Genomic DNA, 57,671 nt, shown 5'->3' with positions numbered 1-57,671 from the left:
TTATAATATGTGTGGTATTGCAGGTATTTTTGGAAATAAATCTAGTCGAGAAAGTCTAGAAATGATGTTGAAGACTCAAAAGCACCGGGGACCCGATAATACAGGTTTATGGATTAATGAAAATATTGCCATTGGACATAATCGTTTGTCAATTATTGATTTATCTTCAGATGCTGACCAGCCATTTCTTGATAACAGTAATCGATATGTACTATCATATAATGGAGAAATTTATAATTATGTTGAACTAAGAGAACAATTAGAATCTTTTTATGATTTTAAAACTAATTCTGATTCAGAAGTATTACTTGCCGCATTTATTAAATGGGGTAAAGAGTGTTTGTCCAAGCTGAATGGAATGTTTTCTTTTGTTATTTATGATTGTATATCGAAAAAAATTTTTGCTGCTAGAGATAGGTTTGGAGTAAAACCATTTTATTATTGTAGAGATGAGAATAATTTTTATTTTGCGTCTGAAATTAAAACTTTACATTCAGTAGGTATTGAGAAAACACCTAATGATAAGGTTTGGGCTAACTATATGGTTTATGGCAGTTATGGTATGCCAAACGAAACCTTTTGGAAAAATATTGAGCAATTGCCTGGTGGACACTATTTGGAATTAGATAATAAAAGTTTTTCAATTAAAAAATGGTATTCTTTTGAGGAAGAAATAAAAAAGTATAAAATAACTTCTTACGTAGAAACCAAAAAAGAATATACCAGACTTTTAAAGGATAGCATTAAATTAAGATTTCGTGCTGATGTAAACGTTGGATTTAATGTGAGTGGTGGATTAGATAGTTCGGTGTTATTGGCTTTTGTTAATTTAAATGAAGGGAAAAGCAATATTAATGCATTTACCTTCTATACTGGTAATACTGACTATGATGAGTTGCCTTGGGTAGAAGAAATGATTTCTATTACAAACAATCCGTTGAAAAAAGTTTTATTATCAACTGAAGGAATCGAAAATAAAATTGATGAAATATCTAATTTTCAAGATGAACCTTACGGTGGAATACCAACCATTGCATATGCACAATTATTTAAAGAAGCTAGAGATAATAATGTAAAAGTTTTACTGGATGGTCAAGGAATGGATGAACAGTGGGCAGGTTATGACTACTATACAAAAAAAAATGATTCATTAATTCAAGGAGTTAGCAAAAGTCCTTTTCGACCAAATGTATTAAGTAAGAATTTTTTAAAATTATCAAAAAAACCAGTTTATCGACAACCTTTCGATGATGATTTATTAAATTTACAATATAGAGATTTATTCTTTACTAAAATTCCAAGAGCTTTAAGATTTAATGATAGAGTATCAATGGCAGCTAGTACAGAACTTAGAGAACCATTTTTAGATTATAGATTAGTCGAGTTTGCTTTTGCACAACCCATCAATTATAAAATAAATAATAATGTGCAGAAATTCATGTTACGTGAAATTGTTTCGGACTATTTAAGTGATAACATTACATATGCCCCAAAAAGACCATTGCAAACACCACAGAGAGAATGGTTAGGAAATGAACTTTCGTCTTATGTAGACAAAAACCTAAGTAAGCTAATTTATAGCAAATATGCCAAATGGTTTGATATTAATGATTTGAAAGAAGAATGGAGCAAATATAAAGATGGAGATAATGAATCCAGTTTTCATATTTGGCAATGGATTAGTTTATCAAATCTACTAATAGATTAATTATGAAAAAAGTTGCAATTTGGTGTGAACATAGTTTTCAGATTTATTCAGCACTTCCAGTAATTCAAAAGTATTTAAAAAATAATGAAGTAATTCTCTTCACGAAACAAGAAAATGTCAAGGTTGTAAATGCAATAATAAAGAATGATAATTTTTTCGTTGAAAGCTTAAACAACTACATCTATAAACCAGCTTCGATTTTTAAAGAAATTTTTGAAATTTTATTTGTTTCTGAAAACTTCTCTTTTGTTTATAAAAATGAGTTTGTTAAAAAAGAGTCTTTAAACAGAAGACTATTAAGAAAGATATTTTTTTTAAAAATACCAGCAAGAAAAATTAATAGCACTTTTATGGTGCTTAATCGTTTTTTTTTCAAAAAGAAATCAATAGATAATTATTTTAATCTTGATTTATTAATAACTTTCACAAAAGTTTATTATACTCATCTGATTCCTAGTAAGTCTAATTTAACTCATATTAGTATAATGGAAAGTTGGGATCATCCCATGAAATTTCCATATTATATTTTTCCTGATTATTGTTTAACTTGGAATAAAGAATTAGCAGAAGACACAAAAAGAATTCAGCATTTATTTAAAGTTGGGCAAATCTCACCATTAAAGTTTAAATATATTTATGATTATAAAAATTATAAAGATGAAGATTTGTATAATAAAATAATAAAAACAGAATATTTTAAGGAATTAGATAAATTAAAAAATAAGAAAATAATTTTATACCCGACAACCACTTCATCTTCGGGAATAATGCATGAAGGAGAAATGAAATTAATTGATCTACTTTGTAAAGTATTTAATGGTAGTAATTTTTATTTATATATTAAGCCGAAACCTAATGCTCCAAGTGGAGATTATGACCAGTTTAAAAATTATAAAAATGTTATAGTTGGAGTTTATTCTAATAATAGTAGTGGAAGTGATATGCTCGATAATAATTACCATATTTTTAGATATCTTTTATTAAAAGAATCCTATCACGTAATAAATGCGGGTACTACATTTGCATTGGAAGCTGCTTTAATGGACAAAAGCATCACTCAACTAAATATGAATATTGGTGATTTTTTAGGTTTTGACAAGTTTTGTAAAACGTATCATTTAAATAAATATATTTTATCACTTCCAGGTGTTTTTAAAATTAGTAATCATAATTATCTTGACCTTTTAGATGAAGTGAAAAAGGGTGAGAATATCTTCTCATTAAAACTGAAAAGTTGGATAACTAATTGGTAGTTATAAATAGTTCAAAAGAAATGAAAGTATTATTACAGGGTTATATTGGATATCAAAATTTTGGCGATGATTTGCTATTTGAAATAGCAATTGACAAAATTAAAAAGATTCCAAATGTTGAAATTTCAATATCAATTACAGATGAGAGTTTAACACCTGATTATCTAAAATCCTATTATTCTAGTTTAAAAATTTTTAGATTTGAAGGGAAATTACCTTTTTTATTTTTCAATAATTTTGATAAAATATATTATATCGGTGGAGGAGTGTTCTTTGACTACAAAAAGGAAATAAATAATTCTACTTATCTAAAAAGCTATGTCAGTAATTTCATTAGATATAAAATCCCTAAGTTATTAGGTACTAAGTTCGGAGGGATCGGTTTAGGAATTGGTCCTTATTATCATAAAAAAACCATGAAATTGCATAGGCAAATTTTGAAATCTTTTAGTGTTTTAGGAGTAAGAGATCATAATTCTTATGAAATTGCAAAATCAATGAAGATTAAAAATCTTTACCAATCAAATGATTTAAGCATTGGTTACGATAAATTACCTTTAGAAAATGCAAATGCTGATTCAAGTGAAATAATTATCTGTCCAAGGTCATATCACCATAAACCAGAATTTGAAAAGCATATTGACGAATTAATTAAACTTGCTGGATTTTTAGAAGAAAATGGATACATTACACATTGGATTTTTTTACAACATGACAGTGAAGAGCTGATGTTTAAATTAAGAGGAAAATTTAAAATTACCATTTGGAATCCATTTAAATTGAGTATTTCTAGTTTTATTGAATTATTCAAAAATGTTCATGTTGTATTTTCAAGTAGAATGCATAGTTTGTTTATTGCGGGTTTAGTTAATACGCCATTTGTAGCTATTGAATTACATCCCAAGTTAAAATATGCTAGTGAATTATTTTATGATAATCCTGAGATTATTTTTCCTTTAGATAATTTATTAAAATATAAACAAGCATTAGAAAATTTAGAAACGAAGAATTTTAATAAAACAAAATTAATTCATGATAAAAATAATTTAAAGCAGCTTAATATTAAATTTTTTGAATGGTTGAAAAAATAATTATTATAAATGAAAATATTATTAAAATTATTCTCATTAAAATTAATTTCATCATTGTTAGGTCTGATTTATTCGATTATACAAGTACAGTATTTCGGAGCCTCACGTACTATAGAAATTTATTTTGCCGCACAAAGTTTGGTGTATTTAGTAACTTCCTTAACCCAAAGCGGTCAATTGGCGGAAATCTTTTTGCCAGAATACCATAGATTAAATAATATTAATAGTGGCTTAGGTTATAAAGGGCTTAATATTGTCATTAATAGAATGGTGTTTTTTGGCACTATTTTAATGATTTTGATATTTGTTTTGGCTCATTATGTTGTAGAATTAATGGTGCCGGGGTTTTCACAAGAAGAGAAAGACTTTGCTGTTTTAATTTTTAGAATATTATTGCCTGTTCTCTATTTGGCTTTAATTAATTCATTTTACATCACAGTTTTAAATGCTGAGGAACGCTTTGGTAGAGCAGAGCTATTAGGGCTTACGAATACCATTGTTAATATTTTAGTTTTGGTGATTCTATATCCATTTATAGAATTATGGGCATTGGTAATTTCTTTTATCCTTGGTAAGGTTATTGAGTTTGTATTTTATGTTTGGCAATTATATAAAAATGGGTATCGATTTCATTGGGTATTGTCTATGCCAGAATTTGATCATATTTCATTTTTTAAAACCATGCAGAGTACTTTTTTATATGTAGGAGCTACTCAATTTTATAGTATAGTATTAACAGCAAGTATTTCCTTTTTACCCGAAGGGGTTTATGCCATTTTTAAATATGTTCAAAATCTTTCTAATAAAATAAAAGGTTTGTTTATTCAACCTTTTATGACAATTTTTTTTACAAAATACTCACTATTGTTGCAAAAGTCACAATCGGTATTTAAAGAATTCAATAAAAACATGATTAGCATCATAAATGTAAATGCAATTGTAATTATAGGTACAATACTATTGGGAGACTATATTCTTAATTTGATTTGGGGCGGTAAAAAATTCACAATGAATAATGTGCAATTAGCATATCTTTTTATACTATTTAATATTTTTGCTGTTTTGTTAAGTAGTTTGGGTACAATTTATCGCAAAATGGCTGTAGCACATGGATTGGCTAAAAAATTATATTTATATTGGGTAATAGCTCAATTAATGTCTGGCGTGTTTTCATATGTATTAATTAAGTATTTTAAAATAAATGGGTTATTATTTATTATACCCATTAATGTTTTTCTATTGGGCGTAACTAGCTATATTGTATACTTAACAACAAATAACCCAATTAAGTTTAAACTGTTTTCGCTAAATAATTTCATAGCAATTACATTAGTTGGTATCGCTATACTTATTAAATACTGGTTTAGAGACGCCATATTAGAGGAGAACAAGATTCCTATGATTTTCTTTTTCTTATTATGCGTAATACTGTTATCTTTACAACCTATTGTTAATACTTATAAAGTATTGAAATAATTATAAGTATAAATATGAAAGAGAAAGTTAAAATATTGTTTCCGTTAATGAGAGATTTTAAAACAATCCCTCCTACAATAGCAATAATTAATTATTTAGCTGTTCTTGGTTATAAAATTGAAATTTTCACATATCACACTGAAGTACGATTCAAGCAGAAAAACGTTAAAGTAATAACTTGTAGTAAGAACCAATATCCAGTTGGTTCAATTCTAAAAAGATTAATAGCTAAATTATTTTTTCATTTTAAATTTTATTCTTATTTTTTTAAAAATAATAGTAGATTAAAGTTCATATGGTTAGGAGCTTGGGATGTCTTTGGATTAAATATTTTTAAAGGCAATTCAAAAATTATTTATCATTATCATGAATTAGAAGAGTCAAAATATAAAAACTGTAGAAAAGCTGATTATTTAGTTGTACCAGAAGAAAATCGAGGATGGATAACCTATTTTCAAGCCAATTTAAAACGATTACCATTTATTTTACCAAACATACCCTATTATGATGATTATCAGGTTGTAATAGACACTGAAGTTCAAGAATTAAAGAAGGATAACCAGGTCATAATTATGTATTCTGGATTGTTGGATATTAAGAAAAGGAACTTAAAAGAACTAGTTTCTTCCTTGAACTTTCTACCTCAGAAGTTTGTTTTAGTAGTAATACCATCGTTTAATGTTAATTCAACAGATGAAGAAGAGTTGAAAAATCATATTGAACAATTGAATTTAAAGGAAAGGGTTTATTTTCTAAAATCACGGGTTCCTCCTCAACATTTAAATTCAATGTCCACTGCTGATATTGGTGTTGGGTTTTACAGTCCTACATCACTAAATAACGTTTACGCAGCACCAAATAGATTATATGAATTTGTAAATAATGAGACCCCAGTTATTTTACCTAACTTTCCATCATTCAAGTCTTTGTCAAAAGAATATCCATTTGCAGTTAATGTTGCAGATCCCAGTTCTCCAAAGGACATTTCTGATGTTATTATGTCAATAAGTAAAAATAATGATTTCATGGAATTATCAATTTGTAAATTTAAAAAAGAACAAGGGAATTATCAATATTTTGCTAATCAAATCGTAGAAAAAATAATTGAATCATGAAAAAAATACTTACTGTTTTTGGTACGCGTCCAGAGGCTATAAAAATGGCGGTTTTGGCCTTAGAGCTAAATAATACATCAAACATTGAGCATAAAATTTGTGTTACAGCCCAGCATAGAGAGATGTTAGATCAAGTATTAGAACTGTTTGATTTAAAACCTGATTTTGATTTAGATGTCATGCAACATGGGCAAGACTTAACAGATGTTAGTGTTAAAGTACTCTCAGGTATGAGAGATCTATTCAGAAATCAATGGAAACCAGATTTGGTGTTGGTTCATGGTGATACATCCACGTGTTTTAATACTGCATTAGCAGCATTTTATGCAAGTATAGAAGTTGGGCATGTAGAGGCAGGTTTACGTACAGGTAATATGCAATCTCCTTTTCCAGAAGAAGCCAATAGAGTATTGGTAAGTAAATTGGCAAACATTCATTTTGCACCTACGGAAACGAACAAAAATAATTTATTAAAAGAAGGAATAGCTGAAGATAAAATTGTCGTTACAGGTAATACAGTTATTGATTCCTTATTGTATATCTCCAATCAACTTTCAGATTTTAGTAAAAATGTGAAGGATACCGTTTTACCATTGTTGGTAGAACAACATAAAAAATACATATTAATTACAGGGCATCGTAGAGAAAATTTTGGAGATGGCTTTATTCAAATCTGTGAAGCTATTAAAGAATTAGCATTAGCAAATACTGATTTTCATTTTGTATATCCTGTTCATTTAAACCCCAATGTTCAAAAACCTGTAAAACAAATCTTAGGTGCATTAAATAATGTACATTTAATTGCTCCTTTAGAATATCCAGACTTTGTTTATGCCATGAAGCATTGTTATTTATTATTGACAGATTCTGGTGGTGTGCAAGAAGAAGCTCCAAGCTTAGGTAAACCAGTATTGGTTATGAGAAATACAACGGAAAGGCCAGAAGCGGTTACCGCAGGTACGGTGCAATTGGTAGGTGCTAATAAAGAGAATATTGTGAATGGTGTCCAACAGCTAATTGATGATAAGCCATTGTATAAAAATATGACGAGGCTACATAATCCTTATGGAGATGGTAATGCGGTGGGAAAAATTATTGATTTTTTAAAGTTGTAACATGGAATTTTCTGTAGTCATACCTTTATACAAATGTAGTCAATCGTTATTAGAGTTAACGAAAAGACTCAATAATGCACTTACTAAAATTACCAACGATTTTGAAATTATATATGTTAATGATGACAGTCCAGAAAATGATTGGGATGTCATGTATGATTTGGGACAAAGGCATTCTTTCGTCAAAGGAATTAATTTGTCTCGGAATTTTGGACAGCACTATGCAATAACTGCGGGATTATCTTATGCAAAGGGAGATTGGATAATTGTTATGGATGGAGATTTGCAAGACCAACCTGAGGAAATAATAAAACTATATAATAAGACTAAGGAAGGTTATGACATTGTTTTTGCTCAAAGGAAAGTTAGGAAAGATAGTTTTTTAAAAAAAATGAGCTCAACGGTATTTTATAAATTGTTCAGCTACCTAACCGACACTAAGCAAGACGCCACTATTGGAAATTTTGGTATTTATCATAGAAAAGTAATTGATGCAGTCTTAAGAATGAAAGATAATATTAGATATTTTCCTACAATGACACAATGGGTTGGTTTCAATAAAACAGCAGTAGAGGTTGATCACGCAATACGTGAGGAAGGCAAATCCGCTTATAGTTTTAAAAGTTTATTAGCATTAGCCTTTAACAATATGATTGCATTTTCAGAAAAACCATTAAGGCTTGTTGTTAAATTTGGCTTTTTGATGTCTTTTGTCACAACGCTAATGGCAGTATTTTATTTATTTAAATATTTTTCAAAATCCATTACAGAAATAGGCTATACAAGTATTATTTTATCCATCTGGTTTTTATCTGGTGTCATTATAACCATATTGGGAATTGTAGGTATATATGTGGGTAAAACTTTTGAAAAAGTAAAAGAAAGACCTTTATTTATTGTAAAAGATCAAATAAATCTCTAACATATTATTGATGAACGAATATGAACATTTATCATGGGATTCCGATTTTTTTGGATTTAAAATTGCAAAAATTAAAATTGATAGAGACTTTAATCAATTGCAAGATTTATTGAATAAATTAAAGCATAGGGAATCTTATAAGTTAGTATATGTATTTACAAAGGATGAAATATTAAATCTTGATTTTATAGATAAATACAACGGAAAATTGGTTGATAGGAAAGTGACCTATTCAAAATATGTTAATGAAAATAATTTAATAAGTTTAGATTTTATAAATAAATATCAATCAGGAAAGGTTGATTCAATTTTAATTGATTTAGCTATTCAAAGTGGAGAATTTTCTAGATTTAAAATTGATGATAAAATTGAAACTGATAAATTTGAAGAACTTTATCAACTGTGGGTAAGAAATTCAATAGACAAAAAAATTGCAAAAGAAGTTTTTGTGTATTCTGAAAACGAAATATTAGGATTTATAACTGTTGGAGTGAAAAATGAAAAAGCTAATATAGGATTAATAGCTGTTGATCATAACGCTAGAGGAAAAGGAATTGGAAAAAAACTTATGGTAAGAGCGGAACGCTGGGCAGTTAATACTGATTATAATGAAATTCAAGTTGTAACACAGGGTAATAATAAAAGTGCATGTAATTTTTATGAAAATTGCGGCTATAGTATAGTAAAAACAGAATTTATATACCATTTTTGGCTTTAAGATTATGATACCATTTAACAAACCATATTTAACAGGTAAAGAAACAACTTATATAGAGGACGCCGTGACCTCAGGTAAAATATCTGGCAATGGTATATTTACCAAGAAGTGTCAATTTTTTTTTGAGAAAAAATATGGTTTTAATAAAACCTTATTAACAACATCGTGTACTGATGCTTTGGAAATGGCCTCTATACTCATAAATATAAAAGCAGGAGATGAAGTAATTATGCCATCCTACACTTTTGTTTCCACTGCGAATGCATTCGTATTAAGAGGTGCTAATATTATATTTGCTGATAGCAAAGAAGAGCATCCAAATATTGATGAAACAAAAATTGAAGGCTTAATCACACCTAAAACAAAAGCGATTGTGGTAGTGCATTATGCAGGTCATGCTTGCGAAATGGATACAATAATGGCTATAGCTTTAAAACATAACCTATTCGTGATTGAAGACGCAGCCCAAGCGATAGATTCATTTTATAAAGGAAAAGCTTTAGGAAGTATTGGTCATTTGGCTACATTTTCTTTTCATGAAACTAAAAATATTATATCTGGTGAAGGTGGTCTTTTGGTAATTAATGATGAGCAATTTGGTGATAGAGCTGAAATTATTTGGGAAAAAGGAACAAACCGTTCTGCTTTTTTTAGAGGAGATGTAGATAAATATGGTTGGGTAGATGTAGGCTCTTCATTTTTACCCTCTGATATAATATCGGCCTTTTTATATGCACAACTGGAAAATTTATTAGATATTCAGCAAAAACGGAAAGCAATTTGGAATACGTATTATGAACAATTAAAACCGTTAGAGAAAAAAGGCTTAGTTAAGCTACCAAAGGTACCTGAAAACTCAACTAATAATGCACATATGTTTTATCTCGTTTGTAATTCAAACGAAGATAGAAAAGGGCTAATAAAACATCTTAAAGCCAATCATATTCATGCTGTTTTTCATTATTTATCATTACATAAAAGTCCTTTTTATATAGATAAGTACGAAGGAGAAAAATTAGTTAATACAGATAATTTTTCTGAAGTTTTATTAAGATTACCATTGTATTATGAATTATCAAGAAATATGCAAGAAAAAATAATTCAAAAAATTAATGAATATTTTTAAATATGTTCACTATTAAAAAATTATGATTAAAAGTTTTTCGTATTTTAGAATAATTATTGTAATTATTTCTATTTGTATATCATATTATGTGTTTCTAAACGATAGGATGAGCCCCAATTGGGTTGCTCCTTATTTATCAGGTGCACATAATTTAACAACACCAGGGAGGTTCAAAGTAAACTTAGATGAAATTGAACATTATAAAAAAATAGATGATTCTTTTAAAGAAGATCAATTCAAATTTAAAAAAAAAACAAATTTAATTCCCTATTTTAATAATTCAATTGGCTATGTTTATTTAGTAAAAATGGCAACTACAATTTTTCCATTCTTAGGCGATCAAATGGCGATTATTGTTTTACAATGTCTTTTTCATTTATTTATTTCAATAATTTTTTTGACGCTTAAAGAATTTTCTAACAGACAAAAATGGTTATTCTTGATACTTTATGCCATAAATCCTTTAATTTTAAAATTTGTAGTATTTAATTTTTATTATTTTTGGCAAGTAATTCCAGCTTTTATTTTTGGATATTTAATGCTATCCAAATCTCCTAATAAATTTATAATTACATTTTTTTTATTAATATTGCCAGTAATAATAGTAACCAGACCTACTATTGTTTTTTCTTTACTATTTGTTATATATCTATTGTTTAAGAAATTTCATTATAAATATGGACTATTTTCCGTTTGCTATATAATAGTGACATATTTATTAATAAATGCTCCAACAAAACAGAACGTTTGGCATACGATTTATATAGGTATTGGTGGCTATTCAAATGATTATAATATAAAATTAAGTGACACATCTGGTTATGCACTTTATGAAAATAAAACAAACGAAAAATTAAATGCTTCTGTGGGGGGGAATTTATATAATGAGATTACTTTGAAAAAATACACAGAAATTGCAAAAAATGAAACAATTGAAATATTTAATAGAAATCCTATTCTATTCTTGAAAAATGCCATTGTTAACACACTTCAAGGTTTTTCTATTGGATATATTAATAAAGCAGGTGACACTATAAATTACATCATAGCTTTTACTGGGTTTCTTATGGTTTGCCTTTTAATATATTCTAAAAAATATCTATGGTTTTTTATGATTAGCTTTTCTTTAGGTACTTTCACCTTATATTACCCTCCTGTACAAGCTTATATGTATGGGGTGTACTTATTATTAGTTCTATATCTAATTACAAACTATTCACTTTTAAGTGTTTCTCACAATTTAAAATAGTTAGATGGAACTAAACTACAAAATAAAGTTTTTATTAAGGGATACTGTATTTAAACTTTTGGTGTTAAATATGATATGGGTTATTTTAGGCTATGCTTTAGCTTCTGGAGTTGGTTTTCATCTTGTACCTTTTATAAGAGTATTTAAATTAATATTTGTAATTGGTTCTTTAGTTTTTGTTCTTTATAGAAATGGTATAGATACAGGGTTTCTATCGAAAAAATGGAGTATTTTATTGGTTACATTAGGTGTGTCAGTTCTTGCATTCGTAGCAGAAGACCCATTCCCTGCACTATATAAAAGTTTAACTTTTGTTTATCCTTTAATTTATATTTTATTTTCAATTAATTATTTGCTACGTTATGAGGCATTTAACTTATTAGTAGCGTTGTCATTGTCAATTTTGTTAGTATATTCTTTTGTACCTATTTCTTATTTTTTGTTTGGAACGGATACAGGTACAGCAAATATTTATGGTCATCAAGAAGGTGATTTTTTTGTGTCTAATCATTATGGTTGGGGAAGTTCTTTATTTATATTAAGTGCCTTAACTGTATTACGATTTTATCCCTTAAAATTTTATATTAAATTGGGCTTATTTTTATATTTACCTTTTGTTTTTTATTTATTAATTATAAGCGGTAACAGAGCTGGTATTTTATCAGTTGCATTAGCTTTAGTATTTTTTATCTTTAAAGATCATTTTGCTAATATTTCTACAAAAATTATTTTAGTATTTGTAGCTATAGCAGTATACTTTTTTGTTGCCATACAAGAAAATTCCGTAATTGACTTTTTGCAAGAAAAGAATAAAACACAGTTAGAAACAGGTAAAGAAGGTCGGTTAATTGGTACAGAGGCAATGTTGCGAAGTTTCAATAGTAAAAAAACTTTTTGGATCACTGGTGTTGGAATGTTTGATTACACTGAGCTAAGGATGAATGGTGGGATTTTGTATTCCTATCATAATTCTTATTGGGAAGTATTATTTGGAGCTGGTATTATTGTATTTCTTTTTTTTTTATATTATATGGTAATTCACCCTTTAGGTATTTTTTGGAGACTTACATCGAGTTACTCTTTATTAATTATTCCTTTAATTATTATCCCTCTTTTTGAGAGTAATCTTACTGCAGGCCAATTTCTGTTTTTTCCATGGTTTGCATATATGATACTTATGAATTCTAAAGAATTTGAGTACTATTCTAATATTAAACAAAATGAATAAAATATTATTTTCAACCACTTCTTTTGATACGATTGATAACGGTCCTGCTTTATTTGCAAATTTAATATATAACGAACTATTAGAGAATGAAAGTATCGATTTTCGGGTTATTACTGAAAACCTTAACGCGAAATTAGAAAAGAGAGCGGGTATCTATAGGTTAAACCTGAACCAAACTAAATTAAATAGTTTCTTTTACCAGTTTATCCGCATATTTATTTATCATAAAGAAGCGAAAAGAATACAAAATAATTTTAATTATAATGTTCTAGTTTATAATAATGCATTTACAGGCTATTTGAGTGCTTTGAATTTTAAAAAACCGGTTATTGTAATGATTAATGATTACAATAGAATAGATCTAATTAATAGAGGGTTTGGTTTTAATAAAAACTATTTCAAAAATCTATTATTGTTTTATTTAGAGAAAAAGGCGGCATTAAATGCCGATAGGGTTATTGTGAATTCAAAGTTTTTGAAAGACCAAATTCACAAAATGTATAATATTCCACTGAGTAAAATAAAAATACTTTATAAGGGAATTAAAATAAGTAATTACAAATTTAAATTACGCGAGCATTATGGGGATTTAATTCATGTTTTATTTGTAAAAGGTGGCTATCAAAATGGGGGGTTTTATGATCTTATTGAAGCATTAAAACTATTAGGAGTAAGTAAATTTAAGTTAACTGTAATTGGCCCAAGAGAAATTGATTTACCCATAATAAAGAAAGAAGTTATCAACATGGGAATAGAGAATTTTGAAATTAAAGGATCGACACATCCAGATGATTTAAAGAAATATTTTAACAGTGCTGATATTTTCTGCGTTCCTTCTCATAAAGAAGCATTAGGTGTTGCCAACATGGAAGCATTGGCTTCTGGTTTACCAGTAATAAGTACAAATGTAGGTGGTATACCAGAGGTTTTGGATTACGGTAACTGTGGATGGATGGTAGAACCAAATAATTCAAATGCATTGGCCAAAGCCATAAAAGAATGTATACAAAATGATGAACTAAGAATTAACAAAAGTAAATTGGGCTACCAGCATGTACAACAATTTAACACTGATAATTTGATAGACAATTTCTTAAATATATTAAAAGAAGTTAAATCATAAACTATGAAACGAGTATGAATAGAGCATTTTTACTCATGGGAATGATTATTTGCGAACAGCATGTGACCACTAAAAATCAATAAAATTTAACACATGAATAAATTATTATTTATATCTACTAATGATGGTTCGGATATGCGTATCAATAAAGAGATTAAAACCTTATCAAAACATACTGATATTTATTTTTTAGGAGTCGGGGAATATGGAAGTAATAATTATGCAAAAAAATACTGTAACGAATTTATTCTAATTCAAGAAAAAAGAAATTCTTTAAAGGCGATCTATAAGCAAATTAAAGCATTTTTAAAATTAAAGAGACAATATAAATTTAACTCCATTCATATAATAAATGAACAATTAATGGTGTTTTTTTATCCATGGTTGTTTAAACAATACGTAGTACTAGATATTTTTGATTCTGTTTTTATGAAAAAGAACAAACCTAAGAATCAATTAAAGTTAATTAAGAAATTGGTCTATGCTCCAATAAATTATATTTTTGTGACAGATTCAAACAGACAAAGCTTAATGCCAGATTTTGTAAAAAGCCGCTTGGGTTTATTAGAGAATTATCCTAATCGCTATAAAGGTGATTATGAAAAAAATATAGATGCACTTACTATTTTTTATAATGGTTCCATGAACAACGCTCGGGGTACTGTATTTTTACAAGAGTTAACTGATAAATATAAAGACGTTAAGGTTATAATGGCGGGATGGTTGTCAGACGATAATACTAAAAATTTCGCAAAAGCGGCTAATGTAAAATTTAGGGGTGTTTTAACACAATTAGAAGCTACGAAAATAGCAGCTAATGAAGTTCATTATATAATGTGCTGTTATGAACCCTCAAATCAGAATAACATTAATGCCAGTCCAAACAAAATTTATGACGCCATTCAAACGCATACACCTGTAATAATGAATAGTGAAGTGAAAGTTTCTAGTTTTGTAAAAGAAAAAAATATAGGTATTATTTTATCTTCGTTCTCAAATTATAATGTAGATGCCGTTTATGAAGAGTTGAAGAATAGGAAAGATTCTTTTTCTTTTAATAAAGAAAATGCGAAGAAGTATTCGTGGGAGAGTATTGAGCATAAATTGTTAGTTGCACATAAGATTTTAAACTAGGATAAATAATAGAATGCTATTCAATTCCATAGATTTTGCCATTTTTTTGCCCGTAGTATTTATTATCTATTGGTTTATTTTTAAAAAGAATTTAAAATTACAGAATTTACTCATTGTTGTTGCTAGTTATGTATTTTACGGTTGGTGGGATTGGCGGTTTTTATCATTAATTTTATTTAGTACGCTTGTAGATTATACAATAGGTAGATTGCTTTCATCTGAAAGTAGTAAAAGGAAAAGGCTAATACTGCTTTGGATAAGTATAGTTGTAAATTTAGGTTTCTTAGGCTTTTTTAAATATTACAACTTCTTTCTAGATAATTTTGTAGAAGTTTTTAGCTTTTTAGGAAACCCCATAAATCCACAAGGTTTAAACATTATTTTACCTGTGGGCATCAGTTTTTATACTTTTCAAACTTTAAGTTATACTATAGATGTTTACAAGAACAAGCTAAAACCAACAAAAGATTTTATTGCTTTTTCTGCGTTTGTTAGTTTTTTTCCACAACTCGTTGCCGGTCCAATTGAAAGAGCAACCAACTTATTGCCACAATTCTATAAAAAAAGAACTTTTGATTATGAAAAGGCCGTCGATGGACTGCGACAAATACTTTGGGGTTTATTTAAAAAAATAGTTATTGCTGATAATTGTGCTCAATATGCCAATACAATTTTTAACAATTCAGACGATTATTCAGGAAGTACATTATTTTTAGGAGCCATATTTTTTACTTTTCAAATTTATGGAGACTTTTCTGGGTATTCTGATATTGCCATTGGTACCTCTAGATTGTTTGGTTTTAATTTAAAACAGAACTTTGCCTTTCCCTATTTTTCAAGAGATATTGCCGAATTTTGGAGACGATGGCACATTTCGTTGTCTACATGGTTCAGAGATTATTTATATATCCCATTGGGCGGCAGTAAAGGAGGTACATGGATGAAAATCAGGAACACCTTTATTATCTTTTTAGTAAGTGGTTTTGGCATGGAGCTAATTGGACATTTGTAGTTTGGGGTTTCTTGAATGCTCTATATTTTTTACCTATAATGCTATTAAATAAAAATAGAGTACATACAAGCAACGTCGTTGCTGTAGGTAAAATTATACCTAACCTAAAAGAAATAATACAAGTCGGTATAACTTTTTTACTAACCGTATTGGCTTGGGTTTTTTTTAGAGCGAATAATATTTCTCATGCTTTTTCGTATTTAAAAGGTATTTTTACAAAATCTTTATTTACTATACCTGAAATTCATCCTACTAATATCATAATCTTAGTTATACTATTTATAGGTGTTGAATGGCTGCAACGTAATAAGCAACATGCGTTAGAAATTAATAAACAAAAAATACCATTGCTTGTACGCATAGGAATTTATTATACAATACTATTGCTAATTTTCTTTTTTGGAGGTCAGGAACAACAGTTTATTTATTTTCAATTTTAGAGATTATGCTTAAATTCAATAAAAAAATCATCATTTTTAGTATTCCTGTTCTAATTTTCTTAGTTATTCCTTTTGTGATTTTAACGAAGACGAGTGAAGTTAATTCTAATATTGATGAATTAAACTTAGATTCTCAAAAATATCTTATTGGTTATACTTATAATGAAGATAATTATAAGTATTTAAAATATAAAAGGGCTTCAGAAAAGCGTTTTGATGTGATGGCATTAGGATCATCTAGAGTATTACAGTTTAGAAAAGAAATGTTTAAAACTAGTTTTTATAATGCAGGTTTCACTATAAAAGGCCTTAATGATTATAAAGATTTTTTAAAATTAATACCTAAATCAAAATTACCCACTTACTTAATAATTGGGTTAGACCAATGGATGTTTAATGCATCTTGGGATAATTTAGAATCAAATAACTTTCAGAGAGAACAATTTATTAATAATAAATCCAGTAAATTTTCTTTAGGCTTTACTAATTATAATTTAGTATATAAAGATATTTTTAAGAAAAAAATTACATTCTCAAGTTTGTCAACTAAAAAAAGTAGTTATATACCAGTAGGATTAAATGCTAGAATTAATTCAACAGGTTTTAGAAATGATGGGAGTATGTATTATGGCAATCAGATAAACAAATTATTGATAAGCGATACAAGTGCAGAAGATTATTTATATCAAGATACTTTTACTAGAATAGAAAATGGGAATAGGAGATTTGAATATGCCAATGTTATCAATTTAAAAGCATTAGAAGTTTTAAATGAGCTTCTTTCTTATTGTCACCAACGAAATATAAAAGTAGTTGCTATTCTCCCACCGTTTGCAGATAAGGTTTATGACAAAATGATTAGCTCAAATAATTACAACTATATTCAAGAAATTTCCCCCAAAATAACTCCAATTTTCAAGAAATATAATTTTGAAGTTTTTCAATTCAATACTGTAAGAATTTGTAATTCAAGTGATAATGAAACAATAGATGGTTTTCATGGAGGAGAAAAAACATACTTAAAAATGTTAATTAAAATACTTGAAAAAGGATCGATATTAAATAATTCTTGTGATTTAGAAAAATTAAGGGAGGATTTAAATAATTCTATAAATAATTATCTGGTATATGATTATTAGCAAATATTAAAATTTTCGCTAAGTAACTGGCCAAAACCAAAAGATAATATTAAAACTTCAAGCCGTAACTTAGAAACTATCATACTAAAAACTCATTAGTTCTTATTACCTTTGCAACTTTATAAAAATGCACTATGAAGCAAATTATACAAGACCTTAAAAAAGGAGATACCATTTTAGAAGAAGTACCAGTACCTAGTGTTAAAGCCGGAGCTGTATTAATAAAAACGACCAGAACCTTAGTTTCTTTAGGTACAGAACGTTCGTTGGTAGAATTTGGAAAAGCCAATTTTATTCAGAAAGCAAAACAGCAACCGGATAAGGTGAAAATGGTCTTAGATAAAGTGAAGACAGACGGTTTAAAACCTACTATTGATTCTGTTTTTAATAAATTAAACCAACCCCTACCTATTGGATATTGCAATGTAGGTGAAGTAGTTGCCGTAGGTAAAGGGGTAACCGAGTTTTCTATTGGAGATAGAGTCGCTTCTAATGGTAACCATGCAGAATATGTATTGGTTCCTAAAAATTTAGTGGCTAAAATACCAGATACAGTTACGGATGATGAAGCCGCATTTACTGTTATTGGTTCCATTGGTTTACAGGGCATTAGATTGTTAAATCCCACTTTTGGAGAAACGATTGTAGTAGTAGGGCTAGGATTGATAGGCCTCGTTACTGCAGAGTTATTAAAAGCCAATGGTTGTAAGGTAATCGGATTTGATTATGATGCTGATAAGGTAGCTATTGCAAAGGCAAAAGGTATTACCGCCATAAACCCTGCTGAAGGTACAGACCAAGTGAAGTTTGTAGAATCGTTTACCAACGGTGTAGGTGCTGATGGGGTTATTATAACCGCTTCTAATAAAAGCAATGAAATTATCTCGCAGTCTGCTAAAATGAGTAGAAAAAGAGGTAGAGTAGTGCTAGTAGGTGTTATTGGTTTAGATATTAGTAGGGCTGATTTTTATGAAAAAGAAATTTCTTTTCAAGTTTCTTGTTCTTATGGCCCCGGAAGATATGATGAACAATATGAGCAAAAAGGAAATGATTACCCAATCGGTTTTGTACGATGGACCGAAAAACGGAATTTTGAAGCCATATTAAATGCCATTGATAACGGAAGTCTTGATGTAAAACCATTAATTACGGAGCATATTTCAATTAAAGACTATCTTAAAATTTATGGAGATATGGGTAATTCTAAATCCATTGCTTCACTTTTAGTATACGACAGCACTGAAAGTCCTGTAAAAACAGTAAACGTTACCCAAAAGTCTTTTAAAGGTCAAAAGGGAGTGCTGGGTATTATTGGGGCGGGTAATTTTACGAGTGCCACCATGATGCCGCAACTTAAAAAAATGAATGCTAATGTAAAGTATATTGCCAGTTCTGGTGGATTGTCTTCAACTACCATGGCAAAAAGGTATGGTGTTGCCAATTCTACTTCTGACTATCAAGAAATTTTAAAAGACGAAGAAACCGATTTAGTAATTATAACCACCAAGCATAATTCTCATGCTAAATTTGTAATGGAAACTTTAAAAGCAGGTAAAAGTGTTTTTGTAGAAAAACCATTAGCGTTAAATAATGAAGAATTAGACCAAATCATTGCCGTTTATAATGAGAATAAAGGGGCACTATCAGTCGGATTTAACAGACGTTTTGCTCCATTAGCAAAAAACATGAAAAAATTATTGGGTAATGACAATACTCCTAAAAATATTATTGCCACCATGAATGCAGGATTCATCCCAAAACAGGTATGGGTTCATGATATGGAAGTAGGTGGTGGGCGTATTATTGGTGAAGCCTGTCATTATATTGATTTATGTACGTATTTCGCAGATAGTAAAGTAGTAGCAGTCTGTATGAATGCTATGGGAACCAATCCTGACGAGAGTACGGATAATGCTTCTATTTTATTAAAATACGAGAATGGAACCAACGCAGTTGTGAACTATTTTTCTAATGGCAGTAAAGCCTATTCTAAAGAACGTTTAGAAGTGTATTCACAAGAACGCACCTTGGTTATGGATAATTGGCGTACCTTAAAAACATACGGGTTTAAAGGTGGAAATAGTAAGTCAAAACAAGACAAAGGGCATTATAACCAGTTTAATGAGCTAATCAATCAACAAAAAAATGGAGGAGCACCAATTATTCCTTTTGATGTGATTGTAAATACAACCAAAGCTTCTTTTGCAGCTATTGAAAGTCTAAAACAAGGTAAGTGGATTGAGGTTTAGTACAACGTCATTGCTAGGAGAGACAAAGGAACGACATGGCAATCTCATGAAACTGATTCCCCTTCCTTCGGAGGGGGCTAGGGGGAGGTCGATTGATGCTATTGAAAGTCTAAAACAAGGCAAGTGGATTGAAGTATAGTATTAAGTTTTAGTAAAACGTCATTGCGAGGAGAGACAAAGGAACGACGTGGCAATCTCATGAAACTGATTCCCCTTCCTTCGGAGGGGGCTAGGGGGAGGTCGATTGATGCTATTGAAAGTTTAAAACAAGGCAAGTGGATGAAGTATAGTATTAAGTTTTAGTACAACGTCATTGCGAGGAGAGACAAAGGAATGACGTGGCAATCCCATTAATGATATGAAACAAGGTACCGTTTACTTCATGACTAATAAAACCAATACGGTATTGTATATAGGCGTTACATCTGATTTGATAAAAAGAGTAACTCAACATAAAACCAAGTTTTACAAAGGTTTTACATCTAAATACAATTGTGATAAATTAGTGTATTTTGAAACATTTTCTAACATAAGTGAGGCAATACTGCGAGAAAAACAATTAAAAAAAACAAATAGAAAACGTAAGAATAAGCTGGTAAATGAATTGAATCCAAATTGGGATGATTTATCAATAGACTGGTTCTAAAAATCTAACACAAGATTACCACGCTTCACTATGTTACGCTCGTAATGACAAGTATAAAATCAATATAAAGAACAAGTCACATTGAACTATTATTTATTATTTTTGAATAAATAATAGTAAATCATTAAAAATAGAATTTGAAAATAGCTCAATATATAGACTTAATTAAAAACATGGGAATGCGGTATATCGTTTTCCGTGTTTTTTATGAGGTAAAAAGTCGTTTAGGCATTCACAAAAAGAAATTCCCCGTTAACCCTACTTTTAAGGAGTTTATTTCACTAGAGGAGTGGAAACGAAATACCCCACCTTTTTTCTTTACAAGTAAAGCCGGGCTACAAATTCCAAAAATTAAAACAATTGCTTTAGAAGAGAAAGTAAATAATATAATGAAAGGAACCTATACTTTTTTTTCAAAAAAAGAATTTGATTTAGGTGTTGATTATGATTGGGTAACAAATCCTGATTCTGGTTTTAAATATGATCATCATTTACATTTCACAGAAATAAACGATTTTAATAAAGTCGCTGGAGATATTAAATATGTTTGGGAGAAAGCCCGATTCTCATTTGTTTATGATGTGATTCGCTATGATTATAATTTTGATGAAGATCAGTCAACATTTGTTTTAGATCAGATTAAGGATTTTATAGATAAAAACCCAATCAACCAAGGTCCCAATTATAAATGTAGCCAAGAAATTAGTTTACGTATCTTAAATTGGACGTTTGCATTGTATTACTATCGCGATAGTGAAGCATTGACGGATACGTTGTTTAAGACCATAATGAACGCTATTTACTGGCAAATTCATCATGTGTATCATAATATTAATTTTTCTAGAATTGCGGTTAGAAATAATCATGCTATAACGGAAACATTGCTATTGTATGTTTCGAATTTATTGTTCCCTTTTATACCAGAAACAAAAAAATGGAGTAGTAAGGGTAAGAAATGGTTTGAACAAGAAATTGACTATCAAATCTATAAAGATGGTACTTATTTACAACACTCTATGAACTATCATAGAATTGTAATTCAGTTATTTACCTGGGCTATTAGACTTTCGGAATTAAATGAGGACCGCTTTAAAAATAGTGTGTATGACAAAGCAGAAAAATCACTTTTGTTTTTAGATACGTGTTTGAATGCTGTAGATGGAAATTTACCAAATTACGGACATAATGATGGTGCATTATTTTTTAAACTATCCGACGCTGATTATAGAGATTATAGAGCTCAATTAGATGATTTAAGGGCTGTTTTAAAAGGTGAAATTAAATATAATACGGATAGTTATAATTGGTATGGTATTAAAAACCCCACTAAAGTAGATCATTTACATGCTGGAACCTTTACTTTTGATAATGGAGGGTATTATATTGTAAATGAAAATAATAGTAAAACATTTATACGATGTGCAAGCTTTAAGGATAGACCTGCACAATCAGATAATTTACATGTAGATCTCTGGGCCGATGGAATCAATATTTTGAGAGATTCTGGGACTTTTAAATACAATACTACAGCTGAATTTAGTAGTTATTTTAATGGTGTTGGTGGCCATAATACAGTAAGTGTAAATGGTGCCGATCAAATGTTAAAAGGAGGTAGATTTATTTGGTTTTATTGGATTAAAAATGCAAAAGCTAAGTTGTTAGACAAGAAGGATGCATTTGTATTTGAAGGGAAAATTAGGGCATTTAGGCATGTTGGAAAAAATATCACTCATAAACGAAAAGTAACCAAAGTAAAGAATTCACAGGTATGGGAAATTTTTGATACTATTGAAAATGCACCAGACAAAGAAATGGTACAATATTGGCACATAAATCCCAAGATTAGAGATAAGGTAAGCATAAAAACATATGATAAAAATGGAAATCAATTAGATGCCATTATTGAAGAAAAATGGTATTCGAGCTATTATGGCATAAAAGAATCTTCAATTCGAATAAGTTTTAAAACAAATTATGGATATTTGCATACCAAGATTGAATATCATAATAAATTAACAAACCTTAAATAGTCATGAATATTTTATTGATTCACCAATACTTTTTAGAAAAAGATGATGGAGGTGGTTCTAGATTTAACGAAATGACACAAGTATGGTCAGAATTAGGATATAATGTTACTGTTCTTTCTGGTATGGTTCATTATAATACGGGTAAAAAATATAAGCATTGTAAAGGTAAATTTACATTAAAACAAAGAGATTTTTATCCTGGTGTAGACTTAATAAGATGTCACGTCTCTGAATCTTATAATGTAAATTTTTTAGGAAGACTTTGGGGATATTTTTCTTTTGTGTTTTCTAGCATTTATGCAGGTGTATTTAAGTTAAAGGGTAAATATGATGTTACCATAGTTACTTCACCTCCGTTGTTTATCGGTATAACGGGTTATGTTTTATCGAGGTTTAAAAGGATACCACTGGTCTTTGAAGTGCGAGATTTATGGCCTGAATCCGCTATTGATACAGGAGTCATTAGCAATAAATATATTATTAAATTCGCCTATTGGTTTGAGAAATTTATTTATAAAAAATCCAAAATAATTAATGTACTAACTCCGGCATTTAGAGAAAAATTAATTGTAAATAAAAAAGTACCTTCTGACAAAATTATTTTTATTCCAAATGCAGCTGATTTTTCATTGGCTGATGCTATTGCGAAAGATTTTGATGCAAAAAGCTTTAGAAAAAAAATAAACTTAGACGATAAGTTTATCATCACCTATGTAGGAGCTCATGGTGTAGCAAATCATTTAATACAATTAATAGATGCTGCAGAAAAGCTTCAAGATACGAATGTTGTATTTCAACTGATTGGTTCTGGCATGAAAAAGGAGGAATTAATAAAGGAAGTGGCAAAAAGGAATTTAAAGAATGTCATTTTTGTTGATCCTGTAGCTAAAAAAGAGGTGTTTAAATATATATTGGCTTCAGATATGGGAGCATCAGTGTTGAAAAAAGTAGATACATTTAAAACGATTTACTCCAATAAGACATTTGATTATATGTCTTGTAAAATACCAGTATTGTTGGCTATTGATGGCGTTTCAAGAGAATTGATTGAAGCTGCAGACTGTGGGTATTATGCTGAACCTGAAAATGCTCAAGCTATGGTTGATGTTATTAAAAATGCCTTGATAAAAGAAGCTCAATTAAAAGAAATGGGTGAAAATGGATACAGCTATGCAAGAAAGCATTTTGATAGACATCATTTGGCGTCGGATTATGTGAGATTGATAAAAGAAAAATTAGATATATAATGTACGTTAATGCTGTAAAACCAATTTTAGATTTTATTTTATCATTGATTGGGCTCGTTTTGTTGAGTCCTATTTTTATAGTGTTATTGATTTTATTAAGTATCGCTAATAAAGGAAATCCTTTTTTTTTCCAGCAAAGACCCGGGAAAAACGAAAAGGTTTTTAAAGTGATAAAATTTAAAACAATGACCGATTTTAGAGATGATGACAATAACTTGTTGCCAGACAAAGATAGGTTAACTACTATAGGTAAATTTGTTAGAAAAACATCTCTTGATGAAATACCTCAATTAATTAACGTTTTAAAAGGTGATATGAGCTTGATAGGACCAAGGCCGCTTTTAATACCTTATTTAAGTTTATATTCTAAAGAACAAAAAAGGAGGCACAATTTAAAACCAGGTATTACAGGTTGGGCACAAATTAATGGTCGTAATACAATTAGTTGGACTCAAAAATTAAAATTTGATGTTTGGTATGTTGATAATGTTAGCTTTATCTTAGACGTTAAAATAATATTTAAAACAATCTTAAAAGTGATTAAATCTGAGGATATCAATACGGTTGGTATGGCAACAACAGAACCCTTTAACGGGAAAAATTAATTAAATTTATATGATATTATACGGAGCAAGCGGACATGCAAAAGTAATTATAGACATTTATAAGCAGTTAAATGTTACGATCTCCGCAATAATTGACGATAATGTAAAGGTTACATCGATTTTAGGATGTGCTGTACATACCTTAGATGACATTGATAGCTTAAGCGATAACCTAATTATATCCATAGGAAATAATAATGTACGCAAGGAAATTGCAGAACGATTGAATGTTGAATTCGGTAACGCAATTCATCCTAAAGCGATTATTGATAAAACCTCTCAATTGGGGGTAGGTACCGCAGTAATGGCAGGTAGTGTAATCAATTCATCTACAGTAATTGGCAAACACTGTATTATCAATACATCATCTTCTATAGACCATGACTGTATATTGGAAGATTATGTACATGTTTCGCCAAATGCTACCTTGTGTGGAGGAGTAAATGTAGGACAAGGCACTCATATAGGTGCAGGTGCTGTAATTATACCTAATATAAAAATTGGTAAATGGTGTGTGATTGGAGCAGGATCGGTAGTTATTAGTGATGTTTTAGACAATCAAAAAGTAGTAGGCAATCCTGCTAGAAAAATATAATAAAAAATGATGAAATTAGATATTATTGCAGGAGCAAGACCCAATTTTATGAAGATTGCTCCAATTATTGAGGCTTTAGAAAAAGTAAAAGATAAAATTCAATACCGACTGATTCATACGGGTCAACACTATGATAAAAAAATGTCTGGTAGTTTTTTTGAAGAATTAGGGATACCTGATCCTGATGTTAATTTAGAAGTGGGTTCTGGTACTCAAGCAGAACAAACGGCTAGAATCATGGAGCGTTATGAGGCATTATTGTTAAAAGATATGGCAGATTATTGTTTGGTGGTAGGTGATGTTACTTCTACGATGGCTTGTTCTATTGCTGCAAAGAAATTAGGAGTGCATGTAATTCATGTAGAAGGAGGAATTCGCTCTAACGACATCACAATGCCTGAAGAAATTAATAGAATGGTAACTGATGCTATAACAGATATATTTTATACTACGTCAGAAGTTGCCAATGAAAATTTACGTCAATTAGGCCATGATGAAAGTAAAATCAGGTATGTTGGTAATACGATGATAGATACCTTATTGAAAAACATGCCTCGTTTAAAACAACCTACTGTTTTTTCAGAGTTAAACTTAAAAGAAAAGGGTTATTTTGTAATGACCTTACATAGACCAGCCAATGTAGATCAAGAACAAAAGTTAAAATCGCTAATAGATGAGATTGTAAAAGGAGCAAAGGGAATGCCACTTATTTTTCCGGTACATCCTCGTACTGCTAAAATGTTAGAACAAATTGGGATACAGGCGGATAATTTACATATGATTGGTCCTTTAGGTTATTTAGAATTTAATTATCTCGTAAAACATGCTTTTGCTGTAGTTACAGATTCAGGTGGTATCACAGAAGAGACTACAGTAATGAAAGTGCCTTGTATGACTTTGCGTGATAATACCGAGCGTCCAGAAACGATTACGATAGGCACGAATGAATTGGTAGGTACAGATCCTAAAAATGTAGCACCTTTTATGAAAAAATTACATAGCGGAGATTGGAAAGTAGGTGAAATTCCAAATTTATGGGATGGAAATACGGCACACCGTATCGTAGAAGATTTATTGAAATTAGTTTAGAATAAAACGCGGTCTTTGTAAGAATTCTTTTAATTTTAAAAGATTCTGTATTACTTTTACCGTACAATAAAATTGAACAGCATATGAAAGAAAAAATATGGCTTTCTTCGCCACATTTAACAGGAGAGGAGCAAAAATATGTGAAACAGGCTTTTGACGATAATTGGGTGGCACCTTTAGGTCCAAATGTCAATGGTTTAGAGCAGGATATTTGTAATTACACGGGTAGTAAGTCCTGTTCGGTGTTGAGTTCAGGTACAGCTGCAATTCATTTAGCCTTGATACTGTTGGGAATTGAAGAAAATGACGAAGTTATTTGCTCTAGCTTTACTTTTTCGGCTTCTGCGAATCCGATTAGATATCAAAAAGCAATTCCAGTTTTTGTAGATTCAGAAAAAGATACTTGGAATATGTGTCCCGTTTTATTAGAAGAAGCCATAAAAGATAGAATACGTAAAGGAAAGACACCAAAAGCGATTATTTTGGTGCATTTATATGGAATGCCTGCAAAGATGGATGAAATTCTTGGGGTAGCTTCTCAATATAAAATACCAATAATTGAAGACGCTGCAGAAGCCTTAGGAGCTTTTTATAAAGATAAAGCCATGGGGACTTTTGGTGAATTAGGAATTTTTTCATTTAATGGAAATAAAATCATTACAACTTCAGGAGGTGGAGCATTAGTATCTGACAATCCTGAATATTGTAAAAGAGCCACGTTTTTAGCAACTCAAGCTCGGGATGACGCTCCACATTATGAACATACTACTATTGGATTTAATTATAGAATGTCTAATATCTTAGCAGGAATTGGTAGAGGGCAAATGGAAGTGTTGGATGATAGAGTTAAAGCTAAACGCAACGTTTTTGACACTTATGTTAAAGCTTTAGAAAGTATTAAAGAAATTAAATTTCTATACGAATCAAAAGACACATTTTCAAATAGATGGCTAACTACCATTTTATTAGAGAATTATGACCAACGAGAAATGGTTAGATTAGCCTTACAAGATGAAAATATAGAAGCACGTCCTCTATGGAAACCAATGCATTTACAACCTATATTTAATACCTTTCCTAAATATACAAATGGTATTTCAGAAGATTTGTTTCGTAAAGGGCTATGTTTACCTAGCGGCTCTAATATGACTAATTTGCAACAGCAAAGAGTTATTGATGCCATTTTGAAACTGTTTTAAACGTATTTCTTGGTTTCTCCAACCAGAGGTTTTAAGACCATATATTATAGTAAAGGCGATAGTTTCCCTCCTTTGGAGGGATTAAGGGAGGTCTTTTTGCAAAACGCAAATTAGTATACTAATCCCATAGAAGAGGACAGAATTGTCTTTTTATCAGTGGTGAGTGGGAAAAGCACAGTATTTGTTATATGACTAAAATGAAATAATGGGTTGGCTCTAATTTAGATAGACTATTATACAAACTTATTTTTGTATGTTAATTAATTGGTAATTATTTACGACCTTTGTTTACTAATGTACAAGAGTGATTAAATGATTAAATCAGTTTTTGAAAAAGGGGCAAAATTGAATGTTTCCAGATGGGTAGTCTTACTGGTTGATATTTCTTTGGTAGTTCAAAGTTTTATTATTGCCTATCTCGTTGTATTTAATTTTGATTTAAGTTTTCAACAATTTGGGTTCTTTGCTCAAATTTTTTTAGTCATATTATTATCATTAATTAGCTTTTTAATAGTTGGATCATATAAGGGTACCGTTCGACAAACGGGAATAAAAGACGCTCTCAATCTTTTTTATGGTGTAAGCCTAATTTTTATCTCATTATTTATCATTACTCTAGTTGATAGGAACTATGATATTACCAAACGGTTTGCGGTTCCTTTTAGAGTTTTAACTGTAAATTATCTTATAAATATTATTGTTTTAATTGCAAGTAGATATGTTTTTAAAAGATTTATTCAGAAGGTATTAGTTCAGTATAAAGCTCCTAAAAAAACGTTGATTTATGGGGCTGGTGATTCAGGAATGCTAACTTATGCAGCCATTATCAATGATTTAAATAATAATGCAAATATTGTAGGTTTTATTGATGATGATAAAAAGAAACGAGGAAAGAAATACAACAGGGTAAAAGTATATTCTTCTAAAGTAATTACAAAAGAATTTATAGAAAGTCATGATATAAAAGAAATTATTGTTTCTATTCATAATATAAAACCTTTTAAATTATTCGAAATTGTAGATAAATTAGTTCCATTACCCGTTAAGGTAAAAGTAGTACCACCCGTTGACCAATGGATAGATGGTGATTTGAATGTAGGACAACTTACAGAGGTTAAAATTGAAGACTTATTAAATAGAACGCCAATAAAAATAAATAATCCCATTCTGCAAAAAGAATTGGATGGTAAAGTAATTCTAATTACAGGAGCTGCAGGTTCTATAGGTAGTGAAATTGCTCATCAAGTTGGTAATTATAAGTATAAGCAGCTTATTTTATTAGATCAAGCGGAATCTGATTTATATAATGTGCAACAGAGTTTCCATAGAAAGAAATTTAAAAACTTTGCTGTTGAAGTTGCCGATATAAGCAATACAAAACGAATGGCGGCTATTTTTAGCAATTACCAAATTGATATGATTTTCCACGCCGCTGCCTATAAACATGTTCCGCTTATGGAAGATAATCCTTACGAAGCCGTACGTGTGAATGTTTTTGGAACACGTACAGTGATGGATTTGGCATCTAAGCATCGTGTAGAGAAATTTGTGATGGTGTCAACAGATAAAGCAGTAAACCCCACGAATGTAATGGGTGCTACTAAGCGGGTTGCAGAAGTGTATGCCAATTGCTTAAACCATGAAGGTAAAACGAAATTCATCACCACTAGATTTGGTAATGTATTAGGTTCAAACGGATCTGTAATTCCGTTATTTAAAAAACAAATTGCAGAAGGTGGTCCCATTCAAGTAACCGATAAAGAAATTACGCGGTATTTTATGACCATTAGTGAAGCTTGTAGTTTGGTGTTGGAAGCTGGAGTCATGGGAAAAGGAGGAGAGATTTATGTCTTCGATATGGGAGAATCTGTGAAGATCTATGATTTAGCTAAAAAGATGATTCACTTGTCGGGATTAAAATACCCTGATGATATAGATATTAAAATTATCGGATTACGTCCAGGAGAAAAGCTTTACGAAGAACTGTTAAGTAATGAAGAAAATACAGTACCTACGTATAATGAAAAAATTATGATTGCAAAGGTAGACCCTGTGGATTATAAAGTGATGAAAAGTAAAATTATCGAATTGTCTAAACTAGACAATATGGATAAATTTGAAATCGTTACTAAAATGAAGAGTATTGTTACAGAATACATTTCAAACAATTCTGAATATGAATCTTTAGATGTAAAGGAGACTTCAGTACATTCAAAGTAATCTTAAAATCATTGGACAGATTTCGATAACGCATAATCTATTAGAATTAATCTAGTTAAATTCTGCTATGCCCCTTGCAATAAACACTTAACAATAATAAATTGAAGTATCATTTATGAGATTGCCACAGGCAATTATATATTTTGCTTAATAATTGAATTATTGCAATGCCTTCACAATGACAACTGTTGAAATAAACTTTATAGTAAAAGTCATAAAAGTACCACAGGCATCATTATAACATTACGTTTATACTTTAATAATGAATAAGTTCTCCTCTAGAGAGGGGTTAGGGCAGGTCTTTTAAAAGAAGAATCAAAATCCAAATAAAAAACAAATCTCAATTTCCAAAATTCAAAAATTCAAATCTCAAATAAAAAACAAATCTCAAAATTTTAAAATACAGTTGTAATAAAATTGTCATTGGAGTATCATTAAATAGATTTCCACGTCACTTATAATGTAAGTACTACCATAAATAATTACGTTATGCTCCTCGCAATGACTAAGTAATTCCCCTCTTGAGAGGGGCTAAGGGGAGTGTTTTTACTTGAACAACTACCGAGAAAAAATAAATAGATTGCCACGTCGCATAATTCGAAGTACTAATCGAAGAAAATTTCCATTAAGCTCCTCGCAATGACAAGTGTTATAATTGTGTTTTGTTATTTGATTATTGAAGTACATTAACAACTACTAATTCCCCTTCCTTAGGAGGGGGTTAGGGGGAGGTCTTTTAAAAGAAAAAACAAAATTCAAAAATTCAAATCTCAAATAAAAAACAAATCTCAAAATTTTAAAATACAGTTTTATAAAATTGTCATTGGAGTATAATTAATGAGATTGCCACGTCACTTATAATTTAAGTACTACCATAAATAATTACGTTATACTCCTCACAATGACTAAGTAATTCCCCTCTTGAGAGGGGCTAAGGGGAGTATTTTTACTTGAACAACTACCGAGAAAAAATAAATAGATTGCCACGTCGAATGAATTATAAGTACTAATTGAATAAATTTTCGATATGCTCCTCGCAATGACAAGTGTTATCATTGTGTTTTGTTATTTAATTAATAACGAAATAGTTCCCCTCTTGAGAGGGGCTAGGGGTGTGTTGTTGAATTATGGTCTTTATACAAAAACCAATACCGTACCGCTAACATCAACAGCAATGGAATGATAGCCAAAGAAAAAATCTGAATCTTAAGTATCCATAATACTACTGTTAAAGCCAAAAGTACTAGTAATAAAAGTATATACTTTTTAACCCAATTTGGAACTTCCTTTTTTAACAAAACAAAGGCAACAAATACATTAGGCATAAAGGCCCATAAAAAGTTGTAATTATCTTTAGTTGCTGAATGGTCGGTTGCAAACCAAAGTAATAATACAACAAGACCTATTAAACCTGTGGTGAAAAACAAGGTGAAATCTAGTACTTTACTACGTTTTCGTTGCTTATAATCACGATAGGTAATAAAAATAACCAATAGAGCAATTAACGAGAAGACTATTAAAGGTGTAAATAATTGAAACCCTTTAGTTTTCTTATCTTTTGCTTTAAACAAGACGTTAGTCTTCTTTACAATCGGCTTTCCATTAACAGTACTCTCCGCATAGGTATTGAAAATATTATCAGGTAAAAAAAGATAATCTTTAGTAGTTGCTTTTTTATCAATTACAGATCCTAATGCTAAATCGATTCCGAAGGTACCCCAAGGATGTTTTTTTTGAGCGTATTGATGGATTAAACTACGTAAGGTTTCGTTCTTGCCTTCTGTATAATTATTGTTAAACACTACTTTTTCTTGAAGAACATTTTCAGCCACATCTTTTAATCGTGTGGCACAATTGTCATAAAAGAAATCATATAAATAAGATTTATTCTCAGGTTTGGCATTATTTTGTAAAAAATTAAAGAATGCTTGTTTTTCAGGTTGCGTTAAATTTAAAACTTGCTCTCTAATACCTCTATTTTCTTCCTTATAACTTCTGTAAAAATAGGAAAATGGATATGCGGCTAATTCGTACAATAATTTTCCTTGGGCAAATTTTAAATTAAAGTTTGGAGTCTCGAAATTAAAAATACCATAATTATAGGCTTGATCTATTCTTAATTTTCTGTCCGTTACTCTAATAGCACTATGCCCAAAAGTATCATAAAGTTGATCATAACCAGGATCGACAGTAATTATGCTTATTTCAGCTTGATCAGATAATACCATCTCCTGGGCAAAACTGTTAATGATGACCAGAAAATAGAAAATAGAAAATAGACTTTTTTTCAACGTGTTTAATTTTTTTAAAAATTTCAAAATTGACATTGTTTGAAATTTGTTCTTTGTTTTTTATTCTTTATTTTTTATTTGGAATTTGAGATTTACTTTTTGAAATTTCCATTAAAATTATCTAAAATAACTCACGTCAACTTTTAACGAAAATACATTCGAAAATAATGTACCGCTGGCACCGCCAATATTTGTTAAGGCATAATCAATAGAAATGCCTTTATAATTAAATCCAACTCCAAAATTAGGCTCTAACGATAATGATTCACTATTATCAAAATCCGTTTGGTTTTGTAAATTATTAATTCCACCTCTTAAATAGACGCGACCAATATAATCTAACTGAAATCCAAACGCAGGACTCACACTCACAAATGAGCTTGAAATAACATCATTTGTTTGTGCAAAACGCATGTTTAAATCAAGTGCCGTTAGCAGATTGAAATCACGCGAAATGCTAAACTTTCTGGCAATACCTAATTGTGCTTTCGGTTTGGTGAGTTCTATTTTTTCTGGAGTAACCGTTGGGATAATTTCATCATCGTTATCAGGATTACCGTCATTTAATATACTTTCATTGAGGTTGTTGTAAATATCAATAATGTTATTCAGCTCGTCATCATCAAAAGACCAAGCATTAAACGTAGTAGTGATATCTCGTAACATTAATCCGAATTGCCAATTATTACGTTTAAATTGAAGTCCGGCATCTAATCCAAAACCAATAGAAGAGGCAAAGCCACCAATATTACGTCTTACTATTTTAGCATTTACACCTACATTTAAATCCTTAACGATTAACTTTTTAGCATAGGCTACGTTAACGGCCCAATCAGCTGCAGAAAAAAGACTCACACGATCATAATTTATTTGACCATCTTGAATTAACTGTGTTGTATTTAAAATATCATCAACACCAAAACGCATTACTGCTATAGCAATGGTACTTTCATCATTGATCGGTTTTGCAAAACCTATATAATCATAATTGGCAATACCTTGAAAATATTCGGCATGCATTAAAGAACCCTGGTAATCATTTAAACCTACTAAACCGGCTGGATTCCAATAAATGGAATTTACATCATTACTGGAAGCCGTTACCGCTTTACCCATACCAAATGCAGATGCATCTACACCAATGCTTAAAAACTCATTTGAAAAATTCCGTATGGTTTGAGCTGGCACTACTAATGGTAAAAACAATAAAATTAAAATTATTTTTTTCAATAGTAATTTATTTATATATAAATATAATTTAATCATCCAGCTTAACGCTTTAAGTTAGTAAAACCAGAAAATAAATTATATGCTCCTAAAATACAAAGTGGAATACCTGTGATTAAACTTAATTTACTCCCAAATATAACGCCAATAATACCTGCTACTAAAGCTGCAATTCCTCCAATAATTTTAAAAATACTTTTTGTATTAACTTTAGGTTTCTTTTTTGTGATAAGATCTTGTTCAAACTCTTGTTCTAAATGCTCATTATTTTCATGAACTGCTAAGGATTCGTCAGCAATGATAACACCATCTAGCATCTCCAGTTTTCTGTCAGCCATATTGGCCAATTCTGTATTGTGTGTTACAATGACAAACGTTTGATTAAATTCATCACGCAAACTAAAAAATAACTCATGCAAATTTTTAGCTGAGGCGGTATCTAAATTTCCACTAGGTTCATCTGCAAAAATAACTTTAGGGTTATTAATTAGGGCTCTAGCAACCGCTACACGCTGTTGCTCACCACCTGAAAGTTCATTCGGTTTATGGTCAACTCTATGAGATAAACCTAAAAAATCTAATATTTTCTTGGCTTCTATTTCTACTTCTTTCTTTGGTCTGTTGGCTATAAATGCAGGAATACATACATTCTCTAAGGCCGTAAATTCAGGTAATAATTGGTGAAACTGAAAAATAAAACCGATATGTTCATTCCTGAATTTTGACAATCCTCTGTCATTTAAATTTAAAACGTCTTGTCTATTTAATTCAAGTTTAGATTTAATTATTGAATTGAGCCCTTTTGTTGAAGGTTTATCAAGTGTACCTAAAATCTGTAACAATGTTGTTTTTCCAGCTCCAGAAGGCCCTACAATAGCAACAATTTCACCCTGTTTTATATGAAGATCAACACCTTTTAAAACTTCTAAATCGCCGTAATATTTATGAATGTTTTTTGCAATTATCATAGATCAAAATTCTTAGCGTAAAACTACATAATAATTATTTATTTTTTAGTGTTAATGTTTAGAGAGATATGCTATGATGATGACATGCAGATTACAAAAAACGATTCCACTAATCCATTGCTCTTATCATTTCGAGAAGTACAACAGAACTCACATTATAGAATTGTAATTTTATATGCGATCTTGGTTTTTTTTATTAGTGACTTCCGCTTAATAATAATTGGAATTAATTTTAAAATATGAATTCACCAATTCTTTTCTTAGATTTTTGGTATTTATTTGAAATTTGGTGCTTGATATTTATTTTCTAACTTCTATCTTCTAACTTCTATCTTCTAGCTTCTCTTCTCTCTATTCTCTATTCTCTACTCTTTTTTCTCTATTCTTTATTCTTAATTATTTTTTCTCTATTCTTTTTTCTAAATTATCTATACGCTATCAAAGCCATGTTTTCATCTTGTTATAGTCCAAGAAATAAATAAATTTTAAAGAAAAATTATTTACAATTGATTCGTCAAAGAGATTATCTAAGTTTTTGCCAAAATTAAGATCAGACAAATCATCCTTATTAAATATATTATTGCGGTACAACGCTACTAATTGACTACCAGGAGCAAACTCCCAAGAGTAATTCAAATCTAAATTCCATATGTTGTAATTAATATTATGGCTAGCTATATAAGCATTAGCATCTAAAGTACCCTGGTTATTTAATGCATAAAAATTAGAATCGTAGGTTACTGGTGACCAATAATGCCTAAAAGAAAGTGATAAGGATGATTTTACAGTAAAACTAAATTTTCCTGACAAAGAATTGGTTACCGTTTTTACATCACGATTTCCGAATATAATAGACGCGTCGTCCAATTGATTTACCCATCCGTTTTCATTTTTTAACATAGCATATTCAAAATCATAAATAATTTGAAATTTATTGGTAAAACGAAAACGTGGCGAAAGATTAACACTAATAAAATTTTCAGTGCTACTGTATCTTTTCCCATAAGTTAATCGGATATCATAGGCAAACTTTTTTCTGTAATCAGTAGAAACCCATCCTCCAAATTCTAAAATACCTTTTTGTTTAAAATAACGCCCATTTACTCTAGGTTCAAAATAATCAAATTGATTTCCAATATTTGTTTCCATGTTTCCACCAAAAGCAAACCTATTCTTAGTGATAAAAAAACCATCTAATTCAAACTCATTCCCCACATAAGAATTAGGACTATTTAAATAGTCAACACTTGATTCAAAAGAAATACGATAATCATTGAAGTGTTGTGAAGGTTCAAAAATTTGATACGAAATTTCCCCAAAATACGAAGAACGATTATTTCTATTGATGAAACCTAAATCTTTGATATCATAAGTATCATTATTTCTGTAGTGACCTGCACTATATTGAACATTTCCATATGTTTTTGACAACTCTAAAAATCCAGAAAATCCATCAGTAATTTCACCATTTTCCTTGACATTACTCATTTTAAAGTTTCCTTTAATATTATATTTATTTTCTTTATCAGAGATATCATAAAGAAGTCCCGTTACATTCGCATCTCTAAAACTACCATTTCTAGTCACGTTTGTATTTACTAAAGTTACAGATGAATTTTTATTAAACTGTTGATCTAAAACAAGCACATTATAATTCGCTAATGATTCAGTTACAACATTTCTTTTTTCATCTGTTTCTGTGTTTGTGATTGTAGCAGAAGTCTTTTCTGTAATCGCATTAAAAATACCAATACCCAATCCTTTTTTTGTACGACCAGACAATTTAATGGCATTTAGCATATTTACCTTATCGGGATTGTCGGTAACTTCTTCATTAAGTCCTAGATCATTTTCAGCAGAACTTCTGTCAACCGGATGGTTTCCAATTCTTCTAGAATAAAATAGATTTCCTTTGCTAAAAAGTTCTGTTCCTTCCGTAAAAAATGCACGTTGCTCATCATATTGAAGTTCAAAAGGTCCTAAATTTAGTTCTAAATCGTCAAAAGCCGTTTGACCAAAATCAGGAATTAAGGTTGCATCAAGTGTAAAACTCTCATTGATACCATATTTTATATCTAGTCCTATACTTTGATCAAACTCAGAGCTACTATCAAAAGTGGTTAGCGAAACGGAAGCATATGGAGAAAAGCTCAATCGGGTAGGGGATTCAATATTTTTTAAGCCTGTTAATAATCCAGAGTATTGTGTAACTTCTCCTTTACTTTTATCAATATAATTCCAAACATATTTCTCATTGATATAGTGAATTCTTCTAAAAAAATTTATTCCCCAAGTTTCAACATTGGTTGAAAAACGCAATGCGGAATAAGGTATTTTAATTTCAACGACCCAGCTATCCTTATTAAATTTGACTTTACTGTACCAAACCGCATTCCAGGTAAAATCTTCATCACCATTGGCTACTTTCGCATCTCCTTGAGCACCGGTGCTTTGAACCGCAAATTCAGTATCATTCTGACCATCATTATTAGGATTGATTGATACTAAGAAAAAATCAGTATTTCCAAATTGATCTCTATTGCCAAATTCCATTGGTACTTTATTGGGAGTATCATCATAAAGCGTTGCACCAAAATAGATGGCTTCATCATCATAGGCCACTCTAACTGTGGTTTTTTTATTGTTTCTTTCGGCTCCACCATCTCCAGGTTCAAACATAACAAAATCTTTGGCAAGGTCTGTATCTTGCCAAAATGCCTCATCTAAAACACCGTCAATTACAGGAGATTTGTTAATTTTTAATATTTCAACTTCTTTAGGAACAGCTTGGGAAAAGCAAATATTATAAATGAATAGGAGTAAAATGAATGGGTAAAATTTCATTTAGTGTATTTGAATAGTTAGTGATTATCAAAGCGTTTAGAATACCTTAAATAATCTTAAAGAGCAATTATTTGGTGAAAATAGTAATTAATTTTAAAAGTTAACCGAATTACCAAATGGTTTATTATTTTTGTAGTACTTATTCACAAAATATAAAGAATGAACTTACACGAATATCAAGGAAAAGAAATATTAAATAGTTTTGGTGTTAGAATCCAAAGAGGTCGAGTAGCTCACAGTCATAAAGAAGCTGTGGAAGTAGCGAAACAAATTGCTGCAGAAACTGGTACTGGATGGTGGGTAATTAAAGCTCAAATACATGCTGGTGGTAGAGGTAAAGGTGGTGGTGTTAAATTGGCTAAAAACTTAGCTGAAGTTGATTCTATCTCTCAAGATATTATTGGAATGATGTTAAAAACACCTCAAACTCCTGCACAAGGAAAAAAGGTAAGTCAAGTACTTATTGCAGAGGATGTTTATTATCCAGGTGAGCATGAGCCAGAAGAGTATTATATGTCGGTACTTTTAAACCGTGAAACAAGTAGAAATATGATTATGTATTCTACAGAAGGGGGTATGGATATTGAAACGGTTGCGGAAGAAACACCTCATTTAATATTTACAGAGGAGATTGACCCAACGGTTGGATTGTTGCCTTTTCAAGCTCGCAAAATTGCTTTTAATTTTGGTTTGTCTGGTGTAGCTTTAAAAGAAATGGTGAAATTCGTTACGGCTCTATATAAAGCTTATGTAGAATCAGATGCTTCGCTTTTTGAAATAAACCCAGTATTAAAAACATCCGATGATAAAATTATGGCTGTTGATGCCAAAGTATCTATAGATGATAATGCTTTGTTTAGACGTAAGGAATATGCAGAAATGCGTGATTTACGCGAAGAGAACCCAATTGAAGTAGAGGCAAGAGCTGCTGGATTAAATTATGTAGATCTTGATGGAAATGTAGGTTGTATGGTAAACGGAGCTGGTTTAGCAATGGGAACTATGGACTTGATTAAACAAGCTGGTGGTGAACCTGCTAACTTCTTAGATGTTGGGGGTACTGCTGATGCTAAACGTGTTGAAACGGCTTTTAGAATTATCTTAAAAGATTCAAACGTAAAAGCAATTTTAGTAAATATTTTTGGTGGTATTGTTCGTTGTGATAGAGTAGCTCAAGGTGTTGTAGATGCTTATACGAATATGGGTGATGCTATTAATGTACCAATTATAGTTCGTTTACAAGGAACAAATGCAAAAGAAGCTAAAGAGCTAATTGATAACAGTGGTATGGAAATTATTTCTGCTACTGAGTTTAAAGAAGCTGCTGATAAAGTACAAGAAGTACTGGCTAAATAATATATAGAATTATTGACACATATGAAACCGATATTACATTCAAGAATAATAATTTTTTGCGTGCTTTTATCGGTTTTTTCCGTTTCAGCACAGGATAAACTGACCTATGCAAACCCTTCAGATGTTGGTTTAGACTCCACATACATATATCATAATGTTGATTCTATTATGACCCTAGGAATTGAAAATCATGCTTTTCCGGGAGCTCAAGTATTAGTAGCTAAAGACAGTAAAATTATTTTTCATAAGGCCTACGGTTATCAAACTTATGATTCCGTGCAGCAAGTGGGATTAAATGACATTTATGATTTAGCATCAGTTACTAAAATTACAGCGGCGTTACCAGCAATAATGAAATTAGTTGATGAAGGTAAACTAGATTTAGACAAACCTTTTAGTGACTATTGGAAACGCTGGAGGCATGTTAAAAATAAAAAAGACTTAACCTTACGCGAAATATTAGCCCATCAAGCAGGACTGCAACCATATATTGTTTTTTTAAGTAAAGTATTTAAGAAAAATGGTGAGATCAAAAAACGTTTTGTAAAACGAAAAGCAAAGAAAAGATATACTAATCAAGCCTATAATGGTTTGTACATAAAAAATAGATTTAATAGAAAAATGTACCGGATTGCAAATCGGTCAGAAGTTTCTGCTATCAAAAAATATAAATATTCTGGCTTAACTTTTTTAATGTACCCCGAATTAGTTAAACAAATAACGGGTAAACCATTCGATACCTACTTACAAGAAACTTTTTACAAACCTTTAGGTGCTACAACAATGGGATTTCTTCCTAAAACTAAGAATTTCAGCAATAAAATTATCCCTACCGAAGTAGATTCACTTTTTAGAAAAGACTTGACTAGAGGATGGGTACACGATGAAAACGCAGCATTATTAGGTGGAATTTCTGGTAATGCAGGGTTATTTGCAACGGCTACAGATTTAGCTAAAATAATGCAGATGTATCAGAATTATGGGGTTTATGATGGTAAACGTTATTTTTCTGAAGCTACCGTAAAAGAGTTTATAAAAATTCAATATCCAGATAACGACAATAGACGGGGCTTAGGGTTTGACAAACCATCTATCGGTAATGATACCTTAGCGTTAAAAGATGCATATCCTGCACCAGAAGTAAGTGCCGAAAGTTTTGGGCATTCTGGTTTTACAGGTACTTTTATTTGGGCTGACCCCAAAGAGAAACTAGTTTATATTTTCTTGTCAAATAGAGTAAATCCGACAAGAAAAAGTAGAGGCATTTACACATTCAATATTAGAAGTGCTATTCAAGAAGTCTTTTATAAAGCAAAGAAAGAGTAACTAAAAACTATACTTCAATTCTAGTAAGGCACTTCTCTGTAATACTGGAAAAACAACAAAACTTTCCTCGGGATTTGCACTTATATATTCTTTAGTAGCTCCATTAGCACTTGCTCCAAAACTATTGGCACCATAGAAATTGGCAAGCCCTTTAGAATTAAATAGATTTGAAACTAAAATTTGAGCCGATAAGTGAGTATTTATTTGATACCCAGCACCCATATTGAATATACTATAAGAATCAAGCTCAAAGCCATTGGCTACGTTTCCAAAACGTTTGCCCATAAATTGCCATTTGATAAAACCAGAAATTTTATTTTTTTGATATTCGCTACTCAAATTAGTCATCATTTTAGGATTAAATGCTAAGGTGTTACCAGAATAATCTATGGTTTGATCATCAGAGGTATCAACAGAACCAGCAGCATCATATATTTTCCATTTTGTTGCTTTTGGATCTTGAACAACTCCATTAAAACGGATTGTAATATTTTGAATCGGTTCATAAACACTTTCCCATTCAAGACCGATAGTTCTAGAGGTATTAAAGAGTATGGGAGTATAGAAAATACTGTTATTATCTGCATCAAATTCAAAATTAGCTGTACCAATATTTGTTAATTCACTCCAGAATAATGTACTTGTAAATGAAAAGTTGCTTTGGCTGTATTTTACACCAATTTCCGCTTGATTTATTTTTTGAACTTCTCCTTTTTTGTTTATAGGTACATTTGAAAAATTATTAAAGTAATAATTTAACTCAGGAGCTTTATTTCCCTGCGAAAATCTAAGGAATACAGCAGAATTAGAATTCATTTTATAGTTAATACCTGCGGAAAAAGAAAGGTAATTGTAGTTGAAATTAAAATGATCTTTTTCTCCAGTTGGTGCTAAAATACCATTGTCATAAGCAGTATTGCTATTCCCGTCAAGACCACCATCTTGTACATATGGGGCAAAACGATCTTTATTTCCTTTATGATTTATAGTCTCATAACGTAACCCAAGATCTAAATTAAAATCTTCTGATATATCCCAGTTATCATTCAAAAAGGTAGCTATTTGACTTACATTAGCTTTTGAGTTTACAAAAAACAATCCTCCATAATTACTAATTCCATTGTCATCAGAGAGTTCGATAATAGGCTCACTTGGGTTTTCCAGTGTTACTTGGAGCATCCTAGGATTGGGTTCGTAAGTAACATACCCAAAACTACCTTGGTTAAAAAATGAGTTATCAGAAAATCCCAATGCTAAACCACCAGTAATATTGTGATGGTCTATTTTTTTGCTGATCGTTAATTGATTCATCCACTCATCAGCATTATTTTCTATATACCATGCTGATGTACCCATAATGGCATCATTTGGCAACGTACCATCAGAAAGATATTGAATGGGTTGTCCTGCTAAAGTTCCACTATTATCTATGCGAGCTATTTCTGTACCTGATTGAGCTTCTTTAAAAACGACTTGTCCAATAGGAAAATCTGCACCACTAATAAAATAGGCAAGGGGATCATTTAATGAAACAAAGGCATTACTTATTGAGGTCTGCCAATTGGCACTTTTGGTAGAAAATTTAAGATTATTTTTTAGCTTCCAGTTATGACCTAAATCTTGAGAAATAGCAAACCCAAAAGCAAGATCTTTTGCATGTACGCCTTTTGATGGATTAAAACTATTACTACCACCTTGTGATAAATTTCTTCCATTAGGAATATCGTCATTAAAGCTTGGCATTAATAACGAGGTAGAACTAAAGTTTTGTCCATAAGCAGGTGTAGGGTCATTCCAATTTACAGCAGCAACACCTGTATATCTATTGGTGAAATCATCTAATAGTTTAGCATAGAATTTTAGATACCCATTTTTATTTCGTTTAATCAAATTAAATTTAAACTGTCCTCCTTTACTAAAAGTAAAATTAGTATTACGAGCACCGTCATCAATTCTATAATGTCCACCAGCGTTTAAAAACCAATTATTACCCAAAGGACTACCTACAAATGCGTCAATTTTACGGAGATAATTATTTTCACCTTGAATGCCAGTAGATATTTTAATGTCACCACTAAATTTGTTTTGAATGTCTTTAGAAATGAAATTATAAATTCCACCAGGAGCATTTAAAGCCGTAACAGCAGCACTACCACCTCTAATAGCTTCTACTTTATCAGTTGTTAAATCCATCCGATGAAATAAATCAGGACTAAAATAAGAATACTGAGCAAGACTTACCGGAAGTCCATCTTCTTGAAGAGAAACATAATACCATCCCATATCATCTTCTGCGGAAGCGGAAACACCGCGTGTATAAACTTTAGTAAAAATTTCACCAGCGGCGGCATCTACAAATGTTCCAGGAATACTTTGCAATAAATTGGCGGTGCCTTGTGGATAAACCTGTTGGATCATATCGGCGTTAAGAACACTCATGGAAGTGCTTGATTCTAATTGCACTTTAGGTTCAAAAGTTCCAGTTACAATAACATTTTGTAAGTTCAATAAATCCTCTTCTAAAAAATAATCTCGTAAAATGTCCTCGTTAGTTACCTTAATGGTATCCTTTAAGGTTTTATAGCCTATATATGATAGCGTTAAGATATAGTTACCTGTTGCAATATTTTGAAGTTGGAATTGTCCGTCGGTATTTGTAGTAGTTCCAGAATAGGTGGGATTCAACACAACATTAACACCTTCTAAAAGGATACCATTAGTATTTTGTACTTCACCATGAATGGTAGATTGAGCAATTATAGAACTATTTAATAAGCCAAATAATAGCAGTGCAAATAATACGTGATTCGTTCGAAAACGATTCGTTTCAAATTTTGTAAATAATTCCAAATAATAAGTTGTTTTAGGTTTACTCGCTTAAAGTAAGCCGTTGAATAGTAATAACAGTATCACAATTTTCTACATAAATAGAAGCTTCTTTTTCTTTAACATAGCCATCAATCCAATAATAACGACATGGTTCTTGTCGGACTTTGCTTTTAGAAAAATCAATATCTCCATTAAGTAACATTTGAACAATGACAGTAGAATCAATATTTTTATCGGTCATTGTTTGAATTACATCTTCATCATAAACCCTGTGTTTACTGCGTAGAATTTCTAACATTCTTGCATTAGGTAAGTAATTACAAGAAGCTTCTTTTCCGTTTAAAATGACCAACAATAAAATAACTCCTATTGTAAATCCAAATCCAAAAAAAATAAATCGGCGTTTTATTTCCATTAATAGTTTAAAATTAAAAAACAAGTAAATTAATGTCGTTATAAGGTAAGCTAAACCAATCGGCTACTGCTCTGTTTGTTAAAATACCATGATAAAAGTACATACCTCTTTGTAAACTTTTATCAAAACGTGCGGCATTTTCAATACCACCTTCATCTCCAATTTCTAAAAGATAAGGGGTAAATATATTACTAATGGACAAGGATGCAGTTCTTGAATAACGTGAAGGAATATTAGGCACTGCATAATGAATAACGCCATGTTTTACAAATGTAGGATTGTCATGTGTGGTTACTTCAGAAGTTTCAAAACAACCACCACTATCAATACTCACATCTACAATTATGGCTCCATCTTTCATTATTTGAACCATATCGTCACTTACTAATATGGGCGTTCTAGTTCTACCTCTTACCGCACCAATGGCAACATCGCAACGCATTAATGCTTTTTGTAATGTTTTCGGTTGTATTGTTGATGTATAAATAGGTGTTCCTAAATTGTGCTGTAATCTTCTCAATTTGGTAACTGAATTATCAAACACCTTAACTTGAGCACCTAAACCAATTGCAGAACGTGCAGCAAATTCTCCAACAGTTCCAGCACCAAGAATAACAACATCAGGTGGAGCAACACCTCCAATATTACCTAATAATAGTCCGTTACCAACACTACTGTTATTCATTAATTCAGCCGCAATTAGAATAGAAGAAATTCCGGCAATTTCACTTAGTGATTTTACCACAGGAAAAATACCATGTTCATCTGATATAAAATCAAATGCGATGGCAGTAATTCTCTTTTTAGCTAAGGCTTCAAAGTATTTTTTATTTTGAGTTTTTAATTGTAATGCAGAGAATAATACACTTTGTGGGTTTATATATTCTATTTCTTTAAGTGAAGGTGGCTCCACTTTTAAAATTAAATTACATCCAAAGACTTCTTCTGCATCGTATGATATCTGAGCACCCGCTTCTGAATATTCAGAATCTGTATAGTTAGCACCGTCACCGGCAGTTGATTCAATAATTATTCGATGACCTTGATTTGTCAACGCTGCAACAGCATCTGGTGTAAGACAAATTCGTTTTTCTTGTAAATGCGTTTCTTTAGGAATACCGATAAACAATTCTCCTTTTTGCTTCCTAATTTCGAGCATTTCAGGTTTCGGCATTAATTGTTCTTTACTAAACGGAGAATATTGTTTACTCATGTTGTTGAGTTATTAGATAATTGGTTAACTGTTAAACTTCTACCTCCATCTTCATTTACTGATAACGAAATTTTATCAGCTTTTAAAGGTAACAAATTTTTAATATTCTCTGGCCATTCAATTAAGCACCAGTTATTACTATCAAAATATTCTTCTACCCCCATATCTAATGCTTCTTCTTCATCATTTATTCTATAGAAATCAAAATGATAAATACGTTCACCTTCATTTGATTCATATTCATTAACTAATGAAAACGTAGGAGAACTAACAACATCATCAACACCTAATTGTTTTACAATTTCCTTTATCAACGTTGTTTTACCAACTCCCATCTCTCCATAAAAAAGTAGGATTTTACTTGACGCCGAATCGATAATTTGACTGGCTACTTCTGGTAATTGATTTATGGTGTAATTTTTATTCATTAGATACTATAAATATAATAATATGACTGTCATTGCGAGGAACTTGATGATAGGTTTTCGATTATTAATAATTATTTAACTGACGTCGCAATCTCATTAATGTTACCAGATTATAATATATGGTGTTATACAATTCAATATTTTGAGATTCAGAGTTTATTAATTGCCAACAGCTACTCAATACTGCTAATTAATTTCACTCCTCCATAGAATGATATACATTTTGTACATCATCTTCTTCTTCTAATTTTTCTAGTAATTTATCAACATCAGCTCTTTCTTCTTCTGTTAATTTTTTAGTAGTGGTTGGAATTCTCTCAAAATCTGAAGATAAAATTTCAACATTTTTTTCATCTAAATAGCCTTGAATAGCACCAAATGACTCAAAAGGAGCATAAATCATGAGTCCGTCTTCATCTTCAAAGATTTCTTCAACTTCAAAATCGATCAATTCAAGTTCCAGTTCTTCTAGATCCATTTTTAATTCCTCTGTCGAAACTCTAAAGTTACAGGTATGATCAAACATAAAAACGACGGAACCTGAAGTTCCTAAATTACCATCACATTTGGTAAATGCTGCACGCACATTAGCTACCGTTCTATTATTATTGTCAGTTGCTGTTTCTACTAACACTGCAATACCATGTGGAGCATAACCTTCAAATAGGACTTCTTTATAATCTGCTGTATTTTTATCAGATGCCTTTTTAATAGCACGTTCTACATTTTCCTTCGGCATATTAGCGGCCTTGGCATTCTGAATAACAACACGTAACCGTGAGTTTGATTCAGGATTAGGACCACCTTCTTTTACGGCCATTACGATGTCTTTACCAATACGCGTAAAGGTTTTAGCCATCGCTGACCAACGTTTCATTTTTCTTGCTTTTCTAAATTCAAATGCTCTTCCCATGTTTTATTTTATTGGGTTATTTATTCTGTTTTATATGATTCTTGCAAAAGTAGGAATCTTTTTAAATTTATTTGATAAGATCGCTATTTACAATCTTTATTATAAAAGTTCACAACTTCTTCAATGTCTCTTTTTTTATATGCTTTATCTTCAATTTTTTTAACCAATTCGGGACAATCCTTAAAATATTCACTAGCCGCTTTTATAAAGTTTTTACTAAATAAGTTTCCACGATCACCTAAATGGGTTACTATTTCATCATCACCTTTACAAACATAATAACTGCTAGAGGAGTTGCCGGTCATAAAAACAGAGCCGTTAGGACCAGCCATAGAACCGTGAGTTGTTGTATCTAATACATACAAACTTAATTTTCCATTAATAACTTGTCTCAATAGAATTGGATTATTTTCGTTTATTTTTTTATAACAATAAGTTTTTTTTCTAGGTTTTTCATAAATATTGAAAATTTCTATACATTTTATGCCATCTGAATTATAAATCTCTTTTTTACCACCATTTTCTTCTCTAAATTTGATTTCATTTTTGTACGTAATTTTGGCAAGTCCAGTTTTCTCGGTTCCATCATTAAAATATAGTTTCGCTACGTTCTTTTGTGCTGCTAGGGGCATAACAAATAAAAAGGCTATAATTATTAATATTTCTTTCATTTAATTCTTCATTGCCTTAATTTATAACTATTCACAATTCTCATTATAAAAATTCACTACCCTTTTTAAATCGATTCTTTGACTTAGCGGGTTCACTGTACCTTTAAATTCATTATTTTCAATTTTTTTTACTAATTCAGGGCAATCATTGAAATATCTAATAGCAGCCTTTTTATTCTTTTTTGAAAATATATTATCTGTCTGCTCAAAATTTTCAATTAAAACAGCTATTTCGTCACCCTCTTTCCAAACATAATAACCGTTTTCACTTGTAGACATATCAGACCAATCCTCACCTGATTGTATCCCTGACTTATGATAAATGCTCAACTTACCTTTAATTATTTCTTTTAGTAATGAATATTTAAATTGTTCAGTTTTCTTATAATAATATGTGGATATTACAAGTCTATCCCAGTTATTAAAGGTTATTTTTACTCCATCTAATTCTAAATAATTATACAGTTGTTTCTTTGCACCTTTCTTGGTTCTAAACTTTATTTTCTTTTTAGAGGTCACTTTTGCTAAACCTTTTAGTTCGGTTCCATCTTTAAAATATAATATAGCTTCATTTTTTTGCCCGGCCATTGGCATAACAAATAAAAAGGCTATAATTATTAATATTTTTTTCATCTATAAATTTCACTTTTTTATTTGAATATTTTCTCTTTGTCTCAGTTTTTTTACGTTGTAACTCTGTATGAATACTTACTGAATAATTTTATCGAATTATAAAAAACACCGCTAAAGTCCCCTCAAGGGGACAATACTCATATGAAAATTTTCTACGTATTTCGCACCTCAAACCTCGTGTCTTTTTTTACCTCACACCTGCAAAATCCCCAAATTAAATTTCTTTTCAATAGGAGCATGGTTAGCCGCTTCAATACCCATACTAATCCAAGTTCTGGTGTCTAAAGGATCTATGACCGCATCTGTCCAAATTCTAGAGGCCGCATAATAAGGAGAAACTTGATGGTCGTATCGGTTTTTTATTTTATTAAAAAGTTCATCTTCCTTTTCTTTCGTTATTTTTTCTCCTTTTTTCTCCAACGATGCTTTTTCAATTTGTAACAATACTTTTGCAGCAGAATTACCACTCATTACGGCCAATTCAGCACTTGGCCAAGCAAAAATAAGCCTTGGGTCATAAGCTTTTCCACACATGGCATAATTACCAGCTCCATAACTATTCCCAATAATTACAGTGAATTTTGGGACCACAGAATTACTCACGGCATTCACCATTTTAGCACCGTCTTTTATAATGCCTCCATGTTCAGATTTACTACCCACCATAAATCCGGTTACATCTTGTAAAAATACTAAGGGTATTTTCTTTTGGTTACAATTAGCAATAAAACGTGTGGCTTTATCAGCACTATCAGAGTAAATAACCCCTCCAAATTGCATTTCCCCTTTAGATGTTTTTACTACTTTTCGTTGATTGGCTACAATACCAACCGCCCAACCATCAATACGTGCATACGCGGTAATTAATGATTTACCATAACCTGCCTTATATTCATCATATTCAGAATTGTCTACCAATCGTTTAATGATTTCGAACATGTCATATTGTTCAGCTCTCGATTTCGGTAATATTCCGTAAATATCTTCGGGGTTTTCCTTTGGCTCTAAAGCTTTTGCACGATTATAACCTGCTTTATCAAAATCGCCAATTTTATCAACGATGTTTTTTATAGTATCCAACGCATCTTTGTCATCTTTTGCTTTATAATCTGTTACTCCAGAAATTTCACAATGTGTTGTTGCTCCTCCTAATGTTTCATTATCAATACTTTCTCCAATGGCAGCTTTTACCAAATAACTTCCTGCAAGGAAAATACTTCCCGTTTTGTCTACAATTAAGGCTTCATCACTCATAATTGGCAAGTAAGCACCACCAGCAACACAGCTGCCCATAACGGCAGCTATTTGGGTAATACCCATACTGCTCATAATAGCATTATTTCTAAAAATACGACCGAAATGTTCTTTATCAGGAAAAATTTCATCCTGCAAGGGCAAATAGACACCTGCAGAATCAACCAAATAAATAATAGGAAGTCTGTTTTCTATAGCAATTTCTTGAGCTCTTAAGTTCTTTTTACCTGTAATTGGAAACCAAGCTCCCGCTTTTACAGTAGCATCGTTAGCAACTACAATACATTGATTGCCTTTAACATAACCAATTTTCACTACAACACCACCTGATGGACAACCACCGTGTTCGGCATACATTCCTTCTCCAGCAAATGCAGCTATTTCGATACGGTTAGAATTATTATCTAACAAATAATCGATACGTTCTCTAGCCGTCAGTTTACCCTTAGCATGTTGCTTTTCAATACGTTTTTTACCACCACCATTATAAACATCACGCAATTTATCTCTGAGAGCTCCAACTTGTAATTTGTTGTGGTCTTCGTTTTTATTAAAATTTATATCCATAAAATTGATTTCGATAGCATTGGCTAAAATACAAAAATAAACGATTTTTAATCTATAATATTACTGGATATTTCCCATTTCACCTCTACTTTGGAGCGGTCGTAACTTTATTTTTTTAAAGTTACAGATAAGGAAAAATAAAAAGTTTTTAAAACGATATGTGCCGATCATCAGATAATCTTTAAAAAGAACTTTTTATCGTATCTTTGATAAAATCTTACTATATAACCCTAATTTTATTAAATGCCTAAAAAGAAAATTATTGCTTTTGCAGGAAGTAACAGCAAGCAATCCATAAATAAAAAATTGGTTGTTTTGGCTTCAGAACAATTAAAAAATGTAGATGTAACTATTTTAGATTTAAATGATTTCGATTTACCTTTATATGGTATTGATGAAGAAATTGAAAATGGATACCCAGAAGATGCTAAGCGATTTAATGAATTACTTAAAGATTCTGATGGAATATTAATTTCTTTAGCCGAACATAATGGAGCTTATACCGTTGCCTTTAAAAACATTATGGATTGGGCGTCTAGAATTGATGGAATGGTTTGGAAAAATAAACCGATGCTACTATTATCAACATCTCCAGGAGGTAGAGGAGGAGCATCTGTAATGGAGCTAGCCTTGGGTAAATTTCCTTTTATGGGATCGGATATTATAGCTAATTTTTCATTGCCCTTTTTTAATGTAAATTATAGCGAACAAGGTATTACAGATAAACAAATGAATATTGAATTTATTAAAGCGATTAATGATTTTGAAAAATCTTTATAAAAACGAAACCAAATAAAAAATATTGAAAATGGAAAATATTAAAATAACTGTTGCTGAAAACGGACCACTCTTAGTCAATGGAACTTGTGAAGTTACCAAAATTGATGGTTCAATTGATATAAAAGAGAAAGTAACCGCTTTTTGTCGGTGTGGTGCTTCAAACAATAAACCCTATTGCGATGGCGAACATAAAAAAAATAATTTTGTAGGTTAGCTGTTATATAACAGCACTTCTTCAAAATAATATTGGCATAAAAGGTGACTATGATGTGTTAATCAATGTCAATTTTTAAGTGAAAATAAATATAATAATACAGCTTTGTTAGTTTGCACTCTGCAATTGATAAAACAAGAAAATATTTAGATGTAATGACTTGATTTTGTTTTAATAACTAAAAATTAGAAAATGGAAATAATCATTTATGGTAAAAAGGGAGATGCTCATACTGTGGCATTCAAGAACTTTTTAAGAATGGCTGAAATTGATTTCATTTACAAAAATTTAGCTATTGATGAAGAAGCTGCAAGGCATACAAAGGAATTATATGATGGAGCTTTAAAATACCCTACACTGATTATAGACGGAGAAGTGTATTTAACCCCAACCTCTGATACTTTTAATAAAGTGATGAAAGAATTGCACTTAAGAGGCTAAATTTTGCCGTTTTCTAATTGTATGTGCCATTTATTGGCATTTCTAAATATTTGTAACGATATTTGCTCAACCAACCAAAACTTCTAAAAATTATGATTATGAACAAAAATACCGTATTGGGTTATGCCACATTAATAATGATTGCAATGGGTGTAATATTAATTGCCCTAGGAGCCTTTAGATATGATGATGTTGCTGGATGGGGGTTTGCTGCTGTAGGAATCGGTTTCTTTGCAAATGCATGGGTGTTTAATGCACTAAAAGGACGTGTGTAAAACAGCATATTTCTTGGCCTTCTTTAAGGTCATCGATGGATACTACTAAAATAATTAATGCTACGACCTAGAACTTGTAGTAAAAGTTTCAAAAATTAATAATAAAATTAATAATTAGTAAAATAATGGCTGACGATAAAAAAGTTATCTTTTCAATGAATAAGGTTTCAAAAACCTTTCAAAGTACCAATAAACAAGTATTAAAAGATATCTATTTAAGCTTCTTTTATGGAGCCAAAATTGGAATATTAGGACTCAACGGTTCGGGTAAATCTACCTTGCTTAAAATAATTGCAGGGATTGAAAAAAATTACCAAGGTGATGTTGTTTTTGCTCCAGGTTATAAGGTGGGTTATTTAGAACAAGAACCGAAATTAGATGATACTAAAACTGTAATTGATATTGTTAAAGAAGGTGTAGCAGAGACCGTTGCAATTCTTGATGAATACAATAAAATTAATGACATGTTTGGGTTAGAAGAAGTCTATTCTGATGCAGATAAGATGGAGAAACTAATGGCTCAACAGGCAGAACTTCAAGATAAAATTGATGCTTCTAATGCATGGGAATTAGATACCAAGTTAGAAATTGCCATGGATGCCTTAAGAACTCCTGAAGGTGATACACCTATAAAGAATTTATCCGGTGGAGAAAGACGACGTGTTGCTCTATGTAGATTGTTATTACAAGAACCAGAAGTTTTATTATTAGATGAACCCACAAACCATTTAGATGCGGAATCTGTACATTGGTTAGAACATCATTTAGCTCAATATAAAGGAACTGTAATAGCGGTAACGCATGATAGATATTTTCTAGATAATGTAGCGGGATGGATTTTAGAACTAGATAGAGGTGAAGGTATTCCTTGGAAAGGAAACTACTCTTCTTGGTTAGATCAAAAATCAAAACGATTGGCACAAGAAAGTAAAACAGCCTCTAAACGTCAAAAGACTTTAGAACGTGAGTTAGATTGGGTACGACAAGGAGCGAAAGGTAGACAAACCAAGCAGAAAGCAAGGTTAAAGAATTATGATAAATTATTGAGTCAGGACCAAAAACAACTGGATGAAAAATTAGAAATTTACATTCCTAATGGTCCACGATTGGGTACAAATGTTATCGAAGCCAAAGGAGTGAGTAAAGCATTTGGTGATAAATTATTATATGAGAATTTAAACTTTAATTTACCTCAAGCAGGTATCGTAGGCATTATTGGTCCCAACGGTGCTGGTAAAACCACTATTTTTAAAATGATAATGGGTGAAGAAAAACCAGATAAAGGAGAATTTATTGTTGGAGAGACCGCTAAGATTGCCTATGTAGATCAAGCACATTCGAACATTGATCCTGATAAGAGTATTTGGCAAAACTTTTCTGATGAACAAGATTTAGTTCTAATGGGAGGCAAGCAAGTTAATTCTAGAGCTTATTTAAGTCGATTTAACTTTTCTGGAAGTGAGCAAAATAAAAAAGTAAGTACACTTTCTGGTGGTGAGCGTAACAGATTGCATTTAGCCATGACACTAAAAGAAGAGGGTAATGTATTACTTTTAGATGAGCCTACTAACGATTTAGATGTGAATACACTAAGAGCTTTGGAAGAAGGGCTAGAAAACTTTGCAGGTTGTGCTGTTGTTATTAGTCACGACCGTTGGTTTTTAGATAGAATATGTACACATATTTTAGCTTTTGAAGGTGATAGTGAAGTGTATTTCTTTGAAGGAGGATTTAGTGAATATGAAGAAAATAAGAAACAACGTTTAGGTGGTGATTTAATGCCAAAACGTATTAAATATAAAAAGTTAATTCGTTAATCTATATTCTAAAGCTTTTCCTTTAAAATGAAGATACCTGTAAAACTATATTTTTTAATTGCTTTTCTAATTGTGCCCATGGCATTTTGTGCTCAAAATAAAGAGCCAAATGTGTTTTTAATCACATTAGATGGAGTGAGATGGCAAGAAGTATTTACAGGTATAGATTCTAAATTAATAGAAAATAAAAGTTACACAGAAAATAAGGAACACTTAATAAGTTTATTTGAAGGAAACACTCCAGAAGAAAAAAGAAAAAAATTAATGCCTTTTTTCTGGAATACTATTGCTACCAAGGGACAATTATATGGTAACAGAAATGCCGGGAGTAAAGTTGATGTAATTAACAAAATGGTCTTTTCATATCCTGGCTATAATGAGATTCTAAGTGGTTTTTCTGATGATGAGAATATCGATAGTAATAATAAAACGTATAATAAAAACACAACCATCTTAGAGAAAGTAAACAATTTACCTGCTTATAAAGGTAAAGTGGCTGCATTTGCTAGTTGGGATGTCTTTCCTTATATAATTAATGATAAGCGTAGTGGAATTCCAGTAAATGCTGGTTATATGGATGCTTCTGAAAATTTAAATACTCAAGAAGTTTTATTAAATGAAATGCAGCGGCAAGCTCCTATAATTTGGGAAAATGTACGTTTGGATGTGTTTACACATCATTTTGCTAAAGAATATATTAAGAAAAATCATCCGAAATTAGTATATATCGCATACGGTGAAACAGATGATTTTGCACATGGTGGTTCATTTGATTCTTATATAAAGTCTTTAAAAAACACGGATGCTTTAATTGAAGATTTATGGAACTACGTTCAAGAAAATGAATTTTATAAAAACAACACTTATTTTATTATTACGACTGACCATGGTAGAGGCGTAGGCGTAGAAAAGAGCAGTAGCTGGACTGGTCATGGAAAAGAAGTGGCTGGAGCTACTCAAACTTGGTTAGCTGTATTGGGCCCAAAAATGGTGGCAAAAGGTGAGGTTAAAGAGGATACTCAATTCTATAACAATCAAGTGGCAGCTTCTGTACTTGAGTTGTTGAACGTTTCTGTTTCAAAAGAAAAAATGGGGAAACCCATTCCAACTATTTTAGAATAGTTATAGACTTGATGAACTATTTTCTACAGTTTTAATATGATGCTATAAAACTGTACTTCTTATTTTTTCGTAAATAGTATAAAAAGCAAATTATGCATATTTTAAAAGCTTTAACTATCCTAATTATTTTAACTAGTTGTACGGCTAATAATACAATTCTACCTGAAACAGAAAGTTTAATTACAGAAAATGATTCCATAATTATGGTGTCAGATACTACAAATATAGCAACAGACACGGTTACTGTACCAGTTAATACGATAAAACACTATTTAGCGTTAGGCGATAGTTATACCATTGGGCAGAGTGTTTCTTCTGAAAAAAGTTTCCCCGCTCAATTGGCCAAATGTCTTGAAGATACGCCTGAAGCTCAAATAGATTTAGAAATTATAGCCACCACAGGTTGGACAACTAGTAGTTTAATTAACGCTATAGATTATGGAACCAAGAGAGCTTCTTATGATTTAGTAACCTTACTTATTGGTGTAAACAATCAATATCAAGGGCGGTTATTTAGTATTTATGAAAAAGAATTCGTCATTTTATTAGAGAAGGCAATCCAACTGGCTAATAACAATAAGAATAATGTAATTGTAGTTTCCATTCCGGATTATGCTTATACACCTTTTGGACAAAGTGGTAATCCCGGTAAAATTTCTAGTGAAATTGACCAGTATAATAAGTTTGCTGAAGATACTGCGAATAAATATGGTGTACTCTTTATAAACATTACAGATATAACCAGACAAGGATTAAATGATCCTGATTTGGTAGCTAGTGACAATTTACATCCTTCAGGTAAAGCATACCGCAAGTTTTCGGAAAGAATCTGTCCCAAAGCACTTACACTAATCAAGTAACCTTTATTGGTTTTATTTATCTGACCAAATGGCGAGTTCGTTTCCAGAAGGATCTAAAAATTGAAACCTTTTTCCACCAGGAAAAGAGAAGATATCTTTGGTTATTGTACCACCACCCTCCAATATTTTATTTTTTATAATATTTAGGGTTTTATGATACAAAACAACTAAAACTCCATTCACAATATCATCTTCAGTAAATTCAAATCCACCGTCAAGGTTGCCATCTGTAAATGCGGTATAAGTAGGTCCATAATCCGTAAAAATCCAGCCAAATGCTTTGGAGTAAAATTTCTTTATCTCATCAAGATTTTTAGCTCTAAATTCAATATAATTAATTTGATTATTTTCCATGTCTATAAATAAAATTATTAAAATTAAAAGCTACACTACAAATATTAATAGTAAAGTCCGTTTTTTTGAATTGAATGTATGGCTTTCTTTTCATGTGCTATGATAGTATCATAACTATCCTTAGGTAAATCACTTTCAACACCAACATAAGAAATTGTAAACCCTTTTAATATTTCATTAAAAATCAGCTTGACCCTTTCTAAATGATAATCAGAAGTTATAACTGTCAACTTAATGTGGCTTAAGTTTTTGATAATAGGAATAATTTTAACCGCATCATCAACAGAGTTTGATGATAAAGCACATTCTAAAAAAGCATTTTCAGGAATTCCTTTGTCAATTAAATAATTTTTGGCAATAGAAGCATGAGATTCAGATGAAATATTAAAGTGTGGCCCCCAACCACCAGTGCAAAGTACTAAATTATTCTTTTTATAACGTTTTAAACAACTGTTTAATCTGCTGATAGAAATAGTACCTAAATCTCCATTTGGAGAATTAGGGGAGCCTAAAACAACTAGAATCTCTTGATACATAGTGTGTTGTAATTATTTCTTGTACCAATCTCTAAGTCTTACATCAATAGTACTGTTTTTATCAGTTACCAACTTTTTAAAAGCTTTGGTATCACTCATATCCGGATTGCCTCTATAATGATAAGGATATACAATTTTTGGTTTAAATTCTAGCACAGCACTTGCGGCTTGTTTAATATCCATGGTATAAGGTAAATTCATACAAACAAAGGCGATATCTATATCCTTTAAAGCTCGCATTTCTTTAATATCTTCCGTATCACCACTAATATAAATAGCTTTACCTCCGAGATTTATAAAATAACCATTGCCTCGTCCCTTTGGATGCTTAGAATTTTCCTCTTCAGGCAAATTATACATAGGAATAGTATTGATGAAAACTTCTCCATGAACAGACATTTCTCCATTCTTAACTATTTCCAATTGACTCTCATAATCGGTTTTAAGCATTTCGGCTACAGCTGGAGGTACAATAAACGTTGCTTTTTTAGTATCTATACCAGCCAATGTTTTTATATCTGTATGATCCCCATGAATGTCAGTAATTAAAATAAGGTCAGGAGCAGCCATTCCTTTAAAAAGTTCCGCTCCACCATATGGATCTACATAAATGGTCATGTTATTCCATTGAAGAACTAAAGATCCATGTGTTATAGGTTGAATGACAATAGTACCATCGTTAGTTTTTATAGTGTCTGCAGGAATTCGTTGTGCATAATTGAAACTAATACTTAGTAGACAAAAAACGCAGGATAAAATAATTTTATTCATAATTTCATAGGGATATTAGCGTATAGATATTAATCTAATACTATTTTTAAATAAATAAATTAATTATTTCTAGAAACACCTTTGAAAGAATTTGTTACTACATAATTTTTTTCACCTCATGTTTCACAAGTTCAATTGCTGTTTGAGTAGGTGATTCTTCATTTAAAAGTTTTTGCAATACGGCTTCTCTCATTTTGTTTGCCGTACCTACTTCACCTTCTAACATGGTTTCTTTCAACAAATTTAGGGTGTTATTTTTTGCAGTTACTATCGTTTTCCAACAATTGCTACTAATGTAAATTTGTTGAGCAAGGTTATGCTCATATTCCTGTTCTATGTTTGCTAATAATTTTTTGAAATAAGCAGGTTTATCTTCACTAGAAGGTACTACTCTCACTAATAAATTGTTAGGAGAAATTCGTTCTAAAAAAAGAACCATGCGTTCATAAGCTTGCAAGCGTAGGGGTAATGCTGTTTTTTGATTTTCTTTTAACAGCGTAAACGTACGTCTGTTAGATTCGTTTTTACTTACTTGTTTAAAAAAGAAAATAGCCACTAATCCTGTTACAATAGCAGGTAACGTATAACTTAACAGTTCAATAATTTTAGTTGTATCCATGGGGTTTGTTAAAAAATGAATTTTTAATTTAAATGTAATTTGGGTAAAAATAAAGAATTAAAAATAGAGAAAAGTTGAATCAAATAAAAAAAAATAAAAAAAACTTTAGGATAGGGGTAGGAATTTTTAAATGTTAGTTGTTTAATATATAAATAGGAATATCAACGGCGATTTTTTCGCAATTCTAATTAAAGCTAAACACCATGAAAAAAAATTATTTAACAGAATTATTTGTGATGGTTTTATTACTATCACAACTAACAGCCTTCGCTAATGAAGGTTTAATTGTTACTTCAAAAGAGGTGCCAATCAACTCAAATTCCTTTACCAGTACTACAGACCCAGGATGGTCGTATACCTGTGATGACGGTATTGAAGTTGAATTATTAAGTTTAGGATTAAAAAATAATGTGCCTGTTTCTTTAAGTATTGGGGATACTAAAGATATTGAGCGTGTTGTTGTTGAAATCGTTTACAAAGGGAATAACCCTGGAAGTACTATAGAAATTGAAGATGCTGACGGTAATACGTATGCAGCCTCTAGAGTGGTACCCACTGGTGGTAGCACCAATGTTTGGTATTATAGAGCTGAATTACCAGCTACTTCAACAGTTAATTATAATAATACGGCACAAGCCAGTCATGCACAATCTATTTTAGCGTATGTATTTAGAAAGAAAAATAATGGAACTTCTAGTTCAGGAGTTTTTACTGCATTAAGTGGTTATAATAATATTGAAACAACTACAATTCCTATTCAAACGGATTCAGGTCCTAGAACGGTAACTGTAGAATTACCTATTTCTGAATTAACACCAGACGGAAGATATATTCATATTGAAGTTTCTGCAGCTGACGGTAGTTTTGCTGAATTAACAGAGACAATTGATAGTTTTCCTACAGGACAATGTTGTATTAAAGTTTTTGAACTTGAAATGACAAATGTTGCTAGTAACGTAGATGAGATAGAAATAAAAATAGATACACGTACTAAAAAGAATGGTCAAACCGTAAATGGACAATCTTGGGTTATGGGTGGTGCCATTAAAACAAATGTGAGATGTAGTTGTGTAGAAAATGATACAGAATTACCAACCGCAGATAATTTTCAGGATTACATTTTATTAGAAGACCTTTCTCAAATGCCAGAGGTTACTTTTTCTGACAACTGTTCAGCAGTTACTATAGAATATAAAGAATATAAAAGTAGAGAATCTT

General features: G+C 30.8%; 49 protein-coding genes and 2 pseudogenes (2 of these 51 running past the window's edge). 35 read left to right on the top strand and 16 right to left on the bottom strand.

Annotated features, from left to right (window positions below; translation table 11 throughout):
- The 25 genes and pseudogenes from JBL43_RS10065 to JBL43_RS09945 form a co-directional block, all read left to right on the top strand.
- Positions 1-6 carry the 3' end of an acylneuraminate cytidylyltransferase family protein gene (locus JBL43_RS10065; RefSeq protein ID WP_198841316.1) on the top strand. Its footprint begins 696 nt before the window's first position, so only the last 6 of its 702 coding nucleotides appear in the window; its start codon lies beyond the left edge, outside the window; its stop codon occupies positions 4-6.
- 1 nt (position 7) lies between these two features.
- The gene (gene asnB, locus JBL43_RS10060) at positions 8-1,708 is read left to right on the top strand and encodes an asparagine synthase (glutamine-hydrolyzing) (protein ID WP_198841315.1); all 1,701 of its coding nucleotides are present in this window, start codon (positions 8-10) and stop codon (positions 1,706-1,708) included.
- A 2-nt stretch (positions 1,709-1,710) separates the two neighbouring features.
- Positions 1,711-2,961, top strand: coding sequence for a hypothetical protein (locus tag JBL43_RS10055; RefSeq protein ID WP_198841314.1), 1,251 nt, complete (start codon positions 1,711-1,713; stop codon positions 2,959-2,961).
- Positions 2,962-2,981: 20 nt separating this feature from the next.
- Positions 2,982-4,052, top strand: coding sequence for a polysaccharide pyruvyl transferase family protein (locus tag JBL43_RS10050; RefSeq protein WP_198841313.1), 1,071 nt, complete (start codon positions 2,982-2,984; stop codon positions 4,050-4,052).
- A 9-nt stretch (positions 4,053-4,061) separates the two neighbouring features.
- A complete protein-coding gene (locus JBL43_RS10045; protein WP_198841312.1) occupies positions 4,062-5,528 on the top strand; it encodes a lipid II flippase MurJ in 1,467 nt (488 codons plus the stop codon).
- A gap of 14 nt (positions 5,529-5,542) precedes the next feature.
- Positions 5,543-6,643: a glycosyltransferase gene (locus JBL43_RS10040; protein WP_198841311.1), complete on the top strand. Its 1,101-nt coding sequence runs from the start codon at positions 5,543-5,545 to the stop codon at positions 6,641-6,643.
- Entirely contained in the window at positions 6,640-7,758 is a 1,119-nt protein-coding gene (wecB, locus tag JBL43_RS10035; RefSeq protein ID WP_198841310.1) for a non-hydrolyzing UDP-N-acetylglucosamine 2-epimerase, read from the top strand. The genes JBL43_RS10040 and wecB (JBL43_RS10035) overlap by 4 nt, the downstream gene beginning before the upstream one ends.
- 1 nt (position 7,759) lies before the next feature.
- The gene (locus JBL43_RS10030) at positions 7,760-8,680 is read left to right on the top strand and encodes a glycosyltransferase family 2 protein (protein WP_198841309.1); all 921 of its coding nucleotides are present in this window, start codon (positions 7,760-7,762) and stop codon (positions 8,678-8,680) included.
- Positions 8,681-8,690: 10 nt separating this feature from the next.
- Complete coding sequence (locus JBL43_RS10025; RefSeq protein ID WP_198841308.1) at positions 8,691-9,398, top strand: GNAT family N-acetyltransferase; 708 nt, start codon at positions 8,691-8,693, stop codon at positions 9,396-9,398.
- 4 nt (positions 9,399-9,402) lie between these two features.
- Positions 9,403-10,524, top strand: a complete 1,122-nt coding sequence (rffA, locus tag JBL43_RS10020) for a dTDP-4-amino-4,6-dideoxygalactose transaminase (RefSeq protein WP_198841307.1) — start codon at positions 9,403-9,405, stop codon at positions 10,522-10,524.
- Positions 10,525-10,546: 22 nt separating this feature from the next.
- On the top strand, positions 10,547-11,773 hold the full coding sequence (locus JBL43_RS10015) for a hypothetical protein (protein ID WP_198841306.1): 1,227 nt from the start codon (positions 10,547-10,549) through the stop codon (positions 11,771-11,773).
- 4 nt (positions 11,774-11,777) lie between these two features.
- A complete protein-coding gene (locus tag JBL43_RS10010) occupies positions 11,778-13,001 on the top strand; it encodes an O-antigen ligase family protein (protein ID WP_198841305.1) in 1,224 nt (407 codons plus the stop codon).
- Positions 12,994-14,124, top strand: coding sequence for a glycosyltransferase family 4 protein (locus JBL43_RS10005; RefSeq protein ID WP_198841304.1), 1,131 nt, complete (start codon positions 12,994-12,996; stop codon positions 14,122-14,124). The genes JBL43_RS10010 and JBL43_RS10005 overlap by 8 nt, the downstream gene beginning before the upstream one ends.
- Positions 14,125-14,217: 93 nt before the next feature.
- Positions 14,218-15,258 (top strand): glycosyltransferase family protein, encoded by a 1,041-nt coding sequence (locus JBL43_RS10000; RefSeq protein WP_198841303.1) that lies wholly within the window; start codon positions 14,218-14,220, stop codon positions 15,256-15,258.
- A gap of 13 nt (positions 15,259-15,271) precedes the next feature.
- Positions 15,272-16,710 (top strand): annotated as a pseudogene (locus JBL43_RS09995) (MBOAT family O-acyltransferase).
- Positions 16,711-16,715: 5 nt separating this feature from the next.
- Positions 16,716-17,849, top strand: a complete 1,134-nt coding sequence (locus tag JBL43_RS09990) for a hypothetical protein (protein WP_198841302.1) — start codon at positions 16,716-16,718, stop codon at positions 17,847-17,849.
- A gap of 134 nt (positions 17,850-17,983) precedes the next feature.
- The gene (locus tag JBL43_RS09985; protein WP_198841301.1) at positions 17,984-20,098 is read left to right on the top strand and encodes a bi-domain-containing oxidoreductase; all 2,115 of its coding nucleotides are present in this window, start codon (positions 17,984-17,986) and stop codon (positions 20,096-20,098) included.
- A 358-nt stretch (positions 20,099-20,456) separates the two neighbouring features.
- Positions 20,457-20,744: a GIY-YIG nuclease family protein gene (locus tag JBL43_RS09980; RefSeq protein WP_198841300.1), complete on the top strand. Its 288-nt coding sequence runs from the start codon at positions 20,457-20,459 to the stop codon at positions 20,742-20,744.
- Positions 20,745-20,881: 137 nt separating this feature from the next.
- The gene (locus JBL43_RS09975) at positions 20,882-22,774 is read left to right on the top strand and encodes an alginate lyase family protein (RefSeq protein WP_198841299.1); all 1,893 of its coding nucleotides are present in this window, start codon (positions 20,882-20,884) and stop codon (positions 22,772-22,774) included.
- A 2-nt stretch (positions 22,775-22,776) separates the two neighbouring features.
- Positions 22,777-24,021: a glycosyltransferase family 4 protein gene (locus JBL43_RS09970; RefSeq protein ID WP_198841298.1), complete on the top strand. Its 1,245-nt coding sequence runs from the start codon at positions 22,777-22,779 to the stop codon at positions 24,019-24,021.
- Positions 24,021-24,626 (top strand): sugar transferase, encoded by a 606-nt coding sequence (locus JBL43_RS09965; RefSeq protein WP_198841297.1) that lies wholly within the window; start codon positions 24,021-24,023, stop codon positions 24,624-24,626. The genes JBL43_RS09970 and JBL43_RS09965 overlap by 1 nt, the downstream gene beginning before the upstream one ends.
- 10 nt (positions 24,627-24,636) lie before the next feature.
- Complete coding sequence (locus JBL43_RS09960; protein ID WP_198841296.1) at positions 24,637-25,221, top strand: acetyltransferase; 585 nt, start codon at positions 24,637-24,639, stop codon at positions 25,219-25,221.
- Positions 25,222-25,230: 9 nt separating this feature from the next.
- On the top strand, positions 25,231-26,310 hold the full coding sequence (wecB, locus tag JBL43_RS09955) for a non-hydrolyzing UDP-N-acetylglucosamine 2-epimerase (protein WP_198841459.1): 1,080 nt from the start codon (positions 25,231-25,233) through the stop codon (positions 26,308-26,310).
- An 83-nt stretch (positions 26,311-26,393) separates the two neighbouring features.
- Positions 26,394-27,509 (top strand): DegT/DnrJ/EryC1/StrS family aminotransferase, encoded by a 1,116-nt coding sequence (locus JBL43_RS09950; protein WP_198841295.1) that lies wholly within the window; start codon positions 26,394-26,396, stop codon positions 27,507-27,509.
- Positions 27,510-27,821: 312 nt separating this feature from the next.
- Positions 27,822-29,729 carry a polysaccharide biosynthesis protein gene (locus JBL43_RS09945; RefSeq protein ID WP_198841294.1) on the top strand — a complete coding sequence of 636 codons (1,908 nt, stop codon included), beginning with the start codon at positions 27,822-27,824 and terminating at the stop codon, positions 29,727-29,729.
- Positions 29,730-30,835: 1,106 nt separating this feature from the next.
- Here JBL43_RS09945 and JBL43_RS09940 read toward each other — a convergent pair.
- The 4 genes and pseudogenes from JBL43_RS09940 to JBL43_RS09925 all read right to left on the bottom strand — a co-directional run bounded on the left by JBL43_RS09940 (position 30,836) and on the right by JBL43_RS09925 (position 37,059).
- Positions 30,836-32,047 carry an Lnb N-terminal periplasmic domain-containing protein gene (locus JBL43_RS09940; protein WP_233098751.1) on the bottom strand — a complete coding sequence of 404 codons (1,212 nt, stop codon included), beginning with the start codon at positions 32,045-32,047 and terminating at the stop codon, positions 30,836-30,838.
- A gap of 90 nt (positions 32,048-32,137) precedes the next feature.
- Positions 32,138-33,250 carry a putative type IX sorting system protein PorV2 gene (locus tag JBL43_RS09935; RefSeq protein ID WP_233098750.1) on the bottom strand — a complete coding sequence of 371 codons (1,113 nt, stop codon included), beginning with the start codon at positions 33,248-33,250 and terminating at the stop codon, positions 32,138-32,140.
- Positions 33,251-33,543: 293 nt separating this feature from the next.
- Positions 33,544-34,215: pseudogene (locus tag JBL43_RS09930) on the bottom strand (ABC transporter ATP-binding protein); the annotation flags it as partial.
- A gap of 438 nt (positions 34,216-34,653) precedes the next feature.
- Complete coding sequence (locus tag JBL43_RS09925; protein ID WP_198841291.1) at positions 34,654-37,059, bottom strand: DUF5916 domain-containing protein; 2,406 nt, start codon at positions 37,057-37,059, stop codon at positions 34,654-34,656.
- A gap of 159 nt (positions 37,060-37,218) precedes the next feature.
- Between JBL43_RS09925 and sucC the strand changes: the two genes are divergently transcribed.
- Together sucC and JBL43_RS09915 are read left to right on the top strand one after the other, a co-directional pair.
- The gene (sucC, locus tag JBL43_RS09920; RefSeq protein ID WP_198841290.1) at positions 37,219-38,415 is read left to right on the top strand and encodes an ADP-forming succinate--CoA ligase subunit beta; all 1,197 of its coding nucleotides are present in this window, start codon (positions 37,219-37,221) and stop codon (positions 38,413-38,415) included.
- A gap of 21 nt (positions 38,416-38,436) precedes the next feature.
- On the top strand, positions 38,437-39,741 hold the full coding sequence (locus JBL43_RS09915) for a serine hydrolase domain-containing protein (protein WP_198841289.1): 1,305 nt from the start codon (positions 38,437-38,439) through the stop codon (positions 39,739-39,741).
- Here JBL43_RS09915 and JBL43_RS09910 read toward each other — a convergent pair whose 3' ends face one another.
- From JBL43_RS09910 to JBL43_RS09875, 8 genes are all read right to left on the bottom strand, one after another.
- Positions 39,742-42,591 carry a TonB-dependent receptor gene (locus tag JBL43_RS09910; RefSeq protein WP_233098749.1) on the bottom strand — a complete coding sequence of 950 codons (2,850 nt, stop codon included), beginning with the start codon at positions 42,589-42,591 and terminating at the stop codon, positions 39,742-39,744.
- Between the two features lie 19 nt (positions 42,592-42,610).
- Positions 42,611-42,985, bottom strand: coding sequence for a hypothetical protein (locus tag JBL43_RS09905; RefSeq protein ID WP_198841288.1), 375 nt, complete (start codon positions 42,983-42,985; stop codon positions 42,611-42,613).
- 13 nt (positions 42,986-42,998) lie between these two features.
- Positions 42,999-44,198, bottom strand: coding sequence for an alanine dehydrogenase (locus JBL43_RS09900; protein ID WP_198841287.1), 1,200 nt, complete (start codon positions 44,196-44,198; stop codon positions 42,999-43,001).
- On the bottom strand, positions 44,195-44,626 hold the full coding sequence (gene tsaE, locus JBL43_RS09895) for a tRNA (adenosine(37)-N6)-threonylcarbamoyltransferase complex ATPase subunit type 1 TsaE (RefSeq protein ID WP_198841286.1): 432 nt from the start codon (positions 44,624-44,626) through the stop codon (positions 44,195-44,197). Before tsaE ends, JBL43_RS09900 begins: the two co-directional genes overlap by 4 nt.
- 196 nt (positions 44,627-44,822) lie before the next feature.
- A complete protein-coding gene (locus tag JBL43_RS09890) occupies positions 44,823-45,539 on the bottom strand; it encodes a YebC/PmpR family DNA-binding transcriptional regulator (protein ID WP_198841285.1) in 717 nt (238 codons plus the stop codon).
- A gap of 83 nt (positions 45,540-45,622) precedes the next feature.
- Positions 45,623-46,210, bottom strand: coding sequence for a hypothetical protein (locus tag JBL43_RS09885; protein WP_198841284.1), 588 nt, complete (start codon positions 46,208-46,210; stop codon positions 45,623-45,625).
- Positions 46,211-46,237: 27 nt separating this feature from the next.
- Entirely contained in the window at positions 46,238-46,843 is a 606-nt protein-coding gene (locus tag JBL43_RS09880) for a hypothetical protein (RefSeq protein WP_198841283.1), read from the bottom strand.
- Between the two features lie 192 nt (positions 46,844-47,035).
- Positions 47,036-48,664 (bottom strand): acyl-CoA carboxylase subunit beta, encoded by a 1,629-nt coding sequence (locus JBL43_RS09875; protein WP_198841282.1) that lies wholly within the window; start codon positions 48,662-48,664, stop codon positions 47,036-47,038.
- A gap of 243 nt (positions 48,665-48,907) precedes the next feature.
- Between JBL43_RS09875 and JBL43_RS09870 the strand changes: the two genes are divergently transcribed.
- The 7 genes from JBL43_RS09870 (at position 48,908) to JBL43_RS09840 (ending at position 54,173) form a co-directional block, all read left to right on the top strand.
- Positions 48,908-49,444, top strand: a complete 537-nt coding sequence (locus tag JBL43_RS09870; protein ID WP_198841281.1) for an NADPH-dependent FMN reductase — start codon at positions 48,908-48,910, stop codon at positions 49,442-49,444.
- A 28-nt stretch (positions 49,445-49,472) separates the two neighbouring features.
- Entirely contained in the window at positions 49,473-49,658 is a 186-nt protein-coding gene (locus JBL43_RS09865; protein ID WP_198841280.1) for a CDGSH iron-sulfur domain-containing protein, read from the top strand.
- Between the two features lie 192 nt (positions 49,659-49,850).
- Positions 49,851-50,099 carry a thioredoxin domain-containing protein gene (locus tag JBL43_RS09860; protein WP_198841279.1) on the top strand — a complete coding sequence of 83 codons (249 nt, stop codon included), beginning with the start codon at positions 49,851-49,853 and terminating at the stop codon, positions 50,097-50,099.
- A 92-nt stretch (positions 50,100-50,191) separates the two neighbouring features.
- A complete protein-coding gene (locus tag JBL43_RS09855) occupies positions 50,192-50,374 on the top strand; it encodes a CAL67264 family membrane protein (protein ID WP_232829152.1) in 183 nt (60 codons plus the stop codon).
- 125 nt (positions 50,375-50,499) lie between these two features.
- A complete protein-coding gene (gene ettA, locus JBL43_RS09850; RefSeq protein WP_198841278.1) occupies positions 50,500-52,191 on the top strand; it encodes an energy-dependent translational throttle protein EttA in 1,692 nt (563 codons plus the stop codon).
- Positions 52,192-52,218: 27 nt separating this feature from the next.
- The gene (locus JBL43_RS09845) at positions 52,219-53,313 is read left to right on the top strand and encodes a sulfatase-like hydrolase/transferase (protein WP_233098748.1); all 1,095 of its coding nucleotides are present in this window, start codon (positions 52,219-52,221) and stop codon (positions 53,311-53,313) included.
- Positions 53,314-53,405: 92 nt separating this feature from the next.
- Positions 53,406-54,173, top strand: coding sequence for an SGNH/GDSL hydrolase family protein (locus JBL43_RS09840; RefSeq protein ID WP_198841277.1), 768 nt, complete (start codon positions 53,406-53,408; stop codon positions 54,171-54,173).
- 12 nt (positions 54,174-54,185) lie between these two features.
- Here JBL43_RS09840 and JBL43_RS09835 read toward each other — a convergent pair whose 3' ends face one another.
- From JBL43_RS09835 to JBL43_RS09820, 4 genes are all read right to left on the bottom strand, one after another.
- Positions 54,186-54,527 carry a VOC family protein gene (locus JBL43_RS09835; RefSeq protein WP_233098747.1) on the bottom strand — a complete coding sequence of 114 codons (342 nt, stop codon included), beginning with the start codon at positions 54,525-54,527 and terminating at the stop codon, positions 54,186-54,188.
- A gap of 44 nt (positions 54,528-54,571) precedes the next feature.
- A complete protein-coding gene (locus JBL43_RS09830) occupies positions 54,572-55,063 on the bottom strand; it encodes a YdcF family protein (protein WP_198841276.1) in 492 nt (163 codons plus the stop codon).
- Between the two features lie 12 nt (positions 55,064-55,075).
- Positions 55,076-55,834, bottom strand: coding sequence for an MBL fold metallo-hydrolase (locus tag JBL43_RS09825; protein ID WP_198841275.1), 759 nt, complete (start codon positions 55,832-55,834; stop codon positions 55,076-55,078).
- A gap of 97 nt (positions 55,835-55,931) precedes the next feature.
- Positions 55,932-56,453: a DUF7935 family protein gene (locus JBL43_RS09820; protein WP_198841274.1), complete on the bottom strand. Its 522-nt coding sequence runs from the start codon at positions 56,451-56,453 to the stop codon at positions 55,932-55,934.
- Positions 56,454-56,656: 203 nt separating this feature from the next.
- On the opposite strand from JBL43_RS09820, the gene JBL43_RS09815 reads away from it, so the two are divergent.
- A protein-coding gene (locus JBL43_RS09815; RefSeq protein WP_198841273.1) for a hypothetical protein crosses the window boundary here: on the top strand, positions 56,657-57,671 show its 5' portion. 599 nt of this gene lie beyond the right edge of the window; only the first 1,015 of its 1,614 coding nucleotides appear in the window; it begins with the start codon at positions 56,657-56,659; its stop codon lies beyond the right edge, outside the window.

Source organism: Aureibaculum flavum, assembly GCF_016406085.1.
Classification (GTDB): Bacteria; Bacteroidota; Bacteroidia; order Flavobacteriales; family Flavobacteriaceae; genus Aureibaculum; species Aureibaculum flavum.
This window is presented reverse-complemented; position numbering and strand designations above follow the sequence as displayed.

Bases quoted from the DNA above. Each gene is read 5' to 3' on its own strand.
- JBL43_RS10050 (WP_198841313.1), top strand. From the start codon at position 2,982: ATGAAAGTATTATTACAGGGTTATATTGGATATCAAAATTTTGGCGAT.
- JBL43_RS09870 (WP_198841281.1), top strand. From the start codon at position 48,908: ATGCCTAAAAAGAAAATTATTGCTTTTGCAGGAAGTAACAGCAAGCAA.
- JBL43_RS10030 (WP_198841309.1), top strand. From the start codon at position 7,760: ATGGAATTTTCTGTAGTCATACCTTTATACAAATGTAGTCAATCGTTA.
- wecB (WP_198841310.1), top strand. From the start codon at position 6,640: ATGAAAAAAATACTTACTGTTTTTGGTACGCGTCCAGAGGCTATAAAA.
- ettA (WP_198841278.1), top strand. From the start codon at position 50,500: ATGGCTGACGATAAAAAAGTTATCTTTTCAATGAATAAGGTTTCAAAA.
- asnB (WP_198841315.1), top strand. From the start codon at position 8: ATGTGTGGTATTGCAGGTATTTTTGGAAATAAATCTAGTCGAGAAAGT.
- JBL43_RS10055 (WP_198841314.1), top strand. From the start codon at position 1,711: ATGAAAAAAGTTGCAATTTGGTGTGAACATAGTTTTCAGATTTATTCA.
- JBL43_RS09985 (WP_198841301.1), top strand. From the start codon at position 17,984: ATGAAGCAAATTATACAAGACCTTAAAAAAGGAGATACCATTTTAGAA.
- JBL43_RS10010 (WP_198841305.1), top strand. From the start codon at position 11,778: ATGGAACTAAACTACAAAATAAAGTTTTTATTAAGGGATACTGTATTT.
- tsaE (WP_198841286.1), bottom strand. From the start codon at position 44,626: ATGAATAAAAATTACACCATAAATCAATTACCAGAAGTAGCCAGTCAA.
- JBL43_RS09875 (WP_198841282.1), bottom strand. From the start codon at position 48,664: ATGGATATAAATTTTAATAAAAACGAAGACCACAACAAATTACAAGTT.
- JBL43_RS09945 (WP_198841294.1), top strand. From the start codon at position 27,822: ATGATTAAATCAGTTTTTGAAAAAGGGGCAAAATTGAATGTTTCCAGA.
- JBL43_RS09820 (WP_198841274.1), bottom strand. From the start codon at position 56,453: ATGGATACAACTAAAATTATTGAACTGTTAAGTTATACGTTACCTGCT.
- JBL43_RS09905 (WP_198841288.1), bottom strand. From the start codon at position 42,985: ATGGAAATAAAACGCCGATTTATTTTTTTTGGATTTGGATTTACAATA.
- JBL43_RS09960 (WP_198841296.1), top strand. From the start codon at position 24,637: ATGATATTATACGGAGCAAGCGGACATGCAAAAGTAATTATAGACATT.
- JBL43_RS09865 (WP_198841280.1), top strand. From the start codon at position 49,473: ATGGAAAATATTAAAATAACTGTTGCTGAAAACGGACCACTCTTAGTC.
- JBL43_RS09840 (WP_198841277.1), top strand. From the start codon at position 53,406: ATGCATATTTTAAAAGCTTTAACTATCCTAATTATTTTAACTAGTTGT.
- JBL43_RS09890 (WP_198841285.1), bottom strand. From the start codon at position 45,539: ATGGGAAGAGCATTTGAATTTAGAAAAGCAAGAAAAATGAAACGTTGG.
- JBL43_RS09950 (WP_198841295.1), top strand. From the start codon at position 26,394: ATGAAAGAAAAAATATGGCTTTCTTCGCCACATTTAACAGGAGAGGAG.
- wecB (WP_198841459.1), top strand. From the start codon at position 25,231: ATGAAATTAGATATTATTGCAGGAGCAAGACCCAATTTTATGAAGATT.
- JBL43_RS09830 (WP_198841276.1), bottom strand. From the start codon at position 55,063: ATGTATCAAGAGATTCTAGTTGTTTTAGGCTCCCCTAATTCTCCAAAT.
- JBL43_RS09880 (WP_198841283.1), bottom strand. From the start codon at position 46,843: ATGAAAAAAATATTAATAATTATAGCCTTTTTATTTGTTATGCCAATG.
- JBL43_RS10040 (WP_198841311.1), top strand. From the start codon at position 5,543: ATGAAAGAGAAAGTTAAAATATTGTTTCCGTTAATGAGAGATTTTAAA.
- JBL43_RS09915 (WP_198841289.1), top strand. From the start codon at position 38,437: ATGAAACCGATATTACATTCAAGAATAATAATTTTTTGCGTGCTTTTA.
- JBL43_RS09845 (WP_233098748.1), top strand. From the start codon at position 52,219: ATGAAGATACCTGTAAAACTATATTTTTTAATTGCTTTTCTAATTGTG.
- JBL43_RS09990 (WP_198841302.1), top strand. From the start codon at position 16,716: ATGCTTAAATTCAATAAAAAAATCATCATTTTTAGTATTCCTGTTCTA.
- JBL43_RS09885 (WP_198841284.1), bottom strand. From the start codon at position 46,210: ATGAAAGAAATATTAATAATTATAGCCTTTTTATTTGTTATGCCCCTA.
- JBL43_RS09900 (WP_198841287.1), bottom strand. From the start codon at position 44,198: ATGAGTAAACAATATTCTCCGTTTAGTAAAGAACAATTAATGCCGAAA.
- JBL43_RS10000 (WP_198841303.1), top strand. From the start codon at position 14,218: ATGAATAAATTATTATTTATATCTACTAATGATGGTTCGGATATGCGT.
- JBL43_RS10045 (WP_198841312.1), top strand. From the start codon at position 4,062: ATGAAAATATTATTAAAATTATTCTCATTAAAATTAATTTCATCATTG.
- JBL43_RS09970 (WP_198841298.1), top strand. From the start codon at position 22,777: ATGAATATTTTATTGATTCACCAATACTTTTTAGAAAAAGATGATGGA.
- JBL43_RS09860 (WP_198841279.1), top strand. From the start codon at position 49,851: ATGGAAATAATCATTTATGGTAAAAAGGGAGATGCTCATACTGTGGCA.
- JBL43_RS09965 (WP_198841297.1), top strand. From the start codon at position 24,021: ATGTACGTTAATGCTGTAAAACCAATTTTAGATTTTATTTTATCATTG.
- JBL43_RS10005 (WP_198841304.1), top strand. From the start codon at position 12,994: ATGAATAAAATATTATTTTCAACCACTTCTTTTGATACGATTGATAAC.
- sucC (WP_198841290.1), top strand. From the start codon at position 37,219: ATGAACTTACACGAATATCAAGGAAAAGAAATATTAAATAGTTTTGGT.
- JBL43_RS09855 (WP_232829152.1), top strand. From the start codon at position 50,192: ATGATTATGAACAAAAATACCGTATTGGGTTATGCCACATTAATAATG.
- JBL43_RS09980 (WP_198841300.1), top strand. From the start codon at position 20,457: ATGAAACAAGGTACCGTTTACTTCATGACTAATAAAACCAATACGGTA.
- rffA (WP_198841307.1), top strand. From the start codon at position 9,403: ATGATACCATTTAACAAACCATATTTAACAGGTAAAGAAACAACTTAT.
- JBL43_RS10025 (WP_198841308.1), top strand. From the start codon at position 8,691: ATGAACGAATATGAACATTTATCATGGGATTCCGATTTTTTTGGATTT.
- JBL43_RS09825 (WP_198841275.1), bottom strand. From the start codon at position 55,834: ATGAATAAAATTATTTTATCCTGCGTTTTTTGTCTACTAAGTATTAGT.
- JBL43_RS10015 (WP_198841306.1), top strand. From the start codon at position 10,547: ATGATTAAAAGTTTTTCGTATTTTAGAATAATTATTGTAATTATTTCT.
- JBL43_RS09835 (WP_233098747.1), bottom strand. From the start codon at position 54,527: ATGGAAAATAATCAAATTAATTATATTGAATTTAGAGCTAAAAATCTT.
- JBL43_RS09925 (WP_198841291.1), bottom strand. From the start codon at position 37,059: ATGAAATTTTACCCATTCATTTTACTCCTATTCATTTATAATATTTGC.